This is a genomic window from Inquilinus limosus, assembly GCF_002195995.1.
Taxonomy (GTDB): domain Bacteria; phylum Pseudomonadota; class Alphaproteobacteria; order DSM-16000; family Inquilinaceae; genus Inquilinus; species Inquilinus limosus_C.
In genome coordinates this window covers 56,365-113,571 of the sequence record NZ_NHON01000011.1, presented here as the reverse complement: position 1 = coordinate 113,571, position 57,207 = coordinate 56,365, and the positions used below count along the sequence as shown (strand labels likewise).

Below are 57,207 nucleotides of genomic sequence, written 5' to 3'. Positions count from 1 at the left end.
ACGGGTCGCTGTCATGGGCGAACAGGAAGGCCAGACGCTCGCGCGGCTGCGGCGCCAGCTTGATGGGCGCGGAGAAGCCGCGGAACAGCGACGGCACCGGCCGCCCGGCCAGTCCCTCGAACACGAAGCGCTGGCGTCCCTCGGTCAGCGACAGCACCCGGGTGCCGGGCTTCGCCTCGGCCTCGCCGGCTAGGCGCACCAGCAAGTCGCGGCCCTGGGCGTCGAGCAGGCCGAGCGCCATCGGGATGTGCAGCGGCTGCTTGTCCGGCTGGCCCGGTGTCGGCGCGGTCGCCTGCGCCAGGGTCAGGCTGTAGCGGCCGGCGGCGGCGTCCCACTCCTCCTCGGCCGTGATCTCCGGCGTCCCGGCCTGGGAGTACCAGCGGCGGAACAGCGTCAGGTCGACGCCGCTGGCATCCTCCATCGCCGCGACGAAGTTCTCGCAGGTCGCGGCCTGGCCGTCATGGCGCTCGACATAGAGATCGATGCCCTTCCGGTAGCCCTCGGCCCCGAGCAGGGTGTGGATCATGCGGATGACCTCCGCCCCCTTCTCATACACCGTCGGCGTGTAGAAGTTGTTGATCTCGATATAGCTCTCCGGCCGGATCGGATGGGCGATCGGGCCGGCATCCTCCGGAAACTGGATGGCGCGCAGGCGGCGGACATCGGCGATGCGCTGCACCGGCCGACTGTTCTCGTCGGCCGAGAACTCCTGGTCGCGGAAGACGGTCAGGCCTTCCTTCAGCGACAGCTGGAACCAGTCGCGGCAGGTGATGCGGTTGCCCGTCCAGTTGTGGAAATACTCGTGCGCCACCACGGATTCGACGCGCTGGAAGTCGCCGTCGGTCGCGGTCTCGCGGCTGGCCAGCACCAGGGCCGTGTTGAAGATGTTCAGGCCCTTGTTCTCCATCGCCCCCATGTTGAAGTCGGAGACGGCGACGATCATGAACAGGTCGAGGTCGTATTCGAAGCCGTAGGCCTGCTCGTCCCAGGCCATCGACGCCTTCAGCGACCGCATGGCGTGGCTCACCTTGGTCTCGTCGCCCTTGCGGGTGAAGATCTTCAGGTCGATCGGCCGGCCGGAGCGGGTGGTGAAGCTGTCCTCCACCGCGACCAGGTCTCCGGCCACCAGGGCGAACAGGTAGGATGGCTTGGGGAAGGGGTCCTCCCACTTCGCCCAGTGCCGGCCGCCCTCGGTTTCGCCGGCGCCGACCGGGTTGCCGTTCGACAGCAGCACCGGGACCTTGGCCTTGTCGGCGACGATGGTGGTGGTGTAGCGGGCCAGCACATCGGGCCGGTCGAGATAGTAGGTGATGTGGCGGAAGCCCTCGGCCTCGCACTGGGTGCAGAAATTGCCGCCGGAGGTGTAGAGCCCCTGCAGGGAGGTGTTCTTCTGCGGTTCGATCTCGGTGGTGATCTCGAGGGTGAAGGACTGGGGCAGGCCCGGCAGCGTCAGGTGCTCGGCATCTACTGTGTAGCGGTTGTCGCCCAGCGCCTCGCCATCCAGGGCCACGCGGGTCAGCCTGAGGTCCTGGCCGTCCAGCACCAGCGGCGCCGCGGGGTCGGAGGTCGCCGGGTTGCGCCGCATGGTCAGGCGCGAGGTCACCGTCGCCCCGTCCTCGCGCAGGTCGAAATGCAGGTCGACCGCGTCGATCAGGAAATCGGGCAGGCGGTAATCGGCGAGGCGGACGGTGCGCGGGGCGCTGCTGGAATCGGTCATGGTCTCGGCCGCTGATGGATCCGTTTCTCCCTGTCTAGACCAGTGAGGCCGGCGGTGGAATGGGGCAGCGGTCAGCCGGCGTTGATGGACGCCGGGTGTTCACCGCCGCCGATCTGCGGTATACGGAATTATTCAAAAATACCGATCATCTCACGGCTGCGCTTTTCATCGGCAGCAGGATGGGTGATCGGGCTGATGCCTTGTAGACGGGCGTCGCCGCAGAATTTGACAGGGGAGGATACTGATGGAACCGATTGTCGACGGCGTTCTCGATCTCAGCGGGCGCGCCAACGGAATTGATGGCGACTACCAATACGACCCGGTGACCCGGCAGTATTATTTTACCGTCACCAACACAGGTGCCCCGCCGGGAGAGAGGGTTTTCGGGTTCTCGGCGTGCCACACGATCATCGGGACGAATTACGACGATTCTATCAGCATCAACCTTGCCCTGCCGCAGAACGCCATGACCTTCAATGGCCTGGCGGGGAACGACTGGCTGTCGGGCGGTGACAAGGCCGATCATCTGAACGGCGGCTCGGGGGACGACACGCTGGTGGGCAATGCCGGCGCCGACGTCTTCGATGGCGGCACCGGGGTCGACACGGTCCGATACTATAGCGACGAGACGAATTCGTCGTTCGGCGTGACGGTCAATCTTGTCACCGGCACCACCAGCTTCGGCGATACGCTGACCGGCATCGAGAACGTGATGGGAACGAGCCGCGGCGACACGATCACCGGCGATGCCGGGGACAATGTGCTCGAAGGCGCGCATGGCTCGGACGTTCTGATCGGCGGCGACGGCAACGACACTCTTGCGGGCGGCTGGGATGAGGGCAGCACCGACCAGCTCGACGGCGGGGCCGGCAACGACACGGTGGATTACAGCCGCGACAGCCCCGTCACCGTCAACCTCGCCACCGGGGCGGCGCCCGACAACGACGTCCTGATCAGCATCGAGAATGTCAGCGGCAGCCGGTTCAACGACGCCCTCACCGGTGGTGCCGGCGCCAATATCCTGCAGGGCCAGGATGGCGATGACGCCCTGAACGGAGCCGCCGGAGCGGACACGCTGGCCGGCGGGCTCGGCAACGACCTGCTCACCGGCGGCGCGGGAGCGGATCGCCTGCAGGGCGGCGACGGCACCGACCGGGCCGAGTACGGGGCGTCCGCGGCAGGTGTGACGGTCAACCTCATCACCGGCACAGGCAGCGGCGGCGATGCCGCCGGTGACGCGCTGACCGGCATCGAACTGGTCAGCGGCTCCGCCTTCGCCGATGTCCTGACCGGCGATGCCGGCGGCAACACGCTGTGGGGCCGGGACGGCAACGACCAGCTCATCGGCAATGCCGGCAACGACACGCTCTATGGCGGGAACGGCGGCGACTCGCTGGCCGGGGGTGACGGCAACGACACGCTCATCGGCGGCGCAGGGGCTGACGCACTCAATGGCGGCGCCGGGACCGACACCGCCAACTACGCCGATTCCCTGGCGGGGGTAGCGCTCAGCCTCGCCGCCGGCACCGGCATGGCCGGCGATGCCGCGGGCGATACGCTGACCGGGATCGAGAGTGTCGTCGGCTCCGGCCTCGACGACGTCATCACCGGTGATACCAACGCCAACGGGCTGTGGGGCATGGCCGGATCGGACCGGCTGTCCGGCGGTACCGGCGCCGACAAGCTCGACGGCGGCGTGGGCGACGACTGGCTGACCGGCGGCGCCGGGGCCGATGTCCTGACCGGCGGTGACGGCAGCGACGTCGCCGTCTACGACACCTCCGGCGCCGCGGTGGCGATCAACCTGGCGACCGGCGCCAAGAGCGGCAGCGACGCCGTCGGCGACGTGTTCGTCGGCATCGAGGGCGTGGTCGGCTCGGCCTTCGCCGACACGCTCACCGGCGATGCCGGGGCCAACATGCTGAATGGCGGCGCCGGCAACGACGTCCTCACCGGCGGCGACGGCAATGACACGCTCTTCGGCGGCGCCGGGGCCGACCGGCTGGATGGCGGAGCCGGCAGCGACATGGCGGATTACGATGCCGATCCAACCCACAACACCACCGGCGTGGCGATAGACCTCTCCGCCGGGACCGCCACCGGCGGCACCGCGCAGGGCGATGTCCTGACTGGCATCGAGATGATCGGCGGCACCGCCTATGCCGACACGCTGACCGGCGATGCCGGGGGCAACACGCTGTGGGGCCGCGCCGGCGACGACGTGCTCTCCGGCGGCCAGGGCAACGACGCGCTCTATGGCGAAGCCGGGGCCGACACGCTGCGCGGCGGCGACGGCAGCGACAGCCTCTCCGGCGGCGCGGGCGCGGATCTGCTGGATGGTGGCGCCGGCATCGACGTTGCCAACTACGCCGAAGCCTCCGGGCCGGTGGCCGTGAGCCTTGCCACTGGCAGCGGCACGGCCGGCGACGCGGCCGGGGACGCGCTGATCGGGATCGAGGCGGTGCAGGGCTCGGCCTTCGCCGATACGCTGACCGGCGACGCCGGCGCCAACACGCTGTGGGGCCTTGGCGGGGCCGACACCCTGTCCGGGGCCGGCGGCAACGATGCCCTCAAGGGCGGCGACGGCGACGACACTCTGACGGGGGGCGCCGGGGCCGATGTGCTGACCGGCGGCGCCGGCGCGGACCGGTTCGTTTACGGCGCGGTTGGTGACAGCACCGTGGCAGCGGCCGGGCGCGACACCATCGTCGACTTCCTGGCCACCGACCATGACCGGATCGACCTGTCGGCGATCGATGCCGACGGCAATTCCGGCAATGGCGACACCGCCTTCACCTTCCTCGGCGCCAACGCCTTCACCGGCGCTGGGCACGAGGTGCGGGTGGTGGCCAGCGGCAGCCTGCAGTCGGTGCTGATCGACGTGAACGGCGACACGGTGGCCGACATGCAGATCGACGTCGCCAGCGCCTACACCCTGGTGCGGGCCGACTTCGTGCTCTGACGGGCGGCGGCGGGCGAGGGGAGGGACCCGCGCCCGCCGTACCTATCCGAAGAACCCCGTCCGGTGCACCACCGCGGCCGAGACCCGGCGCACCAGGCCGTAGATCTGCCGCATCGGGCGGAAGATCCGTTCGTTCTCGAACTGGTAGTTCTGGCTCTCATCCGAGCGGTAGGTCGCGGCCTCGCCGAAATCGGCCACCGCGATGGTGTCCTCGGTCAGCGGGAAGATCTCCTCCAGCGACTGCACCGCCGGCAACACGTCGAGATGCAGCACGCGGGCGATCACCTGCTTCAGCGTCAGGTTGTGCCGGCTGGAGAATTCCGGGATCCGCATCGCCAGCAGGAAGATCTCCTGGATCAGCGCCAGGCGCACCGCGTGCAGCACGGCCAGCGCATCGCGGCTGGCGGCGTCGACATGCGGCAACTGTTCGGCCACGCTCTCCAGCCCCTCGCGCAGCAGGATGAAGTCCTTGTGCAGGGCGCGGAACACCCGGCTCTGCCGCTCCCACACCGGCATCGGCTCGAGATGGCCGGACAGCGCCACCATCCGGTCCGCCTGCTCGCGGTCGCCGGTGGTGGCGGCGCGGGTGATCCAGGCGCCGGGGTCCAGCGCGTCGATATAGGACTTCATCGCCGCCGGATTGCTGGCCGAGGCGCCGTAGGTGATGATCCCCAGCAGCTGCCGGAACCGGGGCGAGGCGGCGTAGAGCTCGCGGAATCGCTCCGGGTCCTTGGCGATGGCGGCGCCGGCGCCGCCGACGCTGTTCGCCATCAGGCCCAGCTGCATCAGGATCGCATTGTGCGGGATCGCCCGCAGCTGCGACGGCATGGCATGGTCCAGCTCGCTCGGGTCCTCGTGCTGCCGCTTGGTGGCGCGGCTGCCGGAGGGGAACAGCAGGTTCGGCCCGAGCGCCTGCAGCAGCACGCCGTAGTCGCGGCTCTCCATCAGCCGGACCTGGAATTCCTTCACCGTGGTGAAGAACTCGCGGATGTAGGACGCCTCGTCGTAGAACGGGTCGTCCCGGGTGTCCTCGATCTCCCTCAGCACGTGCTGCAGGATGCGCGCGACCACCGCATAGGCTAGGTCGGGATGGGCGAAGTACAGGTAGCCGTCGCCGCCCTGGAAGCTGACCTCCTGCTTGAAGGCGACGTCCTGCTCGGCCATGAAGGCCCGGGTCGCCGGCGGGTCGACATAGGACAGCCGGTCGGCGATGCCGCCGGGATGGCAGCCGCGGCCGATCGATTCGCCATGGGTGTCGAAGATCAGCAGTTGCACGCCGGGCAGGCCGGCCTTGGCGATCACCCGGATCAGGCGCAGCCGCAGCCGCTCGATCGAGGCGCCGGCCGGGGTCTGGCCGAGATAGCGCCCGGCGTCGGAGTATCCCGTCTGGACGCAGACCCGGCCGCGACGGCGGACATAGTCGCGGTAATGCGGGTTCTCCAGCAGCTGCTCGATGATCCGGCTGCCGTTCTCCAGCGCCTTCTCTGTCTCGAACAGCGGCGAGATGTCGACCATGCCGTCGACCCCGAACAGCCGGGCGTAGTACAGCGCGGTCAGGCAGGTGAAGGCGCTCTCGCTCTCGGCGATCAGGAAGCGGATCGGTGCGGACCGGTCATTGTATTTCAGCATCTGCGCCAGCAGCATGAACAGGCGCTTGACCGAGGTGCGCTCCGCCAGCAACGACCCGAAATTCACCGACACCGGCTCGACCGCGTCCAAGAGCCCGTTCAGCCGGTCGAGATAGGATTGCCGGTAGCGCGGGTCGTTGGGGTCGGACACCATGCCGACCGCCTTGCGGATGGCATTGTGCACCTGGGTGGCGTTGATCCGCACATGGGTGTGGGCGGCGCCCAGCCCGTGCGTCGCCAGTTCGGCGCGCAAGAGGCAGAAGCGGCGCGACAGGTCCGGGTCGTCGGTCCGCTCCAGCGCCCGGTCGACGATCGCGATCAGGCTGGCGGATTCGGTCAGCCGCAGCGCCTGGCCGGCATGGATGCGCTGGCTGATGACGCGGATCTGCTCGCGCCCGGCGGCGGAGCCGGGATCGGCCACGGCGAAGGCGGCGACCTCGTCGCGGATCTGGGCGATGGCCAGCGCCACCCGGCTCTCCAGCAGGTCCAGCGTCTCCAGCAGGTCGGCGGCGCCGCGTGGCACCGCGGACCGGATGGCCCGCACCTCGGCCAGATAGTGGTCCAGCTGCGCCGCCTGGACCAGCAGGCGCTTGTGCAGCGTGTCGGTCCAGCGGATGTCGGAGCGGCCGTCCAGGTCGTAGCCGACCCAGGAGGCGAGGGTGACCAGCCGCGGCGTCAGGCCGCGCCAATCCTCGGGATAGGCCTCGCGGGCGACGTCCAGCAGGATGCCCCAGGCCCGGCCGAGCGCGGCGCGGGCATTGGCGATGGCGTCCAGCGACAGCGCCTGCTCGCGCGCCAGGCTCAGATCCTCGTCCGGCCGGTGCTCGGCCACGGCGGCACGGTCCAGCAGGGCGGACCTGGTTTCCTCGGTCAGCGCCGTGCCGTCGGCGGCGCGGCCGGCGGCCAGCGCCGCCAGGTCGGCCATCAGCGTGCCGGACAGGTTGAAGGTGGGGTGGGCGGTGAAGACGGCGCCGAAGGCCTCGCTCTCGACCCGGCGGCGGAAGGCGGCGAAGGGAACCGTGCCGCCCCTGGCGTCCCGGGTGAGCCCCTGGAACAGGGCGCGCAGCGCCACGTCATTGGCCTCGGGCGCGGTGTCGCCGAGATAGCGGCCGAGCCGGGCGGCGCGGTGGCTGAAGCCCTCGATGGTCAGGTGGCCGATCAGCGCCTCGACATCGCGGATGTCCAGCTTGCCGTCGGCCAGCCGGCGCGAGATCTCCAGCGCCAGATGCTGGATCGGGTTGGCGAAGGGGTCCTCGCGCTGCGATTTCTCGTAGCGCTTGAGCAACTGCGTCAGCTCGCGGGCGAGGGGCATCGTCCGATCCTCCGGCCGAGGCGTGGCTTGACGCGAATCCGGCATGGTGCCTCCCGGTGCGGCAGCGGCGATGCTGCAACTGCGTCAGGCATCCATGTTGCGCTGCGAAGGGCTTGTCAATCGCTTTGGCGAAGAATTCCGGCCCGCGAACGACAGAACCGAAAGGACTCAGGCAACAGCAAGAGCCCTCCACTTTACTGGAAACGGATCCAGCTCAATGTGTTGCGGCAGAGTCTTAAGCCAGAAAAAGAAGTGGCCCCGACGCGGGGGGAAGCGTCGGGGCCGTTCTTCGCCTGGGTCCGATCCGCTCGGAGGGGAGGGAGCGTCCGGCCCGGCTGACGGCTAATTCGATCCCATCGGAGGATCTTGGCGATGGCTGGGGGGACAAACCATCGCCGGCCGCATCAGTGATTTGGGAACGAACGCGAAATTGTCAAGCAACGGGACGGCCGGAACAGGGGCGCGACGGACCGTCGCAATGCATGGCTTCAATGCGCATCCGCATGGTCTTTGGGCCCGCGGTCGATCAGGTCGTAGCCCCGCTTCAGCGCCGCGCCGGCGCCGATCACGCTGACGATGAAGAGGCCGAGCCCGACCCGGTAGAGCTCGGGCCCGGTCGCCATGATCAGCCCGATCACGGCCAGGATGCCAAGCAGGAAGGTGATGGCGAAGCAGGATTCCGGCTCGTTCGGCAGGAAGGCGCGGCTCGGCCGCTCCTCCCGGGCGTCGAAATGCTGCTTGATCAACAACATGACGATGCCGATGCAGGCGACGAACAGGGCGATGCCCAGCACGTAGAGGTCGTTGCTCTGCGCCCGGGCGGCGCTGACCAGCCCGAGCAGGGCGATAATGGCGGCCGCGGCGGCCGCGTTCAGGCGTCTCATGATCCGTGGGGTCCGATCGTCTCGCGAGCTGGGCCACACTATCGATAGGCTCCCGCTCGGCCGCAAGCCGCGGCACGGCCCGGCGACAAAAAAACCTCCCCGCCGGGGCAGGGAGGCTTGGGTGTTGTCACCGTCATTGCGAGGAGGCGAAGCCGACGAAGCAATCCAGGGGTTAGCGTGTGCGGCCCCTGGATTGTTTCGCTGCGCTCGCAATGATGAAATCAAACAGTCGGTTACGAGATTATCCTAAACCTTACACGCCAATCTTGCCGCCGCCCTGCTTGGTGATCACCACCACCGAGGGACGGGGCGGCATGCCGTCCTGGAAATCCGGCCACCGGGTCGACGGGTCGGCGAAGGTGCTGGGGCGGCCGAACTCCGGCCACTCCTTGCCGCCCTCGCCCGGATGCTGCACCGCGACGAAGAAGGTGGTCAGGTCCGGGGTGATCTTCGGGCCGCACATCTCGGCGCCGACCGGGACGCGGAAGAACAGCTTGCCGGTGCCGCGGGCCTCGCCCTCGGTCTCCAGGCCCCAGATGCCGTCGGCGCGGCCGCTGTATTTGTAGTTGTTGCCGTCGGTGGCGACCCACAGCCGGCCATCGGCGTCGATCTCGCAATTGTCCGGCGACCCGAACCAGCCGCTCTTGCTGGTCGAGGGGTGGAAGGTAGAGCCGACCGCGGCGACGGCCGGATCGCCGCACTTCACCAGCAGGTCCCAGGCGGCGGCGGTGGCGGCATGGTCGCCATCGGCCGGGGTGATCTCGACGATGTGGCCGAACTTGTTCTCCGGCCGCGGATTGGCGGCGTCGACCTGCTCGGCCTTGCGCTTGTCGTTGTTGGTCAGGATGACATAGACCTTGCCGTTCACCGGGTTCGGCTGCACGTCCTCCGGCCGGTCCATCTTGGTGGCGCCCAGCAGGTCGCCGGCGCGGCGGGTCTCGATCAGCACGTCGGCCTGGCTCTTGAAGCCGTTGGCCTCGGTCAGCGGGCCCTGGCCGAACACCACCGGCATCCAGGCCACCTTGCCGTCGGCGTCGAACTTGGCGACGTACAGCGTGCCGTCGTCCAGCAGGTCCATGTTCGCCTTGCGGTCGTTCGGGTCGAACTTGCCGGCGGTGACGAACTTGTAGAGGTAGTCGAAGCGCTGGTCGTCGCCCATGTAGAAGACCACGCGGCCGTCCTTGGCGACGATGCTCTCGGCCCCCTCATGCTTGAAGCGGCCCAGGGCGGTGCGCTTCTTCGGGGTCGAATTCGGGTCGGTCGGGTCGATCTCGACCACCCAGCCGAAGCGGTTCGGCTCGTTCGGCTCCTTGGTCAGGTCGAAGCGGTCATAGTGCAGGCTCCAGCCATACTCCGCCTCGCCCAGGCCGTAGCGCTTGTAGTTGCGGGCCTCCGGGTGGTCGTCCTTCAGCTCGCCGCCGAAATAGCCGTTGAAGTTCTCCTCGGCATGCACCGTGGTGCCCCAGGGAGTGGTGCCGCCGGCGCAGTTGTTGATGGTGCCGATCACCTTGGTGCCGGTCTGGTCGGCCTTGGTCTTCAGGCGGTCATGGCCCGCCGCCGGGCCGGTGACCAGGAACTCGGTCGAGCGCGCGGTGATGCGGCGGCCATAGGTGCTGTCCGGCACCACGGCCCATTTGCCGTCGGCGCCGCGCTTGATCTCGATCACCGACTGGCCATGCGCGGCCATCTCGATGTCGACCTGCTCCTTGCTCTGCTGCGACAGCTCGAACTCGCCCTTCGCGTCGGCCAGGCCGGGGAACATGATCGCCGCGTCGGTGTATTCGTGGTTGACCACCAGCAGGCCGTGGTCGCTGGAGGTCGAGCCCAGCGGCAGCGGCACATAGCCGATATAGTCGTTGTTGTAGCCGAACTGCTTCTCCTGCGCGTCGGCGGTCTGCTTCTGCACGTCGAAGGCCGGCGCGCCCTTCACCACCGGGTCGCCCCAGCGGATCAGGATCTCGGCGTCATAGCCCTTGGCGACGTGGTGCTTGGTGTCGACCCCGGCCTCGAGCTCCTCGAAGACGTAGCGCGAGGTCGACGCGGTCGCGGCCTGCGCCGGGCGGGTGCCCGACAGGAAGGCGGCCGGGCCCACCACGGCGCTGATCGCCGAGACGGCCAGGGCGCCGCGCAGCATCCCCCGCCGGCCGAACCGGACGTTGACGATATCGCCCATCGTCGGATTGTCGGAGAGGTTGCTGCTGCGGTCGTCCTGCTGCTCGTAGCGCTGAACGCGCGACAGGGTAGAATCCTGGTCCATCTCGGTCCCCTTTGGGCTGGCTGCCGTGGCGGCGGGCTTCGAATCCGGGCGGACCTTACCGATCTGTAATGTTTGATTTGCTGCAGTTTGATGACGGTTCGATGAACCCCGCGAGGCGAAGCATCGGGGCGAAACGACGCGGCGGATCCGGCTACTCGCGGACGGCGCAGCTGGGGCTGACCCGCATGATCAGCGGCTGGCTGGGAAGCCCGGCGGTGCCGCTGGCCGCGGCCAGGGCGAAGCGGCAGGTATGAGCCGTCGGGTTCAGCGTGGCGGTGACGCTGACCCGGGCGCCGGCGGGCGGGTCCAGCACGACCTGCGTGCTCTCCACCGCCGGGGCGTCGTAGCCGGTGACGATGCCGCTGATCGCGGTGTGCGAGGCGATATAGTATTGCCGGCCCTCGCGCAGCACCGCGGTCAGGATCACCGTGCCGGTGCGCATCGCTGAGGCGGTCGGCGCCGCGGCGGTGCCGGCATCGGCGTCGAGCAGGTGGATGGTGCTCGGGCTCGGCCCCGGCACGGTCACCGCCCATTCACCCGCCGGGAAGCGGCCGTCGATGCAGGATCCCTGCTCGTCGCAGAAATCATCCACCGGCACGGCGCGGGCCACGGTCGTGGCTGCGCCGTAGAGTCGCCGCACCAGCAGGGCCGAGCCGCCGACCACCGCGCGCGCCCGGTCGCCGCCCGGGCCGGCGGTGAAGCTGCCGGGCGAGCGGAAGCGCAGCAGCAGCGGGTTCGGCGTCCGGCTCCAGGCCGCTGTGGTGCGGACCAGGTCGCGCACCACGACCGAGGCGCCGGTGGCGCCGGGCAGCAGCACCAGGTCGCGCCGGGTGCCGTTGACGATCGGGGAGGCGTTGCCCTGGAAGCGGAACTGGCCGGTATAGGCGCATTGCGTCGCCGACACGCCCGAGGCGGCGCGGGACCCGGCGAACAGGAAGCGCGTGGTCAGGGCCAGCGACAGCACATCGGGCGGGTTTTCCTCGCCCCAGCTGCCCTGGCTCGGCCGGTAGTCGGCGGCGAAATGCGGCTGGCTCATGGTCGGCGCGTTGCCGGTCAGCGTCGACAGCGTGCCATAGGGCGAGGGGTCGATCACCAGCGCATCGGCGCCGCGTGACAGGATGACGTTGCCGGCGTCGAGATGCTGGTGCGCGCTGATGATGCCGCGGCACTGGCTGACCATCCAGACGGCGCCCGGGCCGAAGCCGGTGCGGGCGTAGAAATTGCCGACGCCGGCGGCCAGCCAGCCGGGCGGCAGCGCGCCGCGGTCGATCGGCTGGGCCGTCACCGTCTCCGCCGCCGCCAGCGACTGGAACAGCAGGGTGAAGTCGCCATTGGCCGGCGGGGCAGGCAGGGCCAGGCGGGCCAACTCGGCCCTGGCCTGGGCCTTGTCGACCGTCGCGGCCGGACCGGCCAGCACGGCAGTGAGGGGCAGGGGATTGGCGTCGAGCGTCGGCTTGGGATCGTCGGTGTCGCCGCCGACGAACATCCGGTCGTCCGGCGTCAGCCCATAGACATAGCGGTACAGCACCTGGTGCAGCCACGGCCCGATCCAGGGCTGCGGCACGCCACGCTCGGTCATGGCGCGGCCGGCGAGCGCGTAGGAGAGCACCGACAGCGGGCCGTACTGCCAGCCCTCGGCCCAGTCGCCGCCCGGCAGCGGCTGGCGTGCCGCGACGCCGCCGGCCATCACCTGGGCCCACATGGTGTTGGTGACGTAATTCCACAGCGCGGTGCCGCTGCCCGGGCTGGCGGAATCCATGGCGTCGGCATGGCCGATCGCGAGCAGCGTGACCGCCAGGACGTGGCCGGCATGGTAGTTCGACCCGGCCTCGGCCCGCTGATAGGTGTCCGGGTCCTGGTGGAAGGCGATCCACTGGGCGAAGCGGGCGGCCGCCTTGGCCCGCAGCGCCGGGCTCAGATCGTTGTACAGCCAGTCATAGCTCAGCGCGCCCCAGGCGCCGTTGGTGCGCATCGAGTAGCCGGCGTCGCGCGCGACGATGCCGAAGGGCGTTGCCGGGCCGCTGGTGTTCGGATAGCGCGGCCCGTTGCCGTCGCCGACCGTGTGGGCGTCGTCCAGCAGCGCCTGCCAGTATTTGATCGCGGTGTCGCGGTGCAGGGCCGAGCCGGTGGTGGCGCGCGCCACCAGGCAGGCATCCAGCGCCTCGACCCAGCGGAAGCCCTGGTACTGGCCGCTGGCATAGTCGGCCGGGTGCAGGCGGGCGTCGTTGCATTTGGCGATGGCGCGGGCCACCGGGCTGCCGGGCACGGATTGCGCCGCCTGCCAGGCGGCGACGATCTGCGGCGTCAGCCAGATGCGGGGATGGGGGCCGTTCGGAACCGCCGCGAGGGCGGGGGCGGAGAGCGCCAGAAACGGCAGGAGGAGGGAAAGGAGTCGCCGGACCATGATGTCCCTCAATGCGTCGCAGAATGCGGCAATGAAAAAGCTTCAGTCCTGACGTGACCCCACGCGCTTCCGTGCGTCGCCGGCGATGCCGGCAGGGTCGTTGGTCAGCCCGTCCGCTCCGGTGCGGTGATGGGATGATTTGCCTATAGATGCCCGACCGCTGTGGCGAAATTTGGACGGGCCGGCCGGGTTCAGGGATCGGGCTGCGCCAGCCCGGCCAGGGCCGCGGTGACGGCGCCGTTGTCGTCCGCGAGCGGGCACAGCAGCGCCGGCCGGCCGCCCAGCCGGGCCTCGACCGGGCGGGCTTCGGCGATCATGTGGGCGAGGGCGCCCACGGCCTCCGGCCCACCCAGCGGCGTGCGGTCCAGCGGCCGGTCGCCCGGATTGCCGCCCAGAGCCTCCTTCACCGCGGTGCCGGCCCACAGCACCCGCGGCGCCGGGCCGGTGAGGTCGAGCATCAGCAGATGCGGCAGCATCGGCATGATCTCGACCGGGCTCAGCGCGTCGCGATGCGGCGGCCGGCCGCCCACAGCCCGGCCGTCCCACCAGCCCTGCAGCCGGTCGAAGAAGGCGGGGCGGGCGGTCATCGCTCAGAGCGTCGCGAGCGCGTCGCGGAAGGTGGCGGCATCGACATTGCCGCCGGAGCAGACGATGACGACGGTGCGGATGTCGTCCGGAATCCGGTTCTCCAGCGTCGCCGCCAGGCCGATGGCGCCGCCCGGCTCCATCACCAGCTTCAGCGTGTCGAAGGCGACGCCCATCGCCCGCAGCACCGCGTCGTCCGGCGCGGCGACGCCGCCCGCCAGCGTCTCGCGCGCGATCGAGAAGGTGATCTCGCCGGGGGTGGGGGATTGCAGCGCGTCGCAGATCGACCGTGCGTCGGGGGCGTTCTTCACCCGCTCGCCGGCGGCCAGCGACCGGCGCATGTCGTCCAGCGCCTCCGGCTCGGCCGAATAGATCCGGGTGCCCGGCAGCTTCGCCTTGATCGCCACCGAGACGCCGGAGACCAGGCCGCCGCCGCTGCAGCCGACCAGCACCGCGTCGGGGTGCACGCCCAGCTCGGCGCATTGCTCGGCAATCTCAAGGCCGATCGTGCCCTGGCCGGCGATGATGCCGGGGTCGTCATAGGGCCTCACCAGCGTGGCGCCGGTCTCGGCCTGGATCTTCGCCGCCACCGCCTCGCGGTCCTCGCCGAACCGGTCGTAGGGCACCACGGTGGCGCCGTAGGATTCGGTGTTGCGCCGCTTGATCGTCGGGGCGTCGGACGGCATCACGATCGTCGCCTTGATGCCGAACAGCTTCGCCGCCGCCGCCACGCCCTGGGCGTGGTTGCCGCTGGAGAAGGCGACCACGCCGCGGGCCCGCTCCGCCTCGGGGATCAGGGAGATCCGGTTGTAGGCGCCGCGGAACTTGAAGGAGCCGGTGCGCTGCAGCGGCTCGGCCTTGACCAGCACCTCGCGCCCGGCCCGGGTGTCGAGCAGCGGCGAGCGCAGTAGCGGCGTGCGCACGGCCTGGCCGCGTAGGCGGCCGGCGGCAGCCTCGATGTCGGTGACGGAGACGATCATCGTTCTTTCTCAGAGAGATGAAAGCGAAATTTAAACTTATCTATAAGAGACCTTGCGGCCAGATCCTGTCATTGCCGGGCTTGACCCGGCAATCCAGAGATTGTCGAGACCTTCTGGATGCCCGGGTCAAGCCCGGGCATGACACAGGAGGGAATGGCAGGCATTCCACGCCGCGGCCATCCCCCCGGTTGCAGCCGACATCATCGCAGCAGGTCCGCCTCCAGCGCCCCGGCCTTCGGTGCCTCGCCCAGGCGCAGGCGGTAGACTTGCGTGTTCTCCAGTACGCGCTGGACGTAGCTGCGCGTCTCCGGCAACGGGATGGATTCGATCCAATCCACCACCTGCTCCGGCGATTTCGACGGCGTCGGCGCCCAGGTGTCGACCCGGCCGAAGCCGGCATTGTAGGCGGCGATCGCCCGCGGCCAGTTGCCGTCATAGCGCTTGACCAGGTCGGCCAAATAGCGGCTGCCGAGGCGCAGATTGTGCACCGGGTCGCCGCTGAGCATCCCTGTGGTGTGGTCGATGCCCAGCGACTGGGCCACGTCGCGGGCGGTGCCGGGGCGCAGCTGCATCAGCCCGATGGCGCCGGCGCTGGAGACGGCGGTGGCGTTGAACTCGCTCTCCTGCCGCGCCAGGCCGAGGACGAGGGCCGGCGGTAGGCCGCTCAGATCGTCCGGCATCGCCACCAGCGGATAGGCGGCGTCAACCACGGTCAGCCCGTCGCGCGCCGCGGCCTTGGCGGCGCGGACGGCGACGAAGGGATATTTCATCGACGACGCCAGGGTCGCCAGCAGCCGGTTCTTCTCCGCTGTGTCGGCATCGACCATCAGCTTGCGCAGGAACAGATCGGCCCGGTCGCGCTGGCCGATGGCGTCGAGCAACCGGGCGGCGCGCGCCAGGTCGCCGCCATAGGCCGCCACCGCCTGGGCGCTCGGCGTCGCCGAGACGGGCAGGGTGGCGATGCTCGGCTGGTCCAGCTTGTCGGCGGCGAGCTGGCCGTAGAAGGTCAGGGTCTGCTTCGCCGCCAGCCGGTACCAGTCCGCCGCCTTCTGCTTGTTCCCGGCCGCCTCATGCGCCCGGCCGGCCCAATAGGCGCCGCGGGCCAGGCTGATCGGCATCGAGACGTCGCCATACAGCTTCTCGAAATGCTCGACCGCGTCGGACGGACGATTGAGGAAGCGCAGCGCCAGCCAGCCGGCCAGGAAATCCTTGTCGGCCCGGTCCACCGGGTCGCTCTGCTCCCGCGCGGTGACCAGCTGGTAGGCCTTGCTGTAGGACTGCTCGTCGAACAACCGGCGGGCGATGATGTGCCGTTCCAGCCACCAGTCCCTGGCATGGGCGGAGGTCTTCGGCTGCTGCGCCAGCATCTCGATGGCGCCGGCCTCGTCGTCGTTGCGGCGGCGCCAGCGGGTGCGCTCGTACAGGATGCCCTCATCCTGCAGCAGCTTGGCCGGCAGGGCCCGCACCGCGGCGGAGGCGTCCGGCGTGCGCGCCATCAGCTTCAGCCGAACGTCGGCCAGCTGGCGCCGGTCGCCGGAGACGCGGGGCAGCATCCGCCGCGCCTCCTCCGCCCGCTCCGCCCACAGCAGCGTGTCCAGCCGGGCCCAATGATCGTCCGGACCCAGCAGGCTGCCGAAGCGGGTCAGGAACTCGGTCTCCTGCGCGCCGGTCAGGGAGAGGTTGCGCCAGGTGTCGCGCACCCAGATCCGGGCGCGGATCGGGTCGTTCACCTGCAGGGCTGCGCCGAAATGCAGCGCGCCCTCGGCGGTCAGGGGCGCGAAGGCGTCGAACCAGGCGACCACGGCATCGGCCGGCAGCCCGTCCGGCATCGCCCGCTCGGCCCGGCGGCGCATGGCCTGGACGTTCGGCCAGTCCGGGTTGCGGACGACGAAGGCGGCCAACTTCTCGAAGCCGGCGGTGCTGTCGGCGCGCGACAGGTCGGCCCAGGTCGCCAGCCGGCCGACCAGGGTGTTGGCCATCTGGCTCTCGACCGTCCGCACCACGTCCCAGCCGTTGCGGTCGACAGCGAAGAACAGGGCCTGCGCCGCCTTGATCTCGGCCGGGGTGGCCGGCTGGGCCAGGGCCGGGGCGGCGGTGCCGAGCAGCAGCACGGCCACCGCCGCAAGCGCCGTTCGCTTGCCGGCCCGCACCACAGCGGCTATGACACTGCGTTCACCACCCCAACGCCCACGGAAGCTTCCATGTTCAAGGGATCGATCGTCGCCCTGATTACGCCCTTCACCGAGAGCGGGGTGGATGAGAAAGCGTTCCAGAGCTTCGTCGACTGGCAGATCCGCGAAGGCACCCAGGGCGTCGTGCCCTGCGGCACCACCGGCGAGTCCCCGACGCTGAGCCATCCTGAGCATGAGCGGGTGATCGAGCTGTGCGTCGAGGTCGCGAAGGGCCGCGTCCCGGTGATCGCCGGCACCGGCTCGAACTCGACCGAGGAGGCGATCTCCCTGACCCGGCACGCGAAGAAGGCCGGCGCGGACGCCGCGCTGATCGTCACGCCCTACTACAACAAGCCGACGCAGGAAGGTCTCTACCAGCATTACAGGGCCATCCATGACGCGGTCGAACTGCCGATCGTGATCTACAACATCCCGGGCCGCAGCGTGATCGACATGTCGGTCGACACCATGGCCCGTCTGGCCGAGCTGCCGCGCATCGTCGGGGTCAAGGACGCGACCGCCGACCTGGTGCGGCCGCTGGCGACGCGGGTGCGGATCGGTCCCGAGTTCTGCCAGCTTTCGGGCGAGGACGCCACTGCCACGGCGTTCCTGGCGCAGGGCGGCCATGGCTGCATCTCGGTCACCGCCAACATCGCGCCGCGGCTCTGCGCCGAGATGCACGCCGCCTGGGAAGAGGGCAACCTGGCGCGCATGGGCGCGATCCGCGATCTGCTGATGCCGCTGCACCGGGCGCTGTTCCTGGAAACCAGCCCGGGGCCGGTGAAGGTCGGCGCCAAGCTGCTCGGCCTGTCCGACGACCGTGTCCGGCTGCCGCTGGTGCCGCCGGGCGAGGCGACACGGGCGGCCGTGCGCGAGGCGATGGCCTTCGCCGGCCTGATCAACTGACCACCGGAGCGACCTGAGCATCATGGCACAGCCGAAGACCCCGGGCCGCGTCGTCGCGCAGAACCGGCGGGCGCGGCACGACTACTTCATCGACGAGAATGTCGAGGCCGGCATCGTGCTGGTCGGGACCGAGGTGAAGGCGCTGCGCGAGGGCCGCGGCAACCTGCAGGACGCCTATGCCGGCGAGATGCAGGGCGAACTGTACCTGTTCAACGCCCATATCCCGGAATACGGGCCGGCCCAGCGCTTCAACCACGAGCTGAAGCGGCCGCGCAAGCTGCTGGTGCGCAAGCGGGAACGGGACAAGCTGCTGGGGAAGGTGAAGCGGGAGGGCATGACCCTGATCCCGCTGTCGATCTACTTCAACGCCCGCGGCTTCGCCAAGGTCGATATCGGCCTGGCCCGGGGCAAGAAGGCGCATGACAAGCGCGAGACCATCAAGGCGCGAGACTGGCAGCGCGAAAAGGCGCGCGTGATGCGGGACCGCGGCTGAGTTCGCGCCAGGCCGGTTCCCTCACGGGGAAACCGGCCTTGGCCACATCAAGCCGAACGGGCGTAGGCGCCGGCCTGCTGCACCGTCTCCTCGACGGAGCCGTCATCACCCTCGACCGCCGGGGCGACCTGGGTGCGGTTCGGGGCATTCATGCGCTGGATATGCGGCGCCAGCTCCATCAGCTCGACGAAATTGTCGGCCTGACGTCGCAGCTCGTCCGACACCATCGGCGGGCTCGACTTGATGGTCGAGACCACGGTGACGCGGACACCCTTGCGCTGGATCGCCTCGACCAGCCGCTTGAAGTCGCCGTCGCCCGAGAACAGCAGGATGTGGTCGGCGCGATCGGCCATCTCCAGCGCGTCGATCGCGAGGTCGATGTCGACATTGCCCTTGACCCGGCGCCGGCCCTGGCTGTCGGTGTACTCACGCAACGGCTTGGTCACCATGCTGTAGCCGTTGTAGTCGAGCCAGTCGATCAGCGGCCGAATAGGAGAATATTCCTGATCCTCGATCAGCGTCGTATAATAGAAGGCGCGGATCAGGCGGCCCTTCTTGGCGAACAGGTCGAGCAGCCGGCGATAGTCGATATCGAAACCAAGCGAACGGGCGGCGCCATAAAGGTTTGCGCCATCAATGAATATTGCGAGCCGTTCTTCCTTATAGAAAATCATGTGCGTTCCTTCGCGGCAGGGGACAGGTGACAGATTGGGTTCGCTACTCAGTTTGCAAGGAGCGGTCAACGGGGTTGCGACGAGGCTTGCGCATTCGTCGCATCTGCGCTAGGTGGTCCGCCCCTCGGTATAACAAAGATGCGGCCATTGCGTTGCATCCATCGTGTCACGATTCTATCGTCGTGGCTGTTTTTGTGCAGGAGCGGTAGCCCATGGCTCGCGTCACCGTCGAGGATTGCGTCCTCAAGATCCCGAACCGGTTCGATCTGGTCCTCATGGCCGCCCAGCGCGCCCGTGACATCTCGTCCGGCGCCTCGCTGACCCTGGACCGTGACGACGACAAGAACCCGGTGGTCGCGCTGCGCGAGATCGCCGACGAGACGGTCGTGCTGGAGGGGCTGCGGGAGGCCCTGGTCAAGGGCCACCAGAAGCTGGCCGAGATCGACGAGGCCGATGAGGAGATCATCGAGCTGATGGCCGGCGAGGAGGAGTGGCTGAAGGCCGGCGTGGCGCCGCAGAGCCCGGCCGGTGCGGTCGGCTCGGACGAGGAGTCCACCTTCGGCATCGACGCGTCCGAGGATGAGGCGGAGAGCGAGGACGGCGACGAAGAGGACGGCCGCGGCGACCTGGAAATCGGCTCCTCCGAAGACGACATCTGATTCAGGCGGAACTGCCCGGCATGGTGTCAGGCCGCCTGCCGGGAGAACGGTGATGGGGCTTGACCGGACGGGCCAGGGCATAGCTGCCGCGCGCCTGCCGAATTTGATCCACAACGCGACGGATTGTGGTTCAACATATTGTCCGGACGGGTGCGCGGACGCCCGTCCGGGAGAATCACATATGGATCGGTGGCGCGCGGCATGATCCGCCAATATGAGCTGGTCGAGCGTGTCAAAGCCTACGACCCCTCGGCGGACGAGGACCTGATCAACCGCGCCTACGTCTATTCGATGAAGGCGCACGGGTCGCAGAAGCGCGCCTCCGGCGACCCTTATTTCGTCCATCCGATCGAGGTCGCCGGAATCCTGGCCGGGATGAAGCTCGACACCGGCTCGATCGTCACCGGCCTGCTGCACGACACGGTCGAGGACACCGGCGCGACGCTGAGCGAGCTGGAGGGCCTGTTCGGGCGCGAGACGGCGCAGCTGGTCGACGGCGTCACCAAGCTGTCGAAGCTGGAACTGCAGAGCGACCAGTCCAAGCAGGCGGAGAACTTCCGCAAGCTGGTCCTGGCGATGTCGAAGGACATCCGGGTGCTGCTGGTCAAGCTGGCCGACCGGCTGCACAACATGCGTACCCTCGGCGCCTTCAACAACGAGGAGAAGCGCCGCCGGATCGCCCGCGAGACGCTGGAGATCTACGCGCCGCTGGCCGAGCGCATCGGCATGCACGGCATGCAGGAGGAGCTGGAGGACCTGGCCTTCGCCCAGCTCCACCCCGATGCGCGCGAGAGCATCGTCCGCCGCCTGGCCCAGCTGCGCGAGGAAGGCCAGGACGTCGTCTCCAAGATCATCGCTGAGCTGCAGCGGGTGCTGGAGGAGGGCGGGCTGAAGGCCGCCGTGCTCGGCCGCGAGAAGCGCCCCTATTCGATCTGGCGCAAGATGCAGCGCAAGAACATGGCGTTCGAGCAGCTGACCGACATCATGGCCTTCCGGATCGTGGTCGAGACCGAGGGCGACTGCTACCACGCGCTGGGCCTGATCCACGGCCGCTACGCGTCGCTGCCCGGCCGGTTCAAGGACTACATCTCGACGCCGAAGCCGAACGGCTACCGCTCGCTGCACACCGCGGTGATCGGGCCGATGCGGCAGCGCATCGAGGTCCAGATCCGCACCCGCGACATGGCGGAGATCGCCGAGCTCGGCGTTGCCGCGCACTGGGCCTACAAGTCGGGCGAGCGCAACCAGGACGGCACCCAGTACCGCTGGCTGCGCGACCTGCTGGACATTGTCGACCAGGCCCAGAAGCCCGAGGAGTTCCTGGAGCACACCAAGCTGGCCCTGTTCCAGGACCAGGTGTTCTGCTTCACCCCGAAGGGCGCGGTGATCGCCCTGCCGCAGGGCGCGACGCCGGTCGACTTCGCCTATGCGGTGCACAGCCAGATCGGCGACACCTGCGTCGGCGCCCGGGTCAACGGCCGGATGGTGACGCTGCGCCACCTGCTGCAGAACGGCGACCAGGTCGAGATCATCACCTCGAAGACCTCGACGCCGTCGCCGGAATGGGAGCGCTTCGTCGCCACCGGCAAGGCGCGGGCCTGCATCCGGCGCTTCATCCGCGGCCAGCAGCATGACGAACACGCCAAGCTGGGCCGCTCGATGCTGCAGGGCGTGTTCCGGCAGGAGGGCTACGAGTTCTCCGACAAGGCGCTGGAAGGCGTCCTCAAGATCTTCAAGGCGGCCGAGGCCGACGACATCCTGGCCAATGTCGGCGCCGGCCTGCTGGGCGCGCGCGACGTGTTCCACGCCGTGTTCCCGGGCCACCGCGCCCAGCTGCAGCAGGAGAAGGAGCGGTCGGGCAAGGTCGTGCCGCTCAACCGGGCGCGCAAGTCCAACACGGGCGGCGGACCGGGGGCGATCCCGATCCGCGGCCTGATCCCGAACCTGGCCGTGCACTATGCCCGCTGCTGCCACCCGATCCCGGGCGACCGCATCGTCGGCATCGTCACCACCGGCAAGGGCGTGACCATCCACACCATCGACTGCGACACGCTGGAGAGCTTCTACAATGCGCCCGAGCGCTGGCTGGACGTCAGCTGGGACGCCGGCGTCGACACGGTCGAGGACCATGTCGGACGGATCCAGGTGACGATCAGCAACGAGCCGGGCAGCCTGGGCACGCTGACCACCGTGATCGGCAAGAACGGCGGCAACATCACCAACCTGAAGATCACCAGCCGCTCGGTCGACTTCTTCGAGATCCTGATCGACATCGACGTCAAGGACGTCAAGCACCTGACCAACATCATCGCGGCCCTGCGCGCCATGCCCGTGATCAGCGCGGTGGACCGTGCGCGCAGCCGCTGACCGTCTTTCGCCTCCGGCTGCGACCACGTCGCCCCTGCCGGTGATTGATTTCCCCTCGCCGCCGGACCATACAGGGGCGCCATGAGCCAGCACCAGAAGTCGATCGACATGTCGAAGAAGAAAGGCGGCGGATGGGTCGAAACCATCCTGACCGTGGTCTATGCGATCGCGATCGCCTTCGGCATCCGCACCGTCGCCTTCGAGCCGTTCAACATCCCGTCCGGCTCGATGATCCCGACGCTGCTGGTGGGCGACTACCTGTTCGTGTCGAAATTCTCCTACGGCTACAGCGCCCAGACGATCGCCTTCGGCCTGCCGCTGTTCGACGGCCGGATCCTGGGCAGCCCGCCGGCCCGCGGCGACGTCGCGGTGTTCCGCCTGCCGAAGGACACCTCGGTCGACTACGTCAAGCGCGTGATCGGCCTGCCGGGCGACCGGGTGCAGGTCAAGGAAGGGCGGCTGTACATCAACGGCCAGATGGTCGAGCGCCGCGAGATCGAGCCCTACGCCGCGACCACCGGCTTCGGCCAGCGCATCGTGCTGCACCAATACATCGAGACTCTGCCGGGGGCCGACGGCAACCCGCCGGTCGAGCACCGCATCCTCGAGATCAACGACAACCAGCCCTATGACGACACGCCGGAATACCAGGTGCCGGCGGGCCATTATTTCATGATGGGCGACAACCGCGACAACAGCCTGGATAGCCGCGCCGATGTCGGCTACGTGCCGGTCGAGAACTTCGTCGGCCGGGCCGAGTTCCTGTGGTTCAGCCTCGACGACGCCAGCTTCTGGCAGGTCTGGAAATGGCCGTTCGCACTCCGCTTCAGCCGCATGTTCACGGGGATCCACTGATCTCCGGCGGCACCGAGGGAGAGGGCCTCGACGCGTTCGCCCAGCGGCTCGGCCATGCCTTCCGCGAGCCGATGCTGCTGGTCGAGGCGCTGACGCATCCCAGCGTCAGCGGCCAGAGGCGGCGCGTCGCCAAGCACGGCTATGAGCGGCTGGAGTTCCTGGGCGACCGGGTGCTGGGCCTGGTCATCGCCGAATGGCTCTTGGAGCGCTTCCCGAAGGAGGCCGAGGGCGCCATCGCCAAGCGCCATGTCGCCCTGGTGCGGCGCGAGGCGCTGGTCGAGGTGGCCCAGGCGATCGGCCTCGGCCGCCATCTCGTGCTGTCGCCGGGCGAGGAGGTGGTGGGCCGCGAGAACCCGACCATCCTGGCCGATGCCTGCGAGGCGGTGATCGGCGCCCTGTACCGCGACGGCGGGCTGGCGGCGGCTGCCGCCTTCATCCGCCAGGGCTGGGCCGGCTTCATCGACCGCCACGCCGCCCCGCCGCAGGACCCGAAATCGGGGCTGCAGCAATGGGCGCTGGCCCGCGGCCTGCCGCTGCCGCGCTATGTCGAGGTGTCGCGCGGGGGCAGCGACCATCTGCCGGTGTTCGAGATCCGGGTCGAGATCGACGGCCAGCCCTCGGCCAGCGCCAGCGGCCCGTCCAAGCGGGTGGCGGAGCGTGAGGCCGCCGCCGCCCTTCTGCAAAGGCTTTCCCCATGACCGAAGACGCGACCCGCTGCGGGTTCGTCGCCCTGATCGGCGCCCCCAACGCCGGCAAATCGACCCTGCTCAACACCCTGGTCGGCACCAAGGTCGCCATCGTCTCGCCGAAGGTGCAGACCACGCGCAGCCGGGTGCTGGGCATCGCGACCGAGGGCCAGGCCCAGATCGTGTTCGTCGACACGCCCGGCATCTTCAAGCCGCGCCGCCGGCTGGACCGCGCCATGGTCGCCGCCGCCTGGGCCGGTGCGGCGGAGGGCGACCTGGTGCTGCTGCTGGTCGACGCCTCGCTGAAGGGCGTGCGCGAGGAGACCCGCGGCATCGTCGAGAAGCTGGCCGAGACCAAACGCCAGGCGATCCTGATCCTGAACAAGATCGACGCCGTGCGGCGCGAAGTGCTGCTGGCCCTGGCGTCCGACCTGAACGCGTCGGGCGTGTTCAGCGACACCTTCATGATCTCGGCCCTGACCGGCGACGGTGTCGACGACCTGCGCCGTGCCCTGGCCGACCGCTTGCCGGAAGGCCCCTGGCTGTTCCCGGAGGACCAGGTCTCCGACATGCCGATGCGCCTCCTCGCCGCCGAGATCACGCGTGAAAAACTGTTCCTGCGGCTGCAGCAGGAGCTGCCCTACGCAGTCGCGGTCGAGACCGAGAGCTGGGAGGAGCAGGAGGATGGCAGCGTCCGCATCTCCCAGATCATCTATGTCCAGCGCGACGGCCAGAAGGCGATCGTGCTCGGCCGCGGCGGCCAGATGATCAAGGCGGTCGGCACCGCCGCCCGGCTGGAGCTGGAGGAGATCACCGAGCAGCGGGTGCACCTCGCGCTGTTCGTGAAGGTGCGCGAGAACTGGCTTGACGACCCCGCCCGGTACTCGATCTGGGGGCTCGACTACGACGCGTAGACGGTGCGGCCGCGCTCATGCCACGACCGTCATGGCGAGGCCCGCAGGGGCGTGGCCATCCAGGGCCGCTCGCAATGGCCCTGGATGGCCACGTCGGCTTCGCCTCCTCGCCATGACGGTTTGAGGGGCGGGCGCTCGCATCCCTTGTTTGTTCCTGTTTCGTGCTATACGATCGGCATGAGCTCGAACGGGGCATGATGTGGACTGGCGCGACGACGGCATCGTCCTGACCGTCCGCCCGCATGGCGAGGCGGCGCTGATCACCGGCGTGCTCACCCGCGAGCACGGCCGTCATCTCGGCGTCGTGCACGGCCAGCGCCGGCGCGCCCAGCTGCCGCCCGGCACGCTGGTCTCGGCGCAATGGCGCGGCCGGCTGGCCGACCATCTCGGCACCTGGACGCTCGAGGTCGACCGCACCCCGGCCGCCGCGATCATGGACGAGCCGCTGCGCCTGCTGGCCCTGGTGTCGGCCTGCGCCGTGCTCGACGCCGCCCTGGCCGAGCGGCAGCCGCTGCCGGCGGTCTATGACGGCACGCTGGCCTTCCTCGACACCCTGACCACGCCGCACTGGGACGCCGCCTATGTGCAGTGGGAGGTCGGGCTGCTCGGCGTGCTCGGCTTCGGCCTCGACGTGTCGCGCTGCGCCGTCACCGGCAGCAACGACCATCTCGCCTTCATCAGCCCGAAGACGGGCAGGGCGGTCTCGCTCTCCGCCGCCGGGCCGTATCGCGACCGGCTGCTGCCGCTGCCCGGCTTCCTGATCGGGCGCGAGCCGGCGGTGCCCGCCGCGGTGGCCCAGGGGCTGGAGCTGACCGGCCATTTCGTCGACCGCCACCTCTTCGCCCAGGCCGGCCGCCCCCAGCCCGAGGCGCGGACCCGCTTTGTCGAGGCCTATCGCCGAAGCGCGCTTCGGCCGGCCGCACCGTTACGATAGACTAACGACCATGACCAGCACGCCTTCCGAGTCGATCCTGCCGGTGCCGCTGCACGATGCGCTGAGCACCCGTTATCTCAACTACGCGCTGTCGACCATCACCTCGCGCTCGCTGCCCGACGTCCGCGACGGGCTGAAGCCGGTGCATCGCCGGCTGCTCTACGCCATGCGGCAGCTGCGCCTGGCCTCGACCACGCCGCCGAAGAAATCGGCCCGCGTGGTCGGCGACGTCATCGGTCAGTACCACCCGCATGGCGACGCCTCGATCTACGACGCGCTGGTGCGCATGGCGCAGGACTTCGCCCAGCGCTATCCGCTGGTCGACGGCCAGGGCAATTTCGGCAATATCGACGGCGATAACGCCGCGGCGATGCGGTACACCGAGGCCCGGCTGACCGCCGTCGCCGAGGCGCTGCTGGAGGGCATCGACGACGACGCGGTCGATTTCCGCGAGACCTATGACGGCGAGGGGCGGGAGCCGGTGGTGCTGCCGGCCGCCTTCCCGAACCTGCTGGCCAATGGCAGCCAGGGCATCGCCGTCGGCATGGCGACCTCGATCCCGCCACACAATGTCGGCGAGATCTGCGACGCGCTGCAGATGCTGATCAAGCGGCCCGCGGCCACGGTCGACGACCTGCTGACCGTGGTCGCCGGGCCGGACTTCCCGACGGGCGGCGAGCTGGTCGAATCCGCCGCGGCGATCCGCGAGGCCTATGCCACCGGCCGCGGCGCCTTCCGGGTGCGGGCGCGCTGGGAGATCGAGAAGCAGCCGCTCGGCATGTACCAGATCGTGGTCACCGAGATCCCGTACCAGGTGCAGAAGTCGCGGCTGATCGAGAAGCTGGCCGAGATCGTCACCGCCAAGAAGCTGTCGACCTTGGAGGATGTGCGCGACGAATCGGCCGAGGATGTGCGCATCGTCCTGGTGCCGAAGAGCCGCAACGTCGAAGCCGACATGCTGATGGAGCAGCTGTTCCGGCTGACCGAACTGGAGAGCCGCTTCAGCCTGAACATGAATGTGCTGGACGCCACCAACGTCCCGCGCGTCATGGGGCTGAAGGATGTCTGCCGCGCCTTCCTCGACCACCGGCACGAGGTGCTGGAGCGGCGGTCGCGCCACCGCCTGGGCAAGATCGAGCGGCGGCTGGAGATCCTGGCCGGCTACCTGATCGTCTTCCTCGACCTCGACGAGGTGATCCGCATCATCCGCGAGGAGGACGAGCCGAAGCAGGGGCTGATGGCCCGCTTCACCCTGACCGAGCTGCAGGCCGACGCCATCCTCGACATGCGGCTGCGGTCCCTGCGCAAGCTCGAGGAGATGGAGATCCGGCGCGAGTTCGACGGGCTGTCGGGCGAGCGCGACGACCTGCTGGCGCTGCTGGCCGACGAAGGCAAGCGCTGGAAGTCGATCTCGAGCGAGATCGGCCAGATCCGCAAGAAGTTCGGCCAGGACACCGAGCTGGGCCGCCGCCGCACCAAGATCGGCGAGCCGCCCTCGGCCGTGGTGGTGTCGCTGGAGCCGCAGATCGAGCGCGAGCCGATCACCGTGTTCCTGTCGGAGAAGGGCTGGATCCGCGCCCTGCGCGGCCACGGCCTCGACCCGGGCGAAATCAAGTACAAGGATGGCGACGGCGAAGGCTTCGTGCTGCAGGCCGAGACCACCGACAAGATCCTGCTGTTCGGCAGCGACGGCCGCTTCTACACGCTCGGCGCCGACAAGCTGCCGCGCGGCCGCGGCTTCGGCGAGCCGGTGCGGATGATGGTCGACCTGGCCAACGACGCCGACATCGTCGCCCTGCTGGCCCATGTGCCAGGGCGCAAGCTGGTCCTGGCCTCGACCGACGGCCGCGGCTTCGTGGTGCCGGAAAGCGACGTGGTCGCCCAGACCCGGGCCGGCAAGCAGGTGCTGAACCTGAATGACGGCGCCAAGGCGGCGGTGTGCCGGCCGGTGACCGGCGACACCGTGGCGGTGGTCGGCACCAACCGGCGCCTGCTGTGCTTCCCGCTCAGCGAGCTGCCGGAGATGTCGCGCGGCAAGGGCGTGACGCTGCAGAAGTATCACGGCGCCGCGCTGTCCGACCTGACCGTGTTCAAGCGCGAGGAGGGGCTGATCTGGCAGATGGGCGGCGGCCGCACCCGCACCGAGCCGGAGATCCCGGTGACCGCCCGCGGCCGCACCGGCAACCTGCCGCCGCGCGGCTTCCCGCAGACCAACAAGTTCACGTGACCCGCTTCCCGCTCTTTCCTTGTCATGCCCGGGCTTGACCCGGGCATCCAGAAGGTCTCGACATCTTCTGGATTGCCGGGTCAAGCCCGGCAATGACATTAAGGGGCCGGAACTGGCCGGAGACCGGCCGAACGAGACGATTGGAGCCCTGACATGACCACCCGCACCCTTCCCCCGATGCTGTCTCTGTGGCGCACCGACGGCCAGTCGGGCCTGCTGCGCGCCGCCGTGCTGGTGGTGCTGGGCTCGGCGCTGATGGCGCTGTCGGCCAAGGTCCAGGTGCCGTTCATCCCGGTGCCGATGACGTTGCAGTCCGGCGTGGTGCTGCTGATCGGCGGCGCCTATGGCTGGCGCCTGGGCGGCCTGGCCATGCTGGCCTATCTGGCCGAAGGCCTCGTCGGCCTGCCGGTCTTCGCCGGCCTGGCCGCCGGCCCGGCCTATTTCGCCGGCCCGACCGCGGGCTACCTGGTCGGCTTCGTGGCCTCGGCCGCGCTGATGGGCCTGGCGGTGGAGCGCGGCTGGACCCGCAGCCTCGTGGGCATGGCCGCTGCCATCATCGTTGCCTCGGTGGTCCCCTTCGTCACCGGCGTGGCCTGGCTGGCGGTGCTGGTCGGCCCGGCGGCGGCGATCTCCGCCGGCCTGGTGCCGTTCATCCCGGCGGCGGCCCTCAAGGGCGCCCTGGCCGGCCTGCTGCTGGCCAAGTTCGACGGTCTGGCCCAGCGCCGCGGCTGACCGGGCCGGCTCAGCCCTCGCCGTCATTGCGGCGAGGAGGCGAAGCCGACGAAGCAATCCAGGGGCCGGTTCGCACTGCCCCTGGATTGCTTCGCTGCGCTCGCAATGACGGTGCTGGGAATTCTGGAGCGAGAGGTCGCGCAGAGGCGATCGCTGGATCGGACCTTTTTCCTTCCGAACAAGAACCTCCGTTGCGTCCGGGCCCTGAGTTTCATTAGATGACTGCGGCGCGGCGGCGAACGAATCCGCCGCCGCGTATTGTCGTGCCCGTCGAGGCGAAACAGGGGGGACTGCAAAGGATGAAGCGGCGGAATTTCATCGCGACCGCGGGGGTGGGCCTGGCGGCCGCGCCGCTGGCGGCGCCGGCGATCGCGCAGGACAAGCCGGAGATCAAGTGGCGCCTGGCGTCGAGCTTTCCGAAGTCGCTCGACACCATCTATGGCGGCGCCGACGTGCTGTCGAAGACGCTGTCGGACCTGACCGACGGCAAGTTCCAGATCCAGGTCTTCCCCTCGGGCGAACTGGTGCCCGGCCTGCAGGCGCTGGACGCCGCGCAGAACGGCACGGTCGAGGCGGCGCACACCGTCGCCTACTACTATGTCGGCAAGGACCCGACCTTCGCCATCGGCTCCTCGATCCCGTTCGGCCTGAACGCCCGGCAGCAGAACGCCTGGCTGTATCACGGCGGCGGCAACGATCTGCTGAACATTTTCTTCGCCAATTACGGCGTGGTCGGCTTCCCCGGTGGCAACACCGGCACCCAGATGGGCGGCTGGTTCCGCAACGAAGTCAAGTCGCTGGCCGACCTCAAGGGCCTGAAGATGCGCATTGCCGGCCTTGCCGGCCGCGTCGTGGAGAAGATCGGCGTGGTGCCGCAGCAGATCGCCGGCGGCGACATCTACCCGGCGCTGGAGCGCGGCACGATCGACGCCACCGAATGGGTCGGCCCGTATGATGACGAGAAGCTCGGCTTCTACCAGGTCGCCAAGTTCTACTACTACCCGGCCTTCTGGGAAGGCGGCCCGACCGTGCACTTCCTGTTCAACAAGGAGAAGTACGAGGCGCTGCCCGACGGCTACAAGAAGGCGCTTGCCGCGGCCACCGAGGTCGCCAACTTCAACATGCTGGCGCTGTACGACGTGAAGAACATCGCGGCGATCCGCAGCCTGGTCGGCAAGGGCGTGCAGCTGCGCCCGCTGCCGCGCGACGTGCTGGACGCGGCCTATACCGAGTCCTTCAAGCTCTATGACGAGCTGTCGGCCTCCAACGCCAACTGGAAGGCGATCTACGAGCCGTGGAAGAAGTTCCGCGGCGAGGCCTATCAGTGGTTCCGCGTCGCCGAATACACCTATGACAGCTACGTCTACGCCCAGCAGGCGGCCGGGAAGTAACCCGACCCTCCGCTGAACGGAAAAGGGCCGGTCCTTGGCGGGACCGGCCCTTTTGCTATTTGAAGTCCGGCGGCGGCAGCGGGTCGCCGGGCTGCGCCGGGGCCGGCGCGGGCTGGCCGCCCGGCGCGGGCGGAGCCCCAAAATCCGGCGCCGGCGGTGCGCCGAAATCGGGCGCGGCCGGCGTGCCGAACGGGTTGGCGCCGTCGACGCCCGGCATCGGCACGTCGATGTGGATGCTCGCGGGATCGACCTCGACCTGGCCCGCCTTGTAATGGGTCACCAGCCCCGGGAAGGCGATGACGATCGCGACCATCAGGACCTGGATCACCACGAAGGGGATCGCCCCCCGGTAGATCTGGCCGGTCGTCACCGGCGCGATGGTCTTTCCCGTCACCTTGTCGCGATAGGCCCGGGTCGGCGCCACCGAGCGCAGGTAGAACAGCGAGAAGCCGAAGGGCGGATGCATGAAGGAGGTCTGCATGTTGACCGCCAGCAGCACGCCGAACCAGACCAGGTCGATGCCCTGGCTAGCCGCCACCGGGCCCAGCAGCGGCACGATGATGAAGGCCAGCTCGAAATAATCGAGGAAGAAGGCCAGGAAGAAGACCAGGATGTTGGCGACGATCAGGAAGCCGATCACGCCGCCCGGCACCGAGGTCATCAGGTGCTCGACCCAGACATGGCCGTTGAGGCCGTAGAAGGTCAGCGAGAAGACGCGGGCGCCCAGCAGGATGAACAGCACGAAAGCCGACAGCTTGGTGGTGGTGTCCAGCGCCTGGCGGATCATCGTCATGTTCAGACGGCGATTGATCGCCGCCAGGATCAGCGAGCCGACCGCGCCCATGGCGCCGCCCTCGGTCGGCGTGGCGATGCCGAGGAAGATGGTGCCCAGCACCAGGAAGATCAGCACCAGCGGGGGGATCAGCGAGGTCACCACCTTGCCGGCCAGGGCCAGGCCGCGCAGGGTGCGGGCCTCGCGCGGCAGGGCCGGGGCGCTGTCCGGCCGGATGATCGACATGATCAGGATGTAGCCGGCATAGAGGCCGGTCAGCACCAGCCCGGGCAGCAGCGCGCCCTGATACATGTCGCCGACCGAGCGGCCGAGCTGGTCCGCCATGATGATCAGCACCAGGCTGGGCGGGATGATCTGCGCCAGCGTGCCGGAGGCGGCGATGACGCCCGAGGCCAGCGACCGGTCATAGCCGTAGCGGAGCATGATCGGCAGCGAGATCAGCCCCATGGAGATCACCGAGGCCGCGACCACGCCGGTGGTGGCGGCCAGCAGCGCGCCGACGAAGATCACCGCATAGGCCAGGCCGCCGCGGACCGGGCCGAACAGCTGGCCGATCGTGTCCAGCAGGTCCTCGGCCATGCCGCTGCGTTCGAGGATCAGCCCCATGAAGGTGAAGAACGGCACGGCCAGCAGCGTCTCGTTCGACATCTGCTGGTAGAACCGGTCGGGGATAGCGCCGATCAGGTTGAACTGCAGCACGCCGAGCTCCACCCCGATCAGGTAGAAGACGAAGCCGACGGCGGCGAGGGAGAAGGCGACCGAGTAGCCGAGCAGGAGCACGACCACCAGGGCGGCGAACATGAGCGGCGCCATGTTCTCGATCAGGAACTGCGTCATCCGGGCAGGCCTTCAGGAACCGGTGGGGCGGGTCAGAGCGGATCGGCTTCGTGATCGTGCGCCGGCACGATGTCGGGGATCCGCCCCGACAGGATCGCCAGCCGCTTGATCAGCTCCGACAGGCCCTGCAGCGCCAGCAGGGCGAATCCGGCCGGGATCAGCGCCCAGACCGGCCAGCGGATCAGCCCGCCGGCATCGCCCGAGGTCTCGCCGCTGGCGAATTTGTCGACCACCACCGGCCAGGAGATCAGGATGGCGACGACGCAGAAGGGCAGCAGGAAGAACAGGGTGCCGAACACCTCGATCCAGATCTGGGTGCGGCGCGAGCAGCGGCCGTACAGGATGTCGACCTTGACGTGCTCGCCCTTCAGCAGGGTGTAGCCCGCGGCCAGCAGGAACACCGCCGAGAACAGGTACCATTGCAGCTCCAGCCAGGCGTTGGAGCTGACCGAGAAGGCCTTCCGCAGGATGGCGTTGCCGGCGCTGACCAGGATCGCGACCAGGACGAGCCACGACACGGCCCGTCCGATCCAGCCGTTCACGGCGTCGATGGCGCGGCTGGCGCCCAGCAATGCTCCCATGGAACCTCCCCCGGTTTCTTGTCTCTTCGTGCGCAGCGCATTGGATCGGTGCAATTCGCTGTTGCGAAATATCAGCTTTCGCCCGCGAGACCAACCGACGATTGGGGCCTTATCCGGATGTCTGACCGTACGGCTTCTTCGCTCGTGAGCCCCTCCATTCCCACGCCGTCATTGCGAGGAGGCGAAGCCGACGAAGCAATCCAGGGGCCGGTGCAAGCGGCCCCTGGATTGCTTCGCTGCGCTTGCAATGACGGTGGGGAAGAAGGCGGGCTCAGCCGTCCTGGTCAAGCGTCGTCCAGCCGCTGTCGGTGAGGGCCTCGAGCGGCTGGAAACGCGCCTTGTAGGCCATCTTGTGGCTCTGCGCGATCCAGTAGCCGAGATAGACGTGGTCGAGGCCGGTCTGCCGGGCCTCCTCCACCAGGGCCAGGATCACATACGTGCCCAGGCTGCGCTGCGGCACGTCGGGATCGTAGAAGCTGTAGACGGCGGATAGCCCGTCCTCCAGCACGTCGACCAGCGCGGCGGCGCGCAGGGTGCCGGCCGGGTCGCGGAACTCGATCAGCGCGGCGCTGCCGCTGCCTTCCTCGATCATGCTGCCGTAATCGGCCCGCGACATCCGCGCCATGTCGCTGTCGCCATGGCGATGCCGCTGGTAGCGGAGGAACAGGGCGAACTGCTCGTCGGTGCCGATCGGCAGCACCGACCGGCGGCTGAGGTCGAGATTGGCGGCCCAGGCCCGGCGCATGCTGCGGCCGGCGGTAAAGCGCGCCACCGGGATGCGCACCGGAACGCAGGCGCGGCAGCCAGGGCAGACCGGGCGGTAGACGATGTCGTGGCTGCGCCGGAACCCGGCCTGCGACAGGGTGGTGTTCAGCGATCGCGCGTCGCCGCCGTTCAGCCGGGTGAACAGCTTGCGCTCGACACGGCCGGGAATATAGGGGCAGGGCAGGGGGCCCGACCGGTAGAAATGCTGCAGACGACCAAGCTTGCCGTCGATGACGGACATCAAAGGCTCCTGGGCCGAGGCACTGACCTCATCCCCATACTGCACCACAGTGACGGATCGCGGGCAAGCGACTCGGACGCCGGATCGCCATGCCGGGGTATGCGGCCGGATCTATCGCGGCTTCATGTCAGCCGCAGAATCGCGTCGACCGTGTCGGCGACCGGCCGGCGGGTGTCGATCTCGTGATCGGCGGACTGGCGCAGCAGCGGCTCGACCAGCGCCACCAGCCCGGCCGCCCTGCGCCGCTCCTCCCCGGTCCGGCCATAGCCGTCGGCGCGGGCCGCCATCCGCTCCAGCAGCGTCTCCACCGGGGCGGAGAGCAGGATCACCAGGTCGATCCGCGGCAGGAACCGGCCCATGGTCTCGGAGGTGCCGCTGAGGAACAGCGTGCGGTCGCGCGGCGCGGCCAGCAGCGCGTCCAGCCGGTCCTCCCGCCACACCCAGTCCTTGCCCTCGCCCGGCGTCAGGTCATCCCCGGGGGCGGCATCGACCCATTCCGACCATTCCGGCGTGTCGAGGTCGCGGGTGTCGTGGCCGCGCGCCGCCAGCTCGCGGATCACGGCGGTCTTCCCGCTCCCGGACATGCCGGTGATCAGGACGGCCTTCATGCGCTTCCCCCTCCGGGCGGGTCGCCCGGTCAGGCGCCGACGTCGCTCAGCAGCTTGGCCGGATAGCCCGATTCCATCAGCTTGCCGATGATGACATCGACATGGGCGCGGTCGCGGGTCTCGACCACCACGTCGATATCGGCGCGCTTCACCGGGATCTGGAAGAACAGCCGCTGGTGGTAGGTCTCGATGATGTTGCCGCCGGTGGCGCCGATGATGCCGGCGATGGTGCTCAGCACCCCCGGCACGTCCTCGATCTCGATGCGCAACCGGGCGATCTGGCCGTTGCGCACCAGGCCGCGCATCAGGATCGAGGCCAGGATGCGCGGGTCGATGTTGCCGCCGCAGACGACGACGCCGACCTTGCGCCCGGCGAAGCGCTCCGGATGGGCCAGGATGCCGGCGATGCCGGCGGCGCCCGCGCCCTCGGCGACCAGCTTCTGCTGGGTCATCAGCTGGTGCACGCCCTGCTCCAGCACCGTCTCCTCGACCGTGACGATGTCGTCGACCAGCGCCGCGATGATCTGCCGGGTCAGCACGCCCGGGCTCTTCACCGCGATGCCCTCGGCGATGGTGGCGCCGCCATAGACGCCGGTGCGGCCGGCCACCGCGTCGCTCATCGAGGCGTAGAGCGCGGCTTCGACCCCGGTGATCCGGATCTTGGGGTTGATCGACCGCGCCGCGATGGCGATGCCGGAGATCAGCCCGCCGCCGCCGATCGGCACCACCAGGTCGTCCAGGTCCGGCACGTCGGCCAGGATCTCCAGCCCGGCGGTGCCCTGGCCGGCGACGATGTACGGGTCGTCATAGGGGTGGATCAGGGTCAGCCCGTCCGAATCGACCAGCTTGCGGGCATGGCCCATGCTGTCGTCCAGGGTCTGGCCCACCAGCACCACCTTGGCGCCGTAGCCCTCGGTCTTCGCCACCTTGGTGAAGGGGGTGAAGGTCGGCATCACGATGGTCGACGGGATGCCCAGGCGGGTGGCGTGGTAGGCGACGCCCTGGGCGTGGTTGCCGGCCGACATGGCGACGACGCCGCGCCGGCGCTGCGCCTTGTCGAGCGAGCGCAGCTTGTTGTAGGCGCCGCGGTCCTTGAACGACCCGGTGCGCTGCAGCGTCTCGAGCTTCAGGTGCAGCTCGCAACCGAGGATGCCGGACAGCTGGGGCGCCGGGATCATCGGCGTGCGGGCCACCTGGCCCTCCAGGGCCGCGGCGGCGGCGTGGATGTCGTCGATGGTGACCGGCAGCGGGGCGGTGCTCATCTGGGGTTTGTCCCGTTATTGGCGCGGCTGCAGGGTCGTCAGCGACTCCCCGGCGGCGGCGAGATCAGCCTCGCCACCCTGCAACGTCAAGTATCTTCCGTCTCGCCAATCCGCGACCAGGTCGCCCCAATGCGGCGACAGCGGGTTGCCTGACTGGCCGGTGGCGATCATGAAGCGCGACCGGCCGCGGTCGGCCAGGTCGTAGACGGCGCGGTAGCCGGCGCCATGGGTGTGGGCGAAGGGCGCGTCGGGATCGGTGATCGTGGTGGCGCCGCGATTCAGGGTATAGGGCCCGCCATCGGTCGGGGTCGCCAGCGAGATCAGCCCGCCGACCACCGGCACGCGCGACAGCACCTGCGCCTCCAGCGGCGCGACATGCTCCGACCCCCAGCGCCAGGCAGCCATGTCGGCGCCGTGGCGCTGCGCCAGCGCGTCCAGCGCCTCGCCCAGGGTCCGGCGCAGCAGGGCCGAGCAGTCGGCCGGCGGGGCCGAGGCCTTGGCGTCGCCGCACCAGGACGGGTCGCGGTTCAGGATCGTCGCCAGGATCGTCGGGTGCAGCCCGAAATAATCCTCGGCCAAGGGGCCGAGCGGCGGGTCGAACACGGCATGGGCGAAGCGCCACAGCCATTCCATGTAGAGCAGCGGCTCCGGCCGGTTGCGGTCCATCCGCAGGTTCCAGCCGCGCAACAGCGCCAGGGCCTTGGCCATGCGGTCGTCCGCAGGATCGATGACGGTCATCAGCGGCAGCAGCTCGCGCGCCTCGGTGGTCAGCGTGTCGGCCTGCATCGCCTGGCTGCGCGCCATCGTGTTCGGCCCCTCGGCGTCCAGCATCTCGACGATGCGGCGGGCGCGGTACGGCTCGTCATAGCCGTCGCCGAGATAGTGGGGATAGCCCGGCCCGACCGGGGCGTTGTTGGCGTTGGCGATGGCGGCGCCGGGCGGGTTCAGGGCCTGGGGCAACTCCTCGAACGGGATCAGGCCGGTCCAGTCCTGGGCGCCCGAGGCGCCGTCCGCCGGCAGCTTGCCGTCGCCGGAGCGGCGGATCGGGATCGCGCCGGGGACGACGAAGCCGATATTCCCGTCGCCATCGGCATAGGCCATGTTCTGGATCGGGGCGCGGAACAGCCGCATCGCCGCCAGGAACTCCGGCCAGTCGCCGGCGCGGTTCAGCCGGTACAGCGCGTCGGCGCTGGTGTCGCCGGGGGCCAGCGCGGTGAAGGCCAGGGCGGCGACCTTGCCGTCGCCCGCCAGCTTCGCCATGTCGGGGTCGAGGTCGGACAGCACCGGCCCGTGCCGAGTGCTGCGGATCGTCAGCGTCACCGGGTCGCCGCCGGACACGCCGATGGTCTCGGTCCGGGTCTCGAAGGCGGCGCTGCCGTCCGGGGTGCGGTAGCGGCCCGGGTCGGCCGGGTCCACCGTCTCCAGGAACAGGTCCTGCACATCGGCGCCGGTGGTGGTGAAGCCCCAGGCGATGCGGCGGTTCTGGCCCAAAATGGTCAGCGGCACGCCGGGCACGGTGGCGCCGGCGACCGACAGCGTCGGCGTCTCGATCCGCGCCAGGTACCACAGGATCGGCGCGCTCAGCCCCAGATGCGGGTCGTTGGCCAGGATCGGCGCGCCGGTGTCGGTGCGGCTGGGGCCGACCACCCATTCGTTCGACGCCGTGCGGGGGCCAAGCGGCGGCGGCAGCGCCTGGACCAGGGCGGTCAGCATCGGCGCGGCTCGGTCGAGGGCGGCGAGGGTGGAGGGCGTGAGCGTGCCGAGATCCGGGAACAGGGTGCGGGCGCGGTCCGGCCCCAGCCGGGCGATCACCTGGGCGCGCAGGATCTCGTCGCGATAGTTCGCCGACAGCTGCAGCGCCATCAGCTTGCTCCAGACCAGCGTGTCGGCCGGCCGCCACGGCTCGGGCCGGCTGCCGAGGAGATAGAACTCGGGCGGCAGCGCGCCCGGATGGCCGTCGATCCAGGCATTGACGCCCGCGGCGTAGCGGTCGAGCGCCGCTCGCATCTCCGGCGGCTGGGCGGCGACGTCGGCCTCGGCCAGGCGGTAGAAGCCCAGCGTCCGCATCAGCTTGTCGAATTTCAGCCCGCCGGTGCCGATCAGCTCGGACAGCCGGCCGGCGCCGATCCGGCGCTGCAGCTCCATCTGCCACAGCCGGTCCTGGGCGTGCAGCCAGCCGAGGGCGAAATAGGCGTCGCCGTCGCTCTGGGCAAAGATCGTCGGGACGCCGTGACCGTCACGGTAGATCCGCACCGGGCCGGACAGGCCGTCGAGCGCGACGGTGCCTGATTCGGCGGGCACCCCGGTGCGCAGCCACCACAGGCCGCCGCCGGCCAGCACCACGAGCAGCAGCAGGAGGCAGGCCAGCGCGATCGCGCCGCGGCGAAGCCATCTCATCGATCACGTCTCCAGGCCGCCCAGGATCGGTCATGGCGGTGTGGTGTTATAATAATCTGTCCGATTCGGCGCGAGGCGCCATGGAGGCGCAGGGTCGGGCCGCGGCGCCGGATGCGCTTCGGTCTATTTTCGCGGGGGGCTAGCCAAGCGGCCGGCCTTGCCCGGATGATATCGAGGTGCCGCGCGTCCGGCGGCGGCCCAGCGTTCCAGGAGCGTTCGATGGAGTCCTTCGCCGACGCCCTCGCCATGGTCACCGCCCTCCGGCCGGAGGAGCCGGTCTACTGCCTGCGGCCCCGGGTGCTGCGGGACTCGGCGGCGGAATTCCAGCGCCAGTTCCCCGGCACGGTGATGTACGCGGTCAAGTGCAACGACCATCCGGCGGTGCTGGCCGGGCTGCATGCCGGCGGCCTGCGCCATTTCGACGTCGCCTCGCTGAGCGAGATCGAGGCCGTGGCGGCGCTGCCCGAGGCCGTGTCGCACTACATGCACCCGGTGAAGAACCGGCAGGCGGTCGAACTGGCCTATCACCGCTTCGGTATCCGCACCTACGCGCTGGACCATGAGGAGGAGCTGGACAAGATCCTGGCCGTGACCGGCGGGGCGCGCGACCTGACGCTGGTGCTGCGGGTCGACATGCCGCGCTTCGATTCGGTCTGCGACCTCAGCGGCAAGTTCGGCGCCGAGGTCGAGGCCGCGCCGGGGCTGCTGCGCCGCATCGCCGCCACCGGCAACCGCGCCGGGCTGACCTTCCATGTCGGGTCGCAATGCCTCGATCCCGGCGCCTATGAGAGCGCGCTGACGATCTGCGCCGGCATCCTGGCCAGGGCCGGGGTCGGCGCGCCGGTGATCGATGTCGGCGGCGGCTTCCCGGCCGCCTATGTCGGCACCGCGGCGCCGCCGCTCTCCGCCTTCGTCGCCGCGATCCGCGCCGGGCTGGCCCGGCTGCCGGCCGATCCCGGCCGTGCCGTGTTCTGCGAGCCCGGCCGGGCCCTGGTGGCCGAGGCCTGTTCGTTGGTGGTGAAGGTCGAGTTCCGGCGCGGCCACCGCCTGTACCTGAACGACGGCGCCTATGGCAGCCTGGCCGACATGAAGCTGTTCCGCACCGTCTATCCGGTGCGCCTGCTGCGGCCGGGCGGGGCGGGCGGGAAGCCGGCCAGCTTCGCCCTGTTCGGCCCGACCTGCGACAGCTATGACAGCCTGCCCGGCACCTCGCCGCTGCCGGAGGATGTGCACGAGGGCGACTGGATCGAGTTCGGCCAGATCGGCGCCTATTCCAACGTGCTGCAGACCCGGTTCAACGGCTTCGAGGCCCGGCGCTTCGTCGCGGTCGAGGACGGCGCGCTGCGCCCGGCCGCCGCTCAGGCGGCCTGAGAGGGATCCCCCAAGGATGGAACCAGTCGAGCATCAGTTCCTCGGGCTCGGCCTGGGCGGCTTCCACCGCCTGGCCTATGTCTCCTGGGGCTCGGACCGCACGCAGCCGCCGGTGCTGTGCGTGCACGGGCTGACCCGCAACGGCCGGGACTTCGACATGCTGGCCGCGGACTTGGCCTGGTCGGGCCGGATGGTGGTCTGCCCCGACGTGGTCGGGCGCGGCCGCAGCGGCTGGATCGCCAACCCGGCGCTGTACGGCTATCCGCAGTATCTCGGCGACGCGGCGGCGCTGATCGCCCGGCTCGACGCGGCGGAGGTCGACTGGGTCGGCACCTCGATGGGCGGGCTGATCGGCATGATGCTGGCGGCCCAGCCGAACACGCCGATCCGCCGGCTGGTGCTGAACGACGTCGGGCCGTTCATCCCGCAGGCGGCGTTGATGAGAATCGGATCCTATGTTGGCCAGGACCCGGCCTTCGCCGATCTCGCCGGGCTCGAGGCCTATCTGCGGCGGGTGCACGCGCCCTTCGGGCCGCTGACCGACGGGCAATGGCGGCACTTGGCCGAGCACAGCGCCCGGCGGCGGGCGGACGGCACGCTGGGCCTGGCCTACGACCCCGGCATCGCCGCGGCCTTCGCCGGCCCGCTGGCGGATGTCGACCTGTGGATGGTGTGGGACCAGATCCGCTGCCCGGTGCTGGTGATCCGCGGCGCGGAGTCGGACCTGCTGGCCGCCGAGACGGCCGAGCGGATGGCGGCGCGGCCGGACACCATGCTGCTGACCATCCCCGGCTGCGGCCACGCCCCGGCGCTGATGGTGGGCGACCAGACCGGCCCGATCCGCGACTGGCTGGCGGCGGCCTGAGGCGGCGCCGGCGCGGTCCTGTTTGACTATTTGTTCTGTTTTTGTTCCAATTCGGCATGGTGATGTCGGTGCCGAGATTGTGTCTGGATCAACTCGGTTGTCTCAGAACAGCAACCCCTCGCCGTCATTGCGAGGAGGCGAAACCGACGAAGCAATCCAGGGGCCGGTTCGCACTGGCCTCCGGATTGCTTCGCTGCGCTTGCAATGACGGTGTTGGGAACTTCGAAAGAGCCTCGCTGAGGCGAGGGTCACCCCAGCAGCACCGCCGCGTCGACGGCGCCGTAGGTCAGCACGCCCGCGGCGCCGGCGCGCTTGAACGCGGTCAGCACCTCGATCAGCGCCTTGTCGTAGTCCAGCCAGCCATTCTGCGCCGCAGCCTTCATCATCGCGTATTCGCCGCTGACCTGATAGGCGAGGACCGGCACGCCGAAGCCGTCGCGCACCCGGCGGATGATGTCGAGATAGGGCAGGCCGGGCTTGACCATCACCATGTCGGCGCCCTCCCGCAGGTCCAGCTCGACCTCGCGCATCGCCTCGTCGCTGTTGCCGAAATCCATCTGGTAGGTCTTCTTGTCGCCGACCAGCACGCCGGTCGACCCGACCGCATCGCGGAACGGGCCGTAGAAGGCCGAGGCGTATTTCGCCGAATAGGCCATGATCTTGACGTCCTGCCGGCCGGCGCCGTCCAGCCCGGCGCGGATCGCGCCGATGCGGCCGTCCATCATGTCCGACGGCGCCACGATGTCGGCCCCGGCCTCGGCCTGGACCACGGCCTGGCGCACCAGGATCTCGATCGTCTCGTCGTTCAGGATCCGGCCGTCGCGGATCACGCCGTCATGGCCGTGGCTGGTGAACGGGTCGAGGGCGACGTCGACGACGATGCCCAAATCCGGCACCGCCGCCTTGATCGCGGAGACGGCGCGGCACACCAGGTTGCCGGCCCGGCACGCCTCGGCCCCGTCCTCGCTGCGCAGGGCGCGGTCGATCATCGGGAAGATCGCCACGGCCGGGATGCCCAGGTCGCGGGCGCGGCGGCAGGCCTCCACGGCGCTGGCCAGATCGTGCCGCTCGACCCCCGGCAACGATTCGACCGGCTGCCGGCGGTCGCCCTCGACCACGAAGATCGGCCAGATCAGGTCGGACGGGCTCAGGCGATGCTCCGCCACCAGCTCGCGGATCCAGCCGTCGGTGCGCAGGCGGCGCATGCGGGTGGTCGGGTAGGCACCGGGGAAGGGCAGGCGGGACATCGTGACACTCAACGACGAGGATGGCGCGCGCACTCTAGGACGGAGCTCGGGCCGGAAACAACACGGTGCGGCGGCCCGCCACGGATCGCTGTCTCCGCAAAGGGAACGGTGCTTGCGTGGAGAGGGTTGATAAAGACCGACGATGGGATCAAAAATGTCCTTTGTCGCAACCGAGAGCATCGATCTAGCGCGAATTCGTCCTGAATGCGGTGCAAATTGCAGTGAACTCCTGTGCTGCTCACAACACTTTCGTTTTGGATGATTTTGTCTAAAGTGGCTTTGCCGGTGGTAGAACGACGGTCTAGATAGTACAAAGCGCCAGTGGGTCGGAGGTCTGAATGCATCATCCCTATTACCGCATGACCGCACTCATTGAGCGGCTCCATCGCTGCTTTCTGGATGTGGTGAAGGTGGAGTTGGACCGTTTTGGCGTCCAGGACATCAATAACGTGCAGAGTTTGATTCTGTACAATATCGGCATGGACGAGCTGACCATCGGCGAGTTGACCGCCCGTGGCTACTATCTGGGCTCGAACGTCTCGTACAACGTCAAGAAGATGGTCGAGAACGGTTACCTGGCGCAGGAGCGGTCGCAACATGACCGGCGCTCCACCCGGGTCCGTCTGACCAGCAAGGGCCAGGCGCTGCGGTCCAAGCTCGAGATCATGTTCAGCCGCCAGGCGGATTCGCTGGAGGGGACGGGGCTGCGCGTCGGCGACGTCGAGACGCTGAACGGCACGCTGCGGCGGCTCGAGGGCTTCTGGTCCGGCAACCTCGCCTACAGTACCGACCAGCCTGTGACCAGCGCGGCCTGAGGCGGCCTCGCCGGCACGAAAAAGGCGCGTCCCCCAGGGGCGCGCCTTTTCGTTTGCCCGGCTGATGCCGGGTCGGCTTAGAAAGCCGCCAGGCCGGTCTGGGCCCGGCCCAGGATCAGGGCGTGCACGTCATGCGTGCCCTCATAGGTGTTGACCGCCTCCAGATTCATCACGTGGCGGATCACGTTGAACTCGTCGGCGATGCCGTTGCCGCCGAGCATGTCGCGGGCCTGGCGGGCGATGTCCAGCGACTTGCCGCAGTTGTTGCGCTTCATCAGGCTGATCGCCTCCGGCGCCGCCTTGCCCTCGTCCTTGAGCTGACCCAGGCGATGCGCCGAGATCAGGCCGAGGGTGATCTCGGTCTGCATGTCGGCCAGCTTCTTCTGGATCAGCTGGGTGGCGGCGAGGGGGCGGCCGAACATCTTGCGGTCCAGCGTGTACTGCCGGGCGGTGTGCCAGCAGAACTCGGCCGCGCCGACGGCGCCCCAGGCGATGCCGTAGCGGGCGTTGTTCAGGCAGCCGAACGGGCCCTTCAGCCCCTTGACGTTGGGCAGCAGGTTCGCCTCGGGGACGAACACCTCGTCCATCACGATCTCGCCGGTGGTCGAGGCGCGCAGCGAGAACTTGCCCTCGATCTTCGGCGAGGACAGGCCCTTCATGCCGCGCTCCAGGATGAAGCCGCGGATCTCGCCGCTGTCATCCTTGGCCCAGACCACGAACACGTCCGCGATCGGCGAATTGGTGATCCACATCTTGGCGCCGGACAGGCTGTAGCCGCCGGCGACGCTGCGCGCCCGGGTCTTCATCGAGCCGGGGTCGGAGCCGGCGTCGGGCTCGGTCAGGCCGAAGCAGCCGACCAGCTCGCCGGTGGCCAGGCGGGGCAGGTACTTCTGGCGTTGCTCCTCGGTGCCGTAGGCATGGATCGGGTGCATCACCAGGCTCGACTGCACCGACATGGCGGAGCGGTAGCCGCTGTCGACGCGCTCGACCTCGCGCGCGATCAGGCCGTAGCAGACATAGTTCACGCCGGCGCAGCCATAGCCGTCGATGGTCGAGCCGAGGAAGCCGAGCTCGCCCATCTCGGTCATGATCTCGCGGTGGAAGACCTCGTGCCGGTTCGCCTCGAGCACGCGCGGCTGCAGCTTCTCCTGGCAATAGGCGCGCGCCGCGTCGCGCACCATGCGCTCCTCCTCGGTCAGCAGCTCCTCGAGCAGGAGCGGATCCTCCCAGTGGAAGGCGGCGCGGCCGGTCTGCGCCGGCTTGGCGGCCGCGGCGGCGGCGGAGGAAGTCATGGGCGAACTCCGGAACTGTCTTAAAACGGTGGCGCATAACAGCACAGGGGCCGGGACGCCGCCAGCCCAAGCCCGCATGGCTCACGCTGCAGCGTCCCGGCCCCCGAGGCGGCGGTGATCAGGCGCGCCGGGCCTTGCCCGCGTCGGTGCGGGCCTTGCCCAGACCGATCTTCTTGGCGAAGGCAGAGCGCTGTTCCGCATAGTTCGGCGCGACCATCGGGTAGTCCGCCGGCAGGCCCCACTTCGTCCGGTACTCCTCCGGCGACAGGTTGTAGGTCGTCCGCAGGTGCCGTTTCAGCATCTTCAGCTTCTTCCCGTCCTCCAGGCAGACGATGTAGTCCGGCTGGATCGACCGCCGGATCGGCACCGCGGGCTTGGCCGGAACCGCCGCCGCCGCCGCCGCCGGCGCGGAGCCGATGTTCCGCAGCGCGTCATGAATGGCCTGGATCACGCTCCCGAGCTGATCGGTCGGGACCGTGTTACGGGAAATATAGGACGTCACGATCTGGGTCGTCATCTGGATCAGATCGTCGTTGCCGCGTCCGCTGGTGCTTGCTTCATCCTCCATTGTTCAATTCCTTTTCTTTGTGTCGTCAACAGCGACAACGAGGTCGCATTTGATATCGCGCATGTCAACGGTAATGGGAAAAATACCTTATAATCTGCAACCGCAAACTGCGGCCGGGACCGGCCGGCACGCCGCGCACAATTGAGCCATGTTCTAGCTCACCCTCCAATGCAAAATATGCGAAGGTCGCCCGCTTCCCCTCTGACCGGACCATCATGACCGACGCCACGAAGACCGTCGCCCTCGCCGCCGACCATGCCGGATATGCCCTCAAGGACCAGCTCCGCGCGGCGATCGAGGAGCAGGGGCTGGCCGTTCTCGACCTCGGCACCAACGGTCCGGATCGGGTCGACTATCCCGACTACGGCCATGCCATGGCGCAGGCGATCCGGGACGGGCGGGCGACGCGCGGCGTCCTGGTCTGTGGCACCGGCATCGGCATCTCGATCGCCGCCAACCGCCATCGCGGAATCCGTGCGGCGCTGTGCCATGACGTCACCACCGCCCGGCTGTGCCGCCAGCACAACGACGCCAACGTGCTCGCGCTCGGCGCCCGAATCATCGGCTTCGAGACGGCCCGGGATTGCCTTGCCGTGTTCCTGTCCACCGATTACGAAGGCGGACGCCACGGCGACCGCATCGCCAAGATCGACGTGCCGAACGCCTGACCCAGGATGACCGCCCCATGAGCTCCGCCGACACCGCCGCCTCCCTCTTCACCGCCCGTCTGGACGACACCGACCCGGCCGTGCTGCGCGGCATCCGGGACGAGTTGAAGCGCCAGCAGACGCAGATCGAGCTGATCGCCAGCGAGAACATCGTCTCCCGCGCCGTGCTCGAGGCCCAGGGCTCGGTCCTGACCAACAAATATGCCGAGGGCTATCCGAACCGGCGCTACTACGGCGGCTGCGAATATGTCGACGTGGTCGAGCAGCTGGCGATCGAGCGCGCCTGCAAGCTGTTCGACTGCGTCTTCGCCAACGTCCAGCCGCATTCCGGGGCCCAGGCCAACCAGGCGGTGTTCTTCGCCCTGCTGCAGCCGGGCGACACCGTGCTGGGTCTGTCGCTGGCGGCCGGCGGCCACCTGACCCATGGCGCGCCCCCGAACCAGTCGGGCAAGTGGTTCAACGCGGTGCAGTACGGCGTCCGCCAGGACGATGCGCGGATCGACTATGACGAGCTGCAGCGCCTGGCCACCGAGCACAAGCCGAAGCTGATCATCGCCGGCGGCTCGGCCTATCCGCGGATCATCGATTTCGCCCGCTTCCGCCAGATCGCGGATTCGGTCGGCGCCTATCTGATGGTCGACATGGCGCATTTCGCCGGGCTGGTCGCCGGCGGCGTCCACCCCAGCCCGCTGCCGCACGCCCATATCGTCACCACCACCACCCACAAGACCCTGCGCGGCCCGCGCGGCGGCATGGTGCTGTCGAACGACCCGGAGATCGGCAAGAAGATCAACTCCTCGGTCTTCCCGGGGCTGCAGGGCGGTCCGCTGATGCATGTCATCGCTGCCAAGGCGGTGGCCTTCGGCGAGGCGCTGCGGCCGGAGTTCAAGACGTACGCCCAGGCGGTGGTCGACAATGCCAAGGCGCTGGCCGAGACCGTGCGCGCCGGCGGGCTGGACATCGTCTCCGGCGGCACCGACACGCATCTGATGCTGGTCGACCTGCGGCCGAAGAAGCTGACCGGCAAGGCGGCCGAGGCGAGCCTCGAGCATGCCGGCATGACCTGCAACAAGAACGGCGTGCCGTTCGACCCGGAGAAGCCGACCATCACCTCGGGCGTCCGCCTGGGCAGCCCGGCCGCGACCTCGCGCGGCTTCGGCGTCGCCGAGTTCCGGCAGGTCGGCGAGATGGCGGTCGAGGTGCTGGACGGCCTGGCCGCCAACCCTGACGACAACTCGAAGGTGGAGAAGGCGGTGCGGGCTCGGGTCGAGGCGCTGTGCGCCAGGTTCCCGATCTACCAGGGTCTGTGAGGCCGGCCCGCTCCATACTCTCGTCATGGCGAGCCCCGAAGGGGCGCGGCCATCCAGGGGTGGCTCGCACCGGCCCCTGGATGGCCACGTCGCTGCGCTCCTCGCCATGACGATATAAAAGATTGGCAGCAGCTCAGAATTCCTCGCCAAATGAAGCGATAGATTGTGGTTCGCCCACAACGGATGGTATCCATTCGTTGTGGGCGAACCATTTCCGGGGGAACCGATGCGCTGCCCGTTCTGTGGCCACGACGACACCCAGGTGAAGGACTCGCGTCCCACCGAGGACAATTCGGCCATCCGGCGGCGGCGCTTCTGCCCGGCCTGCGGCGCCCGCTTCACCACCTTCGAGCGGATCCAGCTGCGCGAGCTGACGGTGATCAAGTCGACCGGCCAGCGCGAGCCGTTCGACCGCGAGAAGCTGCTGCGGTCGATGCGCATCGCCCTGCGCAAGCGCGACATCGACATCGAGCGGCTGGAGCGGATCGTCAACTCCCTGGTCCGCCAGCTCGAAAGCTCGGGCGAAAGCGAGATCCCGTCCAAGGCGATCGGCGAGATGGTGATGAAGGCGCTGAGCGGCGTCGACAAGGTCGCCTACATCCGCTACGCGTCGGTCTATCGAGACTTCCAGGAGCCCGGCGCCTTCAGCGATTTCGTGGACCAGCTGCGCGGCGAGCGCCCCTGAGCGGCCAACCGGCTCGGTCCGGCTGGTTTCAAGACAGGCTCTGACAAGGAGGGCTTGCGTCAGGCGCAATGTGGTTTCGCTGGAAACCACAGCGCGTCCGGCATAGGGTGCCCGCCATGTTCAGCGGCATCATCACCGATGTGGGGCGCGTCGCGGCGATCGAGCGGCGAGGCGACACCCGCTACATCATCGAGACGGCCTTCGACACCGCGTCGATCGAGATCGGCGCGTCCGTCGCCCATAACGGCGTCTGCCTGACCGTGATCGAGACCTGGCCCGGCCGCTTCGCGGTCGAGGCCTCGGCCGAGACCCTGTCGCGCAGCACCCTGGGCGACTGGCAGGTCGGCACCGAGATCAACCTCGAGCGCTCGCTCAAGCTCGGCGACGAGATCGGCGGCCACCTGGTCTACGGCCATGTCGACGGCGTCGGCACCATCGTCGACCGCCGGCCGGAAGGGGACAGCGTCCGCTTCACGGTCGAGGCCCCGGCGGCGCTGGCCGACTATATCGCGTCGAAAGGCTCGATCGCGATCGAAGGCGTCTCGCTGACCGTGAACGAGGTCGCCGACACCCCGTCGGGGACCTGCCGCTTCGGCGTCAACATCATTCCGCACACCCAGGCATGCACGACCTTTCGAAGCTTAAGCACGGATCGCCGCGTGAACTTGGAGATCGACATGCTGGCGCGGTACACGGCGCGCCTGCTGCGCGATCGCAAGACAGCCGGCTGACCGAAGACGACCAGGCGCTTCTCTCGCCGATCTCCGAGATCATCGAGGAGGCGCGCCAGGGCCGCATGTTCATCCTGGTCGACGACGAGGACCGGGAGAACGAGGGCGACCTGGTGATCCCGGCGCAGACGGCGGATGCCGAGGCCATCAACTTCATGGCCCGCTACGGCCGCGGCCTGATCTGCCTGGCGATGGAGCGCAAGCGGATCGACGAGCTGGGCCTCCAGCTCATGACGCGCAGCAACGCCTCGCGCCACCAGACCGCCTTCACCGTCTCGATCGAGGCGCGCGAGGGCGTGACCACCGGCATCTCGGCGGCCGACCGGGCGCGCACCGTGGCCGTGGCCATCGACCCGGCCTGCGGCCCGGCCGACGTGGCCACGCCCGGCCATGTCTTCCCGCTGGTCGCGCGCGACGGCGGCGTGCTGGAGCGCACCGGCCACACCGAGGCGGCGGTCGACATCTCCCGCTTGGCCGGCATGGTCCCGGCCGGGGTGATCTGCGAGATCATGAACGACGACGGCAGCATGGCACGGCTGCCGGACCTGGTGAAGTTCGCCCAGTTCCACAACCTCAAGATCGGCACCATCGCCGACCTGATCGCCTATCGCCGCTGCCAGGAATCGCTGGTCGAGCGCAAGCTCGAGACCACGATCGAGAGCCGTTGGGGCGGCGACTGGCGGATGCTGGTCTATGTCAACAAGGCGCGCTACGCCGAGCATGTCGTGCTGGTGAAGGGCGACATCTCCGGCGAGGAGCCGGTGCTGGTGCGGATGCACGCGCTGAACGTGCTGGACGATGTGCTCGGCGACGTCCATGGCGGCAATGCCGGCATCCTGCACGGCGCCATGCAGGAGATCGGGCGCGAGGGCCGGGGCGTCGTGGTGCTGATCCGCGAGCCGCAGCCCGACAGCCTGAGCGAGCGGCTGCAGCGGCGGCTGGGCGGCATGCCGGCGAAGGAGAGCGGGCACGAGCTGCGCGACTATGGCGTCGGCGCCCAGATCCTGCTCGACCTCGGCGTCAGCAGGCTGATCGTGCTGTCAAACCACCCCCGCACCATCGTCGGCATCGACGGCTACGGCCTGACCGTGGTCGAGCAGCGCGCGATCACCGGCATCCAGGAGGACTGACCATGGTCGCCAAGACCGAACAGCGGCCCGTGTCCTTCACCGGTCCGGCGCCGCATATCATGATCGTCGAGGCCCGGTTCTACGAGGACATCACCGACGAGCTGGCGCGCGGCGCCATCGCGGTGCTGGAGCAGATCGGCGCCACCTGGGAGCGCTTTGCCGTGCCCGGCGCGCTGGAGATCCCGGCGGCGGTGCAGATCGCCTCGACCTCGGCCCGCCGCTTCGACGGCTATGTTGCGCTGGGCTGCGTCATCCGCGGCGAGACCTCGCATTACGACACGGTCTGCAACGAGAGCGCCCGCGGCCTGCAGGACCTGGCGCTGCGCCACGGCCTGGCCATCGGCAACGGCATCCTGACCGTGGAGACCGAGGCCCAGGCCTGGGCCCGCGCCAAGGTGGCGGAGATGGACAAGGGCGGCGGCGCCGCCCGCGCCGCGCTGGCGATGATCGAGCTGAAGCGCCATTTCTCGCAGCGGACGGCCTGACCGATGGCGACGACGCAGAAGCCCTCCGCCAAGGCTCGCCGCAGCGCCGCGCGCCTCGCCGCCGTCCAGGCGCTGTACCAGCTCGAGCAGTCGGGCACGCCGCTCGACAAGGTGATCGCTGAGTTCGTCCACCACCGCTTCGGCGAGGAGGTCGAGGGCGAGGCGATGGTCGAGCCGGACGCCCCGCTGTTCGGCGACATCGTCCGCGGCACCCGGGTGCGCAGCGAGGAGGTCGACGCCCTGGTCACCGGCGCGCTGGACAGCCAGTTCTCGCTGGCCCGGCTCGACCTGCTGCTGCGCTGCGTGATGCAGGCCGGCGCCTGGGAGCTGCTGGCCAACCTGCACGTGCCGGCGCCGATCGTGATATCGGAATATGTCAACGTCACCCGGGCCTTCTTCGGCGGCAAGGAGCCGGCGATGGTGAATGCGGTGCTGGACCGTATCGCCCGCGAGCGCCGGCCGGACGAGCCCCGCGCCGGCTGACGCGGGAATCGCCATGGGCCTCGGCGAGTTCGAGCGCATCGACCGCTACTTCCGGCCGCTGGCCCGGGCCACGCCCGGCGCGCTCGGCCTGGCCGACGATGCGGCGCTGCTCGACCCCGGCGGGGGCCGCGACCTGGTGGTCACCGCCGACGCCATGGTCGAGACCGTGCACTACCTGCCGGACGAGGATCCGGCGCGGGTGGCCCGGAAGCTGCTGCGCTCCAACCTCTCCGACCTCGCGGCCAAGGGCGCCGAGCCGCTGGCCTACACCCTGACCCTGGCGCTGCCGGCGCAGCCGGACGAGAGCTGGATCGAGGGCTTCGTCGCGGGGCTGGCGGCGGACCAGGCGGAGTACGGCATCGGCCTGCTCGGCGGCGATTCGGTGCGGACCCCCGGCGCCGCCGTGCTGTCGGTCACCGCCTTCGGCACCGTGCCGCAGGGGGCGATGCTGCGCCGCTCCGGCGCCCGGCCGGGCGACGACCTCTATGTCAGCGGCACCCTCGGCGACGCCGCACTCGGGCTGCGCGCCATCCTCGGCCAGTTGCCCGGCCTGGACCCAGACGCGGGCGAGGCGCTGGCGACCCGCCACCGCGTGCCGCAGCCGCGTATGGCGCTCGGCCGCGCGCTGCTCGGCCTGGCCCATGCGGCGATGGACGTGTCGGACGGGCTGCCCGGCGACCTGCCGCATCTCTGCGACGCCTCCGGCGTGTCGGCCGAGGTCGAGCTCGCCTTGCTGCCGCTCTCCGACGCCGCCCGCGCCGCTATCGCCCTGGACCCGGCCCTGCAGGACATCGCCTGGGGCGGCGGCGAGGATTACGAGCTGCTGTTCAGCGCGCCCGCATCGGCCCGGGCCGCGATCGGGGCTGCGGCCGCGACGGCGGGCACGCCGGCGACGCGGATCGGCCGGATCGCGGCGGGGCAGGGGGCGCGGCTGCTCGACCCGCAGGGCCGGGCCGTCGAGTCGCTGACCGGCTGGCGGCATTTCTGAGGGCGCTGCTCCGGCGGTACTCGACTGGCTTCCGTCGCACAGCCGCTGAGGCCGGACAGCCTTGAATCCGGCCGTATTGTCGCCGGTCTGACCGGTGGTGCGGGCCTGCCGGGAGCAGCCTCAAGCCGTCCGACTTTTGCCATAAAGCAAAAATATTTCGCGCTCATTGCCCTCCCCATCCTGGTCTGGCATCGTTTCCGCGCAAAAGAAGCGGAGCCGGCCTGAACCGGGCCGGTACGTCATCAACAGGGGCGAGGGACTCAAGAATGATGTCAGCGGTCCTTGTCTTCGTGCTGGCCTGCGGCCTCGGCGCGTTAGCCTATGGCGTGTGGGCTTCACGGAGCGTGTTGTCGGCCAGTCCGGGCGATGCCCGAATGCAGGCAATCGCCGCCGCGATCCAGGAAGGCGCGGGCGCCTACCTGAACCGGCAGTATCTCACCATCGGCGTGGTCGGCGTGGTCATCGCCATCATCGTCTCGCTGCTTCTCGGCATTTCGGTCGGCATCGGCTTCATCATCGGCGCGGTGCTGTCGGGCGCCGCCGGCTACATCGGCATGAACATCTCGGTGCGCGCCAATGTCCGCACCGCCGAGGCCTCCCGCCAGGGCCTGGCCGCCGGCCTGGCCATCGCCTTCCGCTCCGGCGCCGTCACCGGCATGCTGGTGGCCGGCCTCGCCCTGATCGCGGTCGCCGGCTACTACACCATCCTGGTCGCCTCCGGCGCCAGCGGCCGCGGCCTGATCGACCCGCTGGTGGCGCTCGGCTTCGGCGCCTCGCTGATCTCGATCTTCGCCCGCCTCGGCGGCGGCATCTTCACCAAGGGCGCCGATGTCGGCGCCGATCTGGTCGGCAAGGTCGAGGCCGGCATCCCCGAGGACGACCCGCGCAACCCGGCCGTGATCGCCGACAATGTCGGCGACAATGTCGGCGACTGCGCCGGCATGGCCGCCGACCTGTTCGAGACCTACGCCGTCACCACCGTCGCCACCATGGTCCTGGCCTCGATCTTCTTCGCCGGGGCGGCCGAGATGGCGGCGATGATGATCTATCCGCTCGCCATCGGCGCGGTGTGCATCCTGGCCTCGATCGTCGGCACCTTCTTCGTCAAGCTTGGCGCCTCGAACAACATCATGGGCGCGCTGTATCGCGGCTTCGTGGTCTCCGCCGGGCTGTCGCTGGTCGGGATCGCCCTGGTGACCCTGGTTGTGATCGGCTTCGGCGGCAGCTACGCCGTCGGCGGCGGCAGCTTCAGCGGCCTGTCGCTGTTCCTGTGCGGCGTTGCCGGGCTGGTCGTCACCGGCCTCTTGATCTGGACCACCGAATACTACACCGGCACCAATTTCCGCCCGGTGCGCTCGGTCGCCCAGGCCTCGACCACCGGCCACGGCACCAACGTGATCCAGGGCCTCGCCATCTCGATGGAATCGACGGCGATCCCGGCGCTGATCATCTGTGTCGCCATCATCGTCACCTATCTGCTGGCCGGCCTCTTCGGCATCGCCATCGCGGTGACCAGCATGCTGGCCCTGGCCGGCATGGTCGTGGCGCTCGACGCCTACGGCCCGGTCACCGACAACGCCGGCGGCATCGCCGAGATGTCGGACCTGCCGAAGGAGGTCCGGGTCACCACCGACGCGCTGGACGCCGTCGGCAACACCACCAAGGCGGTGACCAAGGGCTACGCCATCGGCTCCGCCGGCCTCGGCGCGCTGGTGCTGTTCTCGGCCTACACCTCGGACCTCAACTTCTTCTCGGCCAACGCCGCCCAGTACCCGTATTTCCAGGGCATCGGGCCGATCGCCTTCTCGCTGACCGATCCCTTCGTCGTCGTCGGCCTGCTGATCGGCGGCCTGCTGCCGTACCTGTTCGGCGCGCTGGGCATGACCGCGGTCGGCCGCGCCGCCGGATCGGTGGTGGAGGAGGTGCGCCGCCAGTTCCGCGAGGATTCGGGGATCATGGCCGGCACCAGCCGCCCGGACTACAAGCGCGCGGTCGACATGCTGACCAAGGCGGCGATCCGCGAGATGATCATTCCCTCGCTGCTGCCGGTGCTGGCGCCGGTGGTGCTGTATTTCGTGGTCGAGGCGATTGCCGGCCGTTCCGCCGCCTTCTCGGCGCTCGGGGCGATGCTGCTGGGCGTCATCGTCACCGGCCTGTTCGTCGCCATATCGATGACCTCGGGCGGCGGCGCCTGGGACAATGCCAAGAAGTACATCGAGGAGGGCAACCACGGCGGCAAAGGGTCGGACGCGCACAAGGCGGCCGTCACCGGCGACACCGTCGGCGACCCCTACAAGGACACCGCCGGCCCGGCGGTCAACCCGATGATCAAGATCACCAACATCGTGGCGCTGCTGCTGCTGGCGATCCTCGCCCACTGACGGACGGGTCCTGACAGCAGAAACCCCGGCGCCGACGGCGCCGGGGTTTTCTCATGCCGGCAGGTCGGGGCTAGTAGTTGCCGCCGGCGACCGAGCTGGCGACGCCGCCCGTCCCGACCGGCGCGCCGCGGGCGGTCGTGGTGCCGGCGGCGCTGTCGTTGAAGCGGCCGATATTGCCCAGGAACTGCTCCAGGATGCCGATGCGGCGGCCCAGCGTCGGCGTCTCGCGCGACACCAGCGCCACCTGCTCGCCATCATCCAGGTTCAGCTCCTTGATGTCGGTCAGGGTGCTGGTGGTCGGGTCGAACTGCATGCGCAGGACCCGGCGCTTGGTCACCTCCGGGGCGTAGAACGCCACGGTCTCGACCCGCTGGCCGATATAGTACCAGGTGTTCTCGTCGAAGGTGGACACCGTGGTCGGGGTCCCCAGGATCGTCGCCACATCCGACTTGGTGCTGGTGCCGGTGTGGACCTGCTCGAGCCGGTAATCCTCGACGAGGTTGCCGCGCGTCGCCACCCGCGGCGTGCAGGCCGACAGCGCCGCCGCCACGAGCAGGCCGGCCGCGATGGTCCGGACGACCCTTGCTCTTTCCGTCATCGACTCATCTCTCCACGCCCCGCGGGGCTGCCCATTGAAGGCTTCCCTCTAGCACACCAGTTCGAGTTCGACCAATATCGCCGTCCTTTGCGCAAATCCGATCGGTCCCGTGCTGTCCAAGCTGTTCACCCGCCACCGCCGCGAACGCCAGGCCGCCGAGCTGTACGTCAAGCTGGTGGAGCAGGCGCGCAGCCCGGCCTTCTACACCGCCTGCGGCGTGCCCGACACGCTGGACGGCCGGTTCGAGGCCGTGGCCCTGCATGCCTTCCTGGTGCTGCACCGGCTGAAGCGCGAGGCGCCGCCGGCGCCGGACTTCGCCCAGGCCCTGTTCGACCACATGGTCAGCGACATGGATCTCAGCCTGCGCGAGATCGGCGTCACCGATTTCAGCATCGGCAAGAAGGTGAAGGCCATGGGCCGCGGCTTCTACGGCCGTGTCGTCGCCTATGACCACGGCCTGGCCGCGGACGACCCGGCGGAACTGGAGGCGGCGCTGCGCCGTAACCTCTACGGCACGGTCGAGCCCGGGGCGGGGCAGGTGAGGGCGGTCGCCGCCTATCTGCGCCGCGAGGTCGCCGGGCTGGCGGCGCAGCCGGTGTCGGCGTTCCTGGCGGGAGAGGTCCGGTTCGGCCCGGCGCCGGACATGGTGGAGGCAGCCTGATGACGATCCCCGAATTCAGCCGCCCCGTCGGCGTCAGAACCCTGCCGCGCGGCGGCCGGGCCATCGCCATCGAGGCCGACGAGGCCGAGCGCGCGGCGCTGGCCCAGCGCTTCGACCTGCTGGCGCTGGACGCGTTCAAGGCCCGGTTCACCCTGGCGCCGGGGCGCGGCGACACAGTGGTCGTGACCGGCGCGCTGACCGCCGCCGTGGTGCAGCGCTGCGTCGTCACGCTCGACCCCGTGCCCGCCACGGTCGAGGACGAGATCGAGGCCGTCTTCGCCGCCGGGGGCGGCCGGGACGAGGCGGAGGTCGAGGTCGACCCGCTGGCGGCGGAGGTCGAGCCGCTGGTCGATGGCCGCATCGACCTGGGCGAGCTGGCGGCGCAGCATCTGTCGCTGGCGCTCGACCCCTATCCCCGGTCGCCCGACGCGCCCGAGCCCGCGGCCGAGCCGCCGGCGGCCGAGGCGTCGACGCGCCGGCCCTTCGCCGTGCTCAAGGATCGTGACAGCGACGTGAAGGACTGATCGCTTTTCCTTGCCCCGCCGGACCTTTTCCATTAAGTAACGCCGGTCTGAGGCGGCTCCCCCCGGTGCCGCCTTTTCGTATCGAGAGTTCAAGCAAATGGCTGTTCCGAAGAAGAAGACGTCGAAGTCGCGGCGCGACATGCGGCGTTCGCACCACGCTCTGGCCGGCTCGACCTATGTCGAGTGCGCGAATTGCGGTGAGCTGGCTCGTCCGCACCATGTCTGCGACTCCTGCGGCCACTACCACGGCCGTGAGGTGGTCAGCGAGACGACCGCGACCGCCTGATCGACTGCGCCCGCATAGGGAATGTCCGACCCGGCGGCCTCCGGCCCAGTGACGATTGCGCTCGACGCCATGGGGGGCGATCGGGCGCCGGAGATGGTGCTCGAAGGGGCTGAGATCGCCCGCACGCACCATCCGGATGTGCACTTCCTGATCGTCGGTGACGAGGCGCGGATCGCGCCGCTTCTGGCGAAGCGGCCGGCGCTGGCCGCGGTGTCCGTGATTCGGCACGCTGCGGACGTGATCACCAACGAGGACAAGCCCTCCGCTGCGCTGCGTAGCGGGCGCAACTCCAGCATGCGTCTGGCGATCGACGCCGTGGCTGCGGGCGAGGCGCAATGCGTGGTCTCCGCCGGCAACACCGGCGCGCTGATGGCCACCGCGAAGATCGTGTTCAAGACGCTGCCGGGCATCGACCGGCCGGCGATCGCGTCGTTTTTTCCGACGCTGCGCGGCGAGAGCGTCATGCTCGACCTCGGCGCCAACATCGAATGCGACGCCGAGAACCTGGTCCAGTTCGCGATCATGGGTTCGGTTTTCGCCAAGGCGGTGCTGGGCCTGGTCGACCCCACCGTCGGCCTGCTGAATGTCGGGTCGGAGGCGCTGAAGGGCCCCGACCCGGTGCGCGACGCGGCCGCGAAGCTGCGCGAGATCGAGTTCCCGGGCCGCTTCGAGGGCTTCGTCGAGGGCGACGACATCCCGGCCGGAAAGGTCGACGTGGTCGTCACCGACGGCTTCTCCGGCAACATCGCGCTGAAGACCGCCGAGGGCACGGCCAAGCTGTACGCCACCTGGCTGCGCCACAGCTTCCGGTCCTCCTGGCTCGCCTCGCTCGGGTACCTGCTGGCCCGCGGCGCCTTCCGCCGGCTGCGGCACCGGACCGACCCGCGCCAGTACAACGGCGCGCTGTTCCTCGGCCTCAACGGCATCTGCGTGAAGAGCCATGGCGGCACCGACGGCGAGGGCTTCGCCCATGCCATCGATGTCGGCGTCGATCTGGTCATCCACGGCTTCAATGATAAGGTGAAGCAGGAGTTCAGCCGTTTCGAAGGCGCTCGGAACGGCGACGACAGCGCTTCGACAGGACCAACGACTGCTCCGATCGGGATCGAACAACCGCAATGACAGTCCGCCGCGCGCGCATCATCGGATGCGGTTCCACCCTGCCTGACCGGGTCGTCACCAACGCCGAGCTGGCGCAGAAGGTCGACACCTCGGACGAGTGGATCGTCCAGCGCACCGGCATCAGCGTCCGCCACATCGCGGCGCCGGACGAGAAGACCTCCGACCTGGCGCTCGCCGCCGCGCGCAAGGCGCTGGCCATGGCGAGGGTCGAGGGCAGCGACCTCGACCTGATCGTCCTGGCCACGACCACGCCGGACCAGACCTTCCCGGCCACCGCGGTGCGGGTCCAGGCCGCGCTGGGCATGACCCGCGGCGCCGCCTTCGACGTCCAGGCCGTCTGCTCCGGCTTCGTCTACGCCCTGGCGGTCGCCGACAACATGATCCGGCTGGGCCAGGCGCGCACCGCGCTGGTGATCGGCGCCGAGACCTTCTCCCGCCTGCTGGACTGGACCGACCGCGGCACCTGCGTGCTGTTCGGCGACGGCGCCGGCGCCGTGGTGCTGCGCGCGGTCGAGGGCGGCGGCAGCACCGACGACCCCGGCATCCTGTCGACCCATCTGCATTCCGACGGCCGTCACGAGGACAAGCTCTACGTCGATGGCGGCCCGTCCTCGACCGGTACCGTCGGCCATGTCCGGATGGAAGGCCGCGAGGTGTTCAAGCACGCGGTCATCAACCTGGCCGAGGTGGTGGAGGAGGCGCTGGCCGCCAACGGCCTGTCGCCGTCGGACATCGACTGGCTGGTGCCGCACCAGGCCAACAAGCGCATCATCGACGCCACCGCCCGCAAGCTCGACCTGCCGCCGGAGAAGGTGGTGCTGACGGTGCAGAAGCACGCCAACACCTCCGCCGCATCGATCCCGCTGGCGCTGGCCGAAGCCGTCAATGACGGCCGCGTCAAGGCCGGCGATCTCGTGCTGCTCGAGGCCATGGGCGGCGGGCTGACCTGGGGCGCCGCCCTGGTCCGCTGGTAAGCAGTTAGCGGACCTCGCCAGCGAGACTCGTGAGGAAATTCGGCCAACGCTTTGGAATTGACGGATTATTTTGTGGAGGGTACCGTCCTGTGACGGTCTTCTTCGCAATTGTCCGTCAGGGGGAGGCGGCATGGCGGAAACAGTGACACGAGCTCAGCTCAGCGAATCGCTCTATCAGGAAATCGGCTTGTCTCGTAATGAGTCCGCCGATCTTGTTGAGACGGTGCTTGAAGAAATCTCCGAAGCGCTCGAACGTGGCGAGACGGTGAAGATCTCGTCTTTCGGCACCTTCGGCGTGCGCCAGAAGGGCCAGCGAATCGGCCGCAACCCGAAGACGGGGCAGGAGGTGCCGATCCTGCCGCGCCGCGTGCTGGTGTTCCGCGCTTCGCATGTGCTGAAGGGGCGCATCAACGGCACTGACCCGCTCCCGGACGACGACGAGTAAGCCATGGCCGGAATCGGAGGATCGGAGGCGAAGCCCGCGCCGCTGCGCAAGTCGGCGACGGCCTATCGCACGATCAGCGAGGTCTCCGACGATCTCGCCGTGCCGCAGCATGTGCTGCGGTTCTGGGAGACCAAGTTCTCCCAGGTCCGCCCGCTGAAGCGCGGCGGCGGGCGCCGGTACTATCGCCCCGAGGACGTCCAGCTGCTGCGCCGGATCCAGCGCCTCCTTTATGAGGAGGGCTATACGATCAGGGGCGTGCAGCGCCTGCTGAAGGAAGGCAAGTCGGCCGAGACCGAGGCGCCGGCGGCAGCCGCGGCATCCGACGAGGCGGCGGCCCCGTCCGGCCCGGCCCGTCC

At 69.3% G+C, this 57,207-nt stretch carries 50 protein-coding genes (2 of these 50 cut by a window edge); 31 read left to right on the top strand and 19 right to left on the bottom strand.

Annotation, left to right across the window (positions count from 1 at the left end):
* On the bottom strand, positions 1-1,717 hold the 5' portion of the coding sequence (pepN, locus tag BWR60_RS08285) for an aminopeptidase N (protein WP_088150532.1). Its footprint begins 935 nt before the window's first position; only the first 1,717 of its 2,652 coding nucleotides appear in the window; it begins with the start codon at positions 1,715-1,717; its stop codon lies off the left edge, out of view.
* Positions 1,718-1,961: 244 nt separating this feature from the next.
* Here pepN and BWR60_RS08280 point away from each other — a divergent pair, with 244 nt between their 5' ends.
* The gene (locus tag BWR60_RS08280) at positions 1,962-4,679 is read left to right on the top strand and encodes a beta strand repeat-containing protein (protein ID WP_088150531.1); all 2,718 of its coding nucleotides are present in this window, start codon (positions 1,962-1,964) and stop codon (positions 4,677-4,679) included.
* Between the two features lie 42 nt (positions 4,680-4,721).
* Here BWR60_RS08280 and BWR60_RS08275 read toward each other — a convergent pair whose 3' ends face one another.
* From BWR60_RS08275 to BWR60_RS08245, 7 genes are all read right to left on the bottom strand, one after another.
* Positions 4,722-7,619, bottom strand: a complete 2,898-nt coding sequence (locus BWR60_RS08275) for a phosphoenolpyruvate carboxylase (protein ID WP_179221679.1) — start codon at positions 7,617-7,619, stop codon at positions 4,722-4,724.
* Positions 7,620-8,107: 488 nt separating this feature from the next.
* The gene (locus tag BWR60_RS08270; protein WP_088150529.1) at positions 8,108-8,503 is read right to left on the bottom strand and encodes a hypothetical protein; all 396 of its coding nucleotides are present in this window, start codon (positions 8,501-8,503) and stop codon (positions 8,108-8,110) included.
* A gap of 253 nt (positions 8,504-8,756) precedes the next feature.
* Positions 8,757-10,760, bottom strand: a complete 2,004-nt coding sequence (locus BWR60_RS08265; protein WP_088150528.1) for a PhoX family protein — start codon at positions 10,758-10,760, stop codon at positions 8,757-8,759.
* A gap of 151 nt (positions 10,761-10,911) precedes the next feature.
* Entirely contained in the window at positions 10,912-13,164 is a 2,253-nt protein-coding gene (locus BWR60_RS08260) for a hypothetical protein (protein ID WP_088150527.1), read from the bottom strand.
* 191 nt (positions 13,165-13,355) lie between these two features.
* Complete coding sequence (locus tag BWR60_RS08255; protein WP_088150526.1) at positions 13,356-13,751, bottom strand: hypothetical protein; 396 nt, start codon at positions 13,749-13,751, stop codon at positions 13,356-13,358.
* 3 nt (positions 13,752-13,754) lie between these two features.
* Positions 13,755-14,729 carry a threonine ammonia-lyase gene (locus BWR60_RS08250; protein ID WP_088150525.1) on the bottom strand — a complete coding sequence of 325 codons (975 nt, stop codon included), beginning with the start codon at positions 14,727-14,729 and terminating at the stop codon, positions 13,755-13,757.
* 200 nt (positions 14,730-14,929) lie between these two features.
* Positions 14,930-16,846 (bottom strand): lytic transglycosylase domain-containing protein, encoded by a 1,917-nt coding sequence (locus tag BWR60_RS08245; RefSeq protein WP_144445560.1) that lies wholly within the window; start codon positions 16,844-16,846, stop codon positions 14,930-14,932.
* 84 nt (positions 16,847-16,930) lie between these two features.
* Between BWR60_RS08245 and dapA the strand changes: the two genes are divergently transcribed.
* Both dapA and smpB read left to right on the top strand, forming a co-directional pair.
* Positions 16,931-17,806 (top strand): 4-hydroxy-tetrahydrodipicolinate synthase, encoded by an 876-nt coding sequence (gene dapA / locus BWR60_RS08240; RefSeq protein ID WP_088150523.1) that lies wholly within the window; start codon positions 16,931-16,933, stop codon positions 17,804-17,806.
* 22 nt (positions 17,807-17,828) lie between these two features.
* Positions 17,829-18,299 carry an SsrA-binding protein SmpB gene (gene smpB / locus BWR60_RS08235; RefSeq protein WP_034833201.1) on the top strand — a complete coding sequence of 157 codons (471 nt, stop codon included), beginning with the start codon at positions 17,829-17,831 and terminating at the stop codon, positions 18,297-18,299.
* A 47-nt stretch (positions 18,300-18,346) separates the two neighbouring features.
* Here smpB and BWR60_RS08230 read toward each other — a convergent pair whose 3' ends face one another.
* A complete protein-coding gene (locus tag BWR60_RS08230; RefSeq protein WP_088150522.1) occupies positions 18,347-18,973 on the bottom strand; it encodes an NYN domain-containing protein in 627 nt (208 codons plus the stop codon).
* A gap of 212 nt (positions 18,974-19,185) precedes the next feature.
* Here BWR60_RS08230 and rpoZ point away from each other — a divergent pair, with 212 nt between their 5' ends.
* The 9 genes from rpoZ (at position 19,186) to BWR60_RS08185 (ending at position 29,738) form a co-directional block, all read left to right on the top strand.
* Complete coding sequence (gene rpoZ / locus BWR60_RS38855; RefSeq protein ID WP_088150521.1) at positions 19,186-19,632, top strand: DNA-directed RNA polymerase subunit omega; 447 nt, start codon at positions 19,186-19,188, stop codon at positions 19,630-19,632.
* A 201-nt stretch (positions 19,633-19,833) separates the two neighbouring features.
* The gene (locus BWR60_RS08220) at positions 19,834-21,999 is read left to right on the top strand and encodes a RelA/SpoT family protein (RefSeq protein ID WP_088150520.1); all 2,166 of its coding nucleotides are present in this window, start codon (positions 19,834-19,836) and stop codon (positions 21,997-21,999) included.
* Between the two features lie 81 nt (positions 22,000-22,080).
* Entirely contained in the window at positions 22,081-22,854 is a 774-nt protein-coding gene (lepB, locus tag BWR60_RS08215) for a signal peptidase I (protein WP_230982993.1), read from the top strand.
* Positions 22,806-23,552, top strand: a complete 747-nt coding sequence (gene rnc / locus BWR60_RS08210; protein WP_088150519.1) for a ribonuclease III — start codon at positions 22,806-22,808, stop codon at positions 23,550-23,552. The genes lepB and rnc overlap by 49 nt, the downstream gene beginning before the upstream one ends.
* A complete protein-coding gene (era, locus tag BWR60_RS08205) occupies positions 23,549-24,454 on the top strand; it encodes a GTPase Era (protein ID WP_088150518.1) in 906 nt (301 codons plus the stop codon). Before rnc ends, era begins: the two co-directional genes overlap by 4 nt.
* Positions 24,455-24,653: 199 nt before the next feature.
* Positions 24,654-25,388, top strand: coding sequence for a DNA repair protein RecO (gene recO / locus BWR60_RS08200; protein ID WP_088150517.1), 735 nt, complete (start codon positions 24,654-24,656; stop codon positions 25,386-25,388).
* 10 nt (positions 25,389-25,398) lie between these two features.
* Complete coding sequence (gene parC / locus BWR60_RS08195; RefSeq protein ID WP_088150516.1) at positions 25,399-27,615, top strand: DNA topoisomerase IV subunit A; 2,217 nt, start codon at positions 25,399-25,401, stop codon at positions 27,613-27,615.
* Between the two features lie 153 nt (positions 27,616-27,768).
* Positions 27,769-28,347, top strand: a complete 579-nt coding sequence (locus BWR60_RS08190; RefSeq protein ID WP_088150515.1) for a biotin transporter BioY — start codon at positions 27,769-27,771, stop codon at positions 28,345-28,347.
* 299 nt (positions 28,348-28,646) lie between these two features.
* Complete coding sequence (locus tag BWR60_RS08185; RefSeq protein ID WP_088150514.1) at positions 28,647-29,738, top strand: TRAP transporter substrate-binding protein; 1,092 nt, start codon at positions 28,647-28,649, stop codon at positions 29,736-29,738.
* A gap of 55 nt (positions 29,739-29,793) precedes the next feature.
* Here BWR60_RS08185 and BWR60_RS08180 read toward each other — a convergent pair whose 3' ends face one another.
* From BWR60_RS08180 to BWR60_RS08155, 6 genes are all read right to left on the bottom strand, one after another.
* Entirely contained in the window at positions 29,794-31,368 is a 1,575-nt protein-coding gene (locus BWR60_RS08180) for a TRAP transporter large permease (protein WP_088150513.1), read from the bottom strand.
* A gap of 32 nt (positions 31,369-31,400) precedes the next feature.
* Positions 31,401-31,949 carry a TRAP transporter small permease subunit gene (locus BWR60_RS08175; RefSeq protein ID WP_034833189.1) on the bottom strand — a complete coding sequence of 183 codons (549 nt, stop codon included), beginning with the start codon at positions 31,947-31,949 and terminating at the stop codon, positions 31,401-31,403.
* Between the two features lie 271 nt (positions 31,950-32,220).
* On the bottom strand, positions 32,221-32,955 hold the full coding sequence (locus BWR60_RS08170; protein WP_088150512.1) for an arginyltransferase: 735 nt from the start codon (positions 32,953-32,955) through the stop codon (positions 32,221-32,223).
* 122 nt (positions 32,956-33,077) lie between these two features.
* Complete coding sequence (locus BWR60_RS08165; RefSeq protein WP_088150511.1) at positions 33,078-33,563, bottom strand: AAA family ATPase; 486 nt, start codon at positions 33,561-33,563, stop codon at positions 33,078-33,080.
* A 29-nt stretch (positions 33,564-33,592) separates the two neighbouring features.
* Complete coding sequence (locus tag BWR60_RS08160; protein ID WP_230982992.1) at positions 33,593-34,825, bottom strand: threonine ammonia-lyase; 1,233 nt, start codon at positions 34,823-34,825, stop codon at positions 33,593-33,595.
* 15 nt (positions 34,826-34,840) lie between these two features.
* Positions 34,841-37,222, bottom strand: a complete 2,382-nt coding sequence (locus BWR60_RS08155; protein ID WP_088150510.1) for a penicillin acylase family protein — start codon at positions 37,220-37,222, stop codon at positions 34,841-34,843.
* Positions 37,223-37,441: 219 nt separating this feature from the next.
* Here BWR60_RS08155 and BWR60_RS08150 point away from each other — a divergent pair, with 219 nt between their 5' ends.
* Both BWR60_RS08150 and BWR60_RS08145 read left to right on the top strand, forming a co-directional pair.
* Positions 37,442-38,593: a type III PLP-dependent enzyme gene (locus tag BWR60_RS08150; protein ID WP_088150509.1), complete on the top strand. Its 1,152-nt coding sequence runs from the start codon at positions 37,442-37,444 to the stop codon at positions 38,591-38,593.
* A gap of 16 nt (positions 38,594-38,609) precedes the next feature.
* Positions 38,610-39,458 carry an alpha/beta fold hydrolase gene (locus BWR60_RS08145; RefSeq protein WP_088150508.1) on the top strand — a complete coding sequence of 283 codons (849 nt, stop codon included), beginning with the start codon at positions 38,610-38,612 and terminating at the stop codon, positions 39,456-39,458.
* Positions 39,459-39,706: 248 nt separating this feature from the next.
* Here BWR60_RS08145 and hemB read toward each other — a convergent pair whose 3' ends face one another.
* Positions 39,707-40,705, bottom strand: coding sequence for a porphobilinogen synthase (gene hemB / locus BWR60_RS08140; protein ID WP_088150507.1), 999 nt, complete (start codon positions 40,703-40,705; stop codon positions 39,707-39,709).
* Between the two features lie 338 nt (positions 40,706-41,043).
* On the opposite strand from hemB, the gene BWR60_RS08135 reads away from it, so the two are divergent.
* On the top strand, positions 41,044-41,520 hold the full coding sequence (locus BWR60_RS08135; RefSeq protein WP_088150506.1) for a MarR family winged helix-turn-helix transcriptional regulator: 477 nt from the start codon (positions 41,044-41,046) through the stop codon (positions 41,518-41,520).
* 77 nt (positions 41,521-41,597) lie between these two features.
* On the opposite strand, the gene BWR60_RS08130 is transcribed toward BWR60_RS08135, so the two are convergent.
* Positions 41,598-42,812 carry an acyl-CoA dehydrogenase gene (locus BWR60_RS08130; RefSeq protein WP_088150505.1) on the bottom strand — a complete coding sequence of 405 codons (1,215 nt, stop codon included), beginning with the start codon at positions 42,810-42,812 and terminating at the stop codon, positions 41,598-41,600.
* Between the two features lie 118 nt (positions 42,813-42,930).
* The gene (locus tag BWR60_RS08125; protein WP_088150615.1) at positions 42,931-43,329 is read right to left on the bottom strand and encodes a MucR family transcriptional regulator; all 399 of its coding nucleotides are present in this window, start codon (positions 43,327-43,329) and stop codon (positions 42,931-42,933) included.
* Between the two features lie 266 nt (positions 43,330-43,595).
* Between BWR60_RS08125 and rpiB the strand changes: the two genes are divergently transcribed.
* From rpiB to BWR60_RS08080, 9 genes are all read left to right on the top strand, one after another.
* A complete protein-coding gene (gene rpiB, locus BWR60_RS08120; protein WP_088150504.1) occupies positions 43,596-44,048 on the top strand; it encodes a ribose 5-phosphate isomerase B in 453 nt (150 codons plus the stop codon).
* Between the two features lie 17 nt (positions 44,049-44,065).
* Positions 44,066-45,358, top strand: a complete 1,293-nt coding sequence (glyA, locus tag BWR60_RS08115) for a serine hydroxymethyltransferase (protein WP_088150503.1) — start codon at positions 44,066-44,068, stop codon at positions 45,356-45,358.
* A gap of 226 nt (positions 45,359-45,584) precedes the next feature.
* Complete coding sequence (nrdR, locus tag BWR60_RS08110; RefSeq protein WP_026870463.1) at positions 45,585-46,043, top strand: transcriptional regulator NrdR; 459 nt, start codon at positions 45,585-45,587, stop codon at positions 46,041-46,043.
* Between the two features lie 116 nt (positions 46,044-46,159).
* Positions 46,160-46,774 carry a riboflavin synthase gene (locus BWR60_RS08105; RefSeq protein WP_088150502.1) on the top strand — a complete coding sequence of 205 codons (615 nt, stop codon included), beginning with the start codon at positions 46,160-46,162 and terminating at the stop codon, positions 46,772-46,774.
* Positions 46,771-47,904, top strand: a complete 1,134-nt coding sequence (ribB, locus tag BWR60_RS08100; protein ID WP_275542372.1) for a 3,4-dihydroxy-2-butanone-4-phosphate synthase — start codon at positions 46,771-46,773, stop codon at positions 47,902-47,904. Before BWR60_RS08105 ends, ribB begins: the two co-directional genes overlap by 4 nt.
* 2 nt (positions 47,905-47,906) lie before the next feature.
* Entirely contained in the window at positions 47,907-48,389 is a 483-nt protein-coding gene (locus BWR60_RS08095; protein WP_088150500.1) for a 6,7-dimethyl-8-ribityllumazine synthase, read from the top strand.
* Between the two features lie 3 nt (positions 48,390-48,392).
* Positions 48,393-48,872 carry a transcription antitermination factor NusB gene (gene nusB, locus BWR60_RS08090; RefSeq protein ID WP_088150499.1) on the top strand — a complete coding sequence of 160 codons (480 nt, stop codon included), beginning with the start codon at positions 48,393-48,395 and terminating at the stop codon, positions 48,870-48,872.
* Between the two features lie 13 nt (positions 48,873-48,885).
* On the top strand, positions 48,886-49,860 hold the full coding sequence (thiL, locus tag BWR60_RS08085; RefSeq protein WP_088150498.1) for a thiamine-phosphate kinase: 975 nt from the start codon (positions 48,886-48,888) through the stop codon (positions 49,858-49,860).
* A gap of 269 nt (positions 49,861-50,129) precedes the next feature.
* Positions 50,130-52,241, top strand: coding sequence for a sodium-translocating pyrophosphatase (locus tag BWR60_RS08080; RefSeq protein ID WP_088150614.1), 2,112 nt, complete (start codon positions 50,130-50,132; stop codon positions 52,239-52,241).
* 70 nt (positions 52,242-52,311) lie between these two features.
* On the opposite strand, the gene BWR60_RS08075 is transcribed toward BWR60_RS08080, so the two are convergent.
* Positions 52,312-52,839 (bottom strand): outer membrane protein assembly factor BamE, encoded by a 528-nt coding sequence (locus tag BWR60_RS08075; RefSeq protein WP_088150497.1) that lies wholly within the window; start codon positions 52,837-52,839, stop codon positions 52,312-52,314.
* Positions 52,840-52,948: 109 nt separating this feature from the next.
* Here BWR60_RS08075 and BWR60_RS08070 point away from each other — a divergent pair, with 109 nt between their 5' ends.
* From BWR60_RS08070 to BWR60_RS08040, 7 genes are all read left to right on the top strand, one after another.
* Complete coding sequence (locus BWR60_RS08070; RefSeq protein ID WP_088150496.1) at positions 52,949-53,500, top strand: ubiquinol-cytochrome C chaperone family protein; 552 nt, start codon at positions 52,949-52,951, stop codon at positions 53,498-53,500.
* A complete protein-coding gene (locus BWR60_RS08065) occupies positions 53,500-54,024 on the top strand; it encodes a YceD family protein (RefSeq protein ID WP_088150495.1) in 525 nt (174 codons plus the stop codon). The genes BWR60_RS08070 and BWR60_RS08065 overlap by 1 nt, the downstream gene beginning before the upstream one ends.
* Positions 54,025-54,121: 97 nt before the next feature.
* The gene (rpmF, locus tag BWR60_RS08060; protein WP_034833247.1) at positions 54,122-54,310 is read left to right on the top strand and encodes a 50S ribosomal protein L32; all 189 of its coding nucleotides are present in this window, start codon (positions 54,122-54,124) and stop codon (positions 54,308-54,310) included.
* Between the two features lie 21 nt (positions 54,311-54,331).
* Positions 54,332-55,432, top strand: coding sequence for a phosphate acyltransferase PlsX (gene plsX / locus BWR60_RS08055; RefSeq protein ID WP_088150494.1), 1,101 nt, complete (start codon positions 54,332-54,334; stop codon positions 55,430-55,432).
* Positions 55,429-56,406, top strand: coding sequence for a beta-ketoacyl-ACP synthase III (locus BWR60_RS08050; protein ID WP_088150493.1), 978 nt, complete (start codon positions 55,429-55,431; stop codon positions 56,404-56,406). Before plsX ends, BWR60_RS08050 begins: the two co-directional genes overlap by 4 nt.
* A gap of 130 nt (positions 56,407-56,536) precedes the next feature.
* Positions 56,537-56,851: an integration host factor subunit alpha gene (locus tag BWR60_RS08045; protein ID WP_088150492.1), complete on the top strand. Its 315-nt coding sequence runs from the start codon at positions 56,537-56,539 to the stop codon at positions 56,849-56,851.
* A 3-nt stretch (positions 56,852-56,854) separates the two neighbouring features.
* Positions 56,855-57,207, top strand: partial view of a MerR family transcriptional regulator gene (locus tag BWR60_RS08040; RefSeq protein WP_088150491.1) — the 5' portion only. Its footprint extends 181 nt past the window's final position; only the first 353 of its 534 coding nucleotides appear in the window; it begins with the start codon at positions 56,855-56,857; its stop codon lies off the right edge, out of view.

Coding starts and splice junctions, on each gene's coding strand:
- BWR60_RS08280 (WP_088150531.1), top strand. CDS start 1,962: ATGGAACCGATTGTCGACGGCGTTCTCGATCTCAGCGGGCGCGCCAAC.
- BWR60_RS08275 (WP_179221679.1), bottom strand. CDS start 7,619: ATGCCCCTCGCCCGCGAGCTGACGCAGTTGCTCAAGCGCTACGAGAAA.
- BWR60_RS08270 (WP_088150529.1), bottom strand. CDS start 8,503: ATGAGACGCCTGAACGCGGCCGCCGCGGCCGCCATTATCGCCCTGCTC.
- BWR60_RS08265 (WP_088150528.1), bottom strand. CDS start 10,760: ATGGACCAGGATTCTACCCTGTCGCGCGTTCAGCGCTACGAGCAGCAG.
- BWR60_RS08260 (WP_088150527.1), bottom strand. CDS start 13,164: ATGGTCCGGCGACTCCTTTCCCTCCTCCTGCCGTTTCTGGCGCTCTCC.
- BWR60_RS08255 (WP_088150526.1), bottom strand. CDS start 13,751: ATGACCGCCCGCCCCGCCTTCTTCGACCGGCTGCAGGGCTGGTGGGAC.
- BWR60_RS08250 (WP_088150525.1), bottom strand. CDS start 14,729: ATGATCGTCTCCGTCACCGACATCGAGGCTGCCGCCGGCCGCCTACGC.
- dapA (WP_088150523.1), top strand. CDS start 16,931: ATGTTCAAGGGATCGATCGTCGCCCTGATTACGCCCTTCACCGAGAGC.
- smpB (WP_034833201.1), top strand. CDS start 17,829: ATGGCACAGCCGAAGACCCCGGGCCGCGTCGTCGCGCAGAACCGGCGG.
- BWR60_RS08230 (WP_088150522.1), bottom strand. CDS start 18,973: ATGATTTTCTATAAGGAAGAACGGCTCGCAATATTCATTGATGGCGCA.
- rpoZ (WP_088150521.1), top strand. CDS start 19,186: ATGGCTCGCGTCACCGTCGAGGATTGCGTCCTCAAGATCCCGAACCGG.
- BWR60_RS08220 (WP_088150520.1), top strand. CDS start 19,834: ATGATCCGCCAATATGAGCTGGTCGAGCGTGTCAAAGCCTACGACCCC.
- lepB (WP_230982993.1), top strand. CDS start 22,081: ATGAGCCAGCACCAGAAGTCGATCGACATGTCGAAGAAGAAAGGCGGC.
- rnc (WP_088150519.1), top strand. CDS start 22,806: ATGGCCGTTCGCACTCCGCTTCAGCCGCATGTTCACGGGGATCCACTG.
- era (WP_088150518.1), top strand. CDS start 23,549: ATGACCGAAGACGCGACCCGCTGCGGGTTCGTCGCCCTGATCGGCGCC.
- parC (WP_088150516.1), top strand. CDS start 25,399: ATGACCAGCACGCCTTCCGAGTCGATCCTGCCGGTGCCGCTGCACGAT.
- BWR60_RS08190 (WP_088150515.1), top strand. CDS start 27,769: ATGACCACCCGCACCCTTCCCCCGATGCTGTCTCTGTGGCGCACCGAC.
- BWR60_RS08185 (WP_088150514.1), top strand. CDS start 28,647: ATGAAGCGGCGGAATTTCATCGCGACCGCGGGGGTGGGCCTGGCGGCC.
- BWR60_RS08180 (WP_088150513.1), bottom strand. CDS start 31,368: ATGACGCAGTTCCTGATCGAGAACATGGCGCCGCTCATGTTCGCCGCC.
- BWR60_RS08175 (WP_034833189.1), bottom strand. CDS start 31,949: ATGGGAGCATTGCTGGGCGCCAGCCGCGCCATCGACGCCGTGAACGGC.
- BWR60_RS08170 (WP_088150512.1), bottom strand. CDS start 32,955: ATGTCCGTCATCGACGGCAAGCTTGGTCGTCTGCAGCATTTCTACCGG.
- BWR60_RS08165 (WP_088150511.1), bottom strand. CDS start 33,563: ATGAAGGCCGTCCTGATCACCGGCATGTCCGGGAGCGGGAAGACCGCC.
- BWR60_RS08160 (WP_230982992.1), bottom strand. CDS start 34,825: ATGAGCACCGCCCCGCTGCCGGTCACCATCGACGACATCCACGCCGCC.
- BWR60_RS08155 (WP_088150510.1), bottom strand. CDS start 37,222: ATGAGATGGCTTCGCCGCGGCGCGATCGCGCTGGCCTGCCTCCTGCTG.
- BWR60_RS08150 (WP_088150509.1), top strand. CDS start 37,442: ATGGAGTCCTTCGCCGACGCCCTCGCCATGGTCACCGCCCTCCGGCCG.
- BWR60_RS08145 (WP_088150508.1), top strand. CDS start 38,610: ATGGAACCAGTCGAGCATCAGTTCCTCGGGCTCGGCCTGGGCGGCTTC.
- hemB (WP_088150507.1), bottom strand. CDS start 40,705: ATGTCCCGCCTGCCCTTCCCCGGTGCCTACCCGACCACCCGCATGCGC.
- BWR60_RS08135 (WP_088150506.1), top strand. CDS start 41,044: ATGCATCATCCCTATTACCGCATGACCGCACTCATTGAGCGGCTCCAT.
- BWR60_RS08130 (WP_088150505.1), bottom strand. CDS start 42,812: ATGACTTCCTCCGCCGCCGCCGCGGCCGCCAAGCCGGCGCAGACCGGC.
- BWR60_RS08125 (WP_088150615.1), bottom strand. CDS start 43,329: ATGACGACCCAGATCGTGACGTCCTATATTTCCCGTAACACGGTCCCG.
- rpiB (WP_088150504.1), top strand. CDS start 43,596: ATGACCGACGCCACGAAGACCGTCGCCCTCGCCGCCGACCATGCCGGA.
- glyA (WP_088150503.1), top strand. CDS start 44,066: ATGAGCTCCGCCGACACCGCCGCCTCCCTCTTCACCGCCCGTCTGGAC.
- nrdR (WP_026870463.1), top strand. CDS start 45,585: ATGCGCTGCCCGTTCTGTGGCCACGACGACACCCAGGTGAAGGACTCG.
- BWR60_RS08105 (WP_088150502.1), top strand. CDS start 46,160: ATGTTCAGCGGCATCATCACCGATGTGGGGCGCGTCGCGGCGATCGAG.
- BWR60_RS08095 (WP_088150500.1), top strand. CDS start 47,907: ATGGTCGCCAAGACCGAACAGCGGCCCGTGTCCTTCACCGGTCCGGCG.
- nusB (WP_088150499.1), top strand. CDS start 48,393: ATGGCGACGACGCAGAAGCCCTCCGCCAAGGCTCGCCGCAGCGCCGCG.
- thiL (WP_088150498.1), top strand. CDS start 48,886: ATGGGCCTCGGCGAGTTCGAGCGCATCGACCGCTACTTCCGGCCGCTG.
- BWR60_RS08080 (WP_088150614.1), top strand. CDS start 50,130: ATGTCAGCGGTCCTTGTCTTCGTGCTGGCCTGCGGCCTCGGCGCGTTA.
- BWR60_RS08075 (WP_088150497.1), bottom strand. CDS start 52,839: ATGACGGAAAGAGCAAGGGTCGTCCGGACCATCGCGGCCGGCCTGCTC.
- BWR60_RS08065 (WP_088150495.1), top strand. CDS start 53,500: ATGACGATCCCCGAATTCAGCCGCCCCGTCGGCGTCAGAACCCTGCCG.
- rpmF (WP_034833247.1), top strand. CDS start 54,122: ATGGCTGTTCCGAAGAAGAAGACGTCGAAGTCGCGGCGCGACATGCGG.
- plsX (WP_088150494.1), top strand. CDS start 54,332: ATGTCCGACCCGGCGGCCTCCGGCCCAGTGACGATTGCGCTCGACGCC.
- BWR60_RS08050 (WP_088150493.1), top strand. CDS start 55,429: ATGACAGTCCGCCGCGCGCGCATCATCGGATGCGGTTCCACCCTGCCT.
- BWR60_RS08045 (WP_088150492.1), top strand. CDS start 56,537: ATGGCGGAAACAGTGACACGAGCTCAGCTCAGCGAATCGCTCTATCAG.